The sequence below is a fragment of the Moorena sp. SIO1G6 genome, from assembly GCF_010672795.1.
GTDB lineage: Bacteria > Cyanobacteriota > Cyanobacteriia > Cyanobacteriales > Coleofasciculaceae > Moorena > Moorena producens.
This window is the reverse complement of the sequence record NZ_JAAHFZ010000014.1, coordinates 1-52,766: the sequence shown is the minus strand read 5'-3', so window position 1 is coordinate 52,766 and position 52,766 is coordinate 1. Positions and strand designations below refer to the sequence as shown.

The window sequence follows — 52,766 nt, the reverse complement described above, 5'->3', positions numbered from 1 at the left end:
AATTCTAAATTCTACATTCTAAATTATCCTTAGCAAACTTCCGCAGTTCAGGATCGGAGTCATGCTCTGCTCTATCCTGTAATAAGGATCGGGTTTGGGAATGGTTAGGATAATATTTGAGGATGGCATTAAGGGCTGCTTGTCGAGGATTGTTTTCTAGTCCATAGACAATCACGTTTTTCTTATCCTTATTAGGATCATAGGGGTCATGGAGAATGCGATCGCATAAAAATTCAAATAACCAAGGCTGATTGGCCGTAGGCCACGCTACGCGATCGTGCCAACCTTGAGCTAACAGTTCAATTGCTCTACCTCGCACATCCGAATCAGTATCAGAGCGAGCCGATTCTTGAAGTAGGGCTAAGGTATCTCGGTGGTCTTGGTAACGTTTAGCTAACTGTTTAATTGCTGTAACTCGCACATCCGAATCAGTATCAGAGCGAGCCGATTCTTGAAGTAGGGCCAAGGTATCTCGGTGGTCTTGGTAACGTTTAGCTAACTGTTCAATTGCTGTACATCGCACCTGCCAATCAGTATCAGAGCGAGCCCATTGTTGAAGTAGGGCTATGGTATCTCGGTGGTCTTTGTAACCTTTAGCTAACTGTTCAATTGCTCTAACTCGCACACTCGAATCAGTATTATAGCGAGCCCATTGTTGAAGTAGGGCTATGGTATCTCGGTGGTCTTTGTAACCTTTAGCTAACTGTTCAATTGCTGTAACTCGTACCCACGAATCAGTATCACAGCGAGCCCATTGTTGAAGTAGGGCTATGGTATCTCGGTGGTCTTTGTAACCTTTAGCTAACTGTTCAATTGCTGTAATTCTTACCCACGAATCAGTATCAGAGCGAGCCAATTCTTGAAGTATGGCTATGGTATCTCGCTGGTCTTTGTAACTTTTAGCTAACTGTTCAATTGCTTTACATCGAACATCCGAATCAGTATCACAGCGAGCCAATTCTTGAAGTAGGGCTAAGGTATCTCGGTGGTCTTTGTAACCTTGAGCTAACTGTTCAATTGCTCTAACTCGCACCTGCCAATCTTGATCACAGCGAGCCGATTGTTTAAGTATGGCTAAGGTATCTCGGTGGTCTTTGTAACCTTTAGCTAACTGTTCAATTGCTGTACCTCGCACCCACGAATCAGTATTATAGCGAGCCAATTCTTGAAGTATGTCTAAGGTATCTAGGTGGTCTTTGTAAGCTTGAACTAACTGTTCAATTGCTCTAACTCGCACCTCCGAATCAGTATCACAGCGAGCCGATTGTTCAAGTAGTGCTAAGGTATATTGGTGGTCTTTGTAACCTTGAGCTAACTGTTCAATTGCTGTAATTCGCACCTCCGAATCAGTATCAGAGCGAGCCGATTGTTTAAGTATGGCTAAGGTATCTCGGTGGTCTTTGTAACCTTTAGCTAACTGTTCAATTGCTCTACATCGCACCCACAAATCCGTATCAGAGCGAGCCAATTCTTGAAGTATGGCTAAGGTATCTCGGTGGTCTTTGTAACCTTTAGCTAACTGTTCAATTGCTGTAGCTCGCACCCACAAATCCGTATCAGAGCGAGCCAATTTTTTAAGTAGGGCTAAGGTATCTCGGTGGTCTTTGTAACCTTGAACTAACTGTTCAATTGCTCTAACTCGCACATACCTATCAGCATCCGAGCGAGCCAATTTTTTAAGTAGGGCTAAGGTATCTCGGTGGTCTTGCCAATGGGTGGCTACTGCTACAACAGCTTTAGTGCGAATATCACGGACTAAGTTGGCCTCATCTCCATACTTGTTATCAGTAGAATTTAGATCATAATGAATTAAGTCTTTGACGCGATTCAGTAATCCAATATTCGTTGATTTAATCTCATACCGATTCCTAACCTCAGATAAACAATCCCCTGCCAGAAATAAATTATTAAAATCATCCTCTACTCCACCTTGTTCCATCAAATACTCAATAATCTCTCCAGCTTTGGTAGAATCAACCATGCCCACAATCAACTGGAGCGCTTCATGCCAATATTCATCCCGCCAGTGCTTACCAAATACCTCAGTTTTCAACTGTGCTAGGGAAATCTCCTGCTTTTTCTCAAATTTCCTGACCAATTCCCGAGCACAGAAATAGTTCAAAAATGTCCGATGCACAAAAGCGTAGTAATTGGCTCCCATTGAACAGAAGATAAAATTGCGGGTACACAACTGATTAATCATTACCTTAGCAACAGCTTTAGGATTAGTAACCTCCCGTAATTTCAGCTCCTCTTTGATAATTCTTTCTAAATCTTCCCCACTAATCAGATTTCCCGCTAATCCCCCTTGATTACCCTGCATGAAATCTGCCACTTTTCCCAATATCTGTTGCTTATCTTGATAATCAATAGTCTTCGGATCAACAGGATTATCTTCTAGTAATGCTAGTTCCACATCCCATTGATGGAGCAGTAACCGAGAAGATTGGTTATAGAGTTCAGAGCGGTCACGAGGCAATTCTTGATTGCGGTTCAGGATTGCCATCATGGTTAGTAATAGGGGATTTTGCGCCAGTTCTCGAATCCGAGAGGATGTCTTTATTGCTTTTTGTAAGCGCTCCTGTTTCCTAACTTTATCGACTTGATCAGTAAAGGTTAACTCATGCCACTGCTGGATAAACGTTTGAATTTGTTCCGACTCCAAGTCTTGGAGCATTACATGACGAAAATCAGCATCCCGTAGCCGTTGAGGTTTATAACCAATTACCCGAGATGTCACAATTACTCTTACCTTAGGATAATTATTCGTAAAGCGATGAATATCAGTAATTATATCCTCTCGTTTCCCTGGCTCAAACACTTCATCCAAGCCATCAAACATCACTAAGACAATACCCGCCTTTAACTTATCATCAAGTTTATTTTGATTGAGATGACATATCGTTCCACTACTTTGATGGCAGAATTCCAAGAAATTCTGACACTGTCCACTATCGCGATTCCGGATATAAGTGGGTAAGTCAATCAGTAACGGAATCCGTAGAGAACTTTCAGTAGTTAGATCAGTTCTTGCCCACTCCAATGCTAAATATTGCAGCAAGGTAGATTTACCAGAGCCTGGGTCTCCTAAAACCACCAAATAGCGATAGCCTTGAGAGTCCTTAATTACATCCAATACGGATTTAATTGGCTGTTGATAATAATCCTTTCTAGCTCGTTGCAACTCCTTTTGGTCAATTTCGATATCTAATTCACCACTCTCTTGCAGTTTTTGATAATAATCCTTAGGCAGTTCATGAATCCCCTCCGGCATCAAGTCATGAACCTCTTGCACATTTTGGTGGATAAATATATTCCAGAGTTTTAGTTCATTATAAGCACAGCCACTAGTATCCAAACTATCCAATTTGAGATTACCATAGCTCTCTAGGAGTGCTTCCTGATATTTTTTTAATTCAAAATCTGGGGTAATTTCTGGTTTAGTGTTTTCTGCGATCGCTTCCAAGGTTTGGGAATTTCGAATAGGCCGTAACTGCTCTGATTCCCGAATAATATTTTTATTTTTTACTTTCTTATTGTTCTTTTTTTTTCCTTTCTTGAGATAGCTTTTACCAATATAGTACATAGTGCCAATCAAATCCTTCCGGTAATTCTAATAAGTCAAGCTCAATCTAAGTCTTCGCTAATATATCGGTATCTATTCCTTAACAGCCATACTTGAACGCACTGCCCAGGATAGCTTTAATGGATTTATGTTTAATATACTGCTTGAGAGGTTTACTATACGGTTTTAATTTTTGCTTAGATAAATCAGCATCTTCCAATTCTTCTTCCAATAAAGCCACGAATTATTTTAAGGCTTGACCAAAAATTTTTGGGTATTTTGATCCGATAGTCCAGTATACTCTTTGATAGACTCTTTGAAAAACTCTTTAGTGTAGTCTTCTAGAGCCTCTTTTGCCAAGGGACCAATCACCTCTTTGGCGAGATAGCCACCAGCACTAGAAATTCCCCAAACTGCTAACCAATCTAGCATGATATTGGTAGTTGTTTTTTGGTTTATCTATAATTATAAAGTAAAAGGAGTAGGGAGCGGTGCGACCCGTGGCGAATTTAATAATTAGATGCGGAAAGCGCACCGAGGGAGTCGGGAGCAGGAAAGTCCAATATAGCGTTTATGGGATGTATGAGGTACGCTTCTCAAGCTCAAAGTCCCTCTTTTATAAGGGAAACGGGGGTACGCTTTGGGAACAGGGAACAGGGAGCACAGCTGATGGCTGACAGCTGACAGCTGACAGCTGAGGGCTAAATGCTTACCGGCAGTTGCTAAGATCAAACTCATCAGTCGGAAAAATTGAGGTCATCTCATGTCACTTGCCAAACCCTCATTTAAAAAAGTTATTCTCCCTCATCCGGCTAAAGAAACCCTGCCCACCATGTATGATTTACCCAGTGAAGATCCCGAGGAGCCGGGTTTGCCTGACGAATTTCATCTTTGGCAACCACAACTGTGTAGTGAGACATTTCGCCCTCCCAATTATGACAGGGAAAGGGTGTTTGTCGCCAGTGACTTAAATTTATATTATGACCCGCAGCATACGGCTTGGTATAAACGACCGGATTGGTTTGCCGTAGTAGGGATTTCCCGATTCTACCAGGAACGAGAGCTCAGGATGAGTTATGTGATCTGGCAAGAAGAGGTCAGACCCATTGTGGCGATAGAGTTGCTCTCTGCCAGCACCAGAGATCAAGACCTCGGTTACAGTGAACGAACGGGAGAACCACCCACCAAATGGGAAGTGTACGAGCAGATTTTAGCAATTCCCTACTATCTCACCTTCGACCGAGTCAGCAATGAATTGCGAATTTTTAAGTTAGATGGCGGTAGCTATCAACCCCAAACCATAGACAATTCCCAATTTTGGATCCCTGAGTTGCAATTGGGTATAGGGCTATGGCTTGGTCAATATCGGGGATTAAATCGGTTGTGGCTACGTTGGTATGATCAAAATGGGAATTGGATTCCCACTGAGGCAGAACGAACCGAACTTCAACGGCAACGAGCTGAACAAGAACGTCAACAGAAGGAATTGGCTCAACAACGAGCTGAACTGGCTCAACAACGAGCTGAACTCGCTCAACAACGAGCTCAACAACTAGCTGAACGGTTACGACAGATGGGTATTAATCCCGATGACATTTAACCCCTGTCTGAGTTTGTGGGTGTATCTCCTAAAAGCTGTTTGACCCGGTCGGTGGAACGGGAATCTTGCCCGTTTAAATTTTCGGGCGGATTGTCTCAACAAGGCGCAAAAAGGCGGAAAATCAGAGCGAGCCCTTCCCTAGAGCAGCCTACGCAACTGATCTCCCCATCTCCCCATCTCCCCATCTCCCCATCTCCCCATCTCCCCACCCTTTAATAATGGGTATTCAAAAGGAATCATCGGTCAAGGATTATTCGGGATGTGATCGATTTGGGCGTAGCCACTGAAAACTAGCTTTTTACCTTGGGTCTCTAGACGATTGATGCGCATAGTGACACCATCCAGGTTGAAGCGGTCTAGATCCACCATATTGTTCAAGATCTCATCGAGGGCTACTGTCAAAGTTTTAGATATCTCTTGTAACGACTCTGGTATTTCATTAGCTTGAAACTGCGAGTCTTTAAACAAAATCCGCCGTCGCCGTTCTACTCCGATGGTAGATGTCATACTAATCGGTACTATGCCGTACTTGGGTAGGTTAGCCTTAGCAAATAACCGTAGACCATTGTTCGGTTGCAGCTCAACTTGCACCTCAGTAAAGGAAACTGGATCACCACCAGATAGTGCGGTTAAGGCTGGCGTAGAAAGGTTTTCCAGCCGCTTTCTTACTAGTTGTGCTTTAAAGGATTGGTTGATATCAGCTTCAGTAAGAATAACTTGAGCGATCGCTTGAGTAGGTTGTTTCAGAGAAATCTTACCCTGAAGCACTGAGCTGAAATCCAGAGAGACAGCATCGGTTTCAAAGGACATCTCCTCTGTCCGGAATTCCCGACGAATCACTAAACCACGACCACTCATTTTGAAACTATCGATGCTACCTTGTAGCAACTTGCTAGAGGGATAGCAGCGCACAGACACATCTACCGATTCGCTTGTGGTAAACAGGTGGCGAATGGTCTTGCTGGCAACAGTATTGAGCAGCTGTTCACCCCAGTCAGTGCCAGAATTATTTGTACCGGTGAAGCCACCTAACATAACCATCTTGCATCCTGCGAGAGTTACTTCTACATTTGTAACAAAATGTGAAGAACTCAGCAATCGATCCTAGGGATTAAGGTTATTTGGTTATTCCCCATTGACATCCAGTGTAGCGTAAGTTAATCGGTTGTTCACCTTTAGTGTCCAGTGCAGGGTAGGTTATTTGGTTGGTTATCGGTTAATCAGCTGTAGTATATCAAATGTAGTATCTCAAACTGGTTAGCTCCAGAGGTCTCGGTTGTAGGGCTTTAGTTGTAGACCTAAAGGGGTCAAAAGCCAGTCTCAACCTTTATAGCATTTGTCATAGTTATCAAGTACATTCAATTTTCTTATCCAATCTTGATGGACTCGCTCATGGAGGGGAAGCCATCATGAAGGCGCTGGCTCCCCAATGGCTGGGCTGCTCCCTACTCTCTACTCCCTGCTCCCTATTCCCTAACAACCAGAGCCTAAGTACCTGACCCAATTGAGAACTACTTTATAATCCTTGACCTAATTGTTTACTTTCGTAAAATGTAGCTTAATATAATTAAGGCTTTATAATACTTGTAAAAGTTAGTCAAGAATAAAAATTAAGCTAACGTTGCGGTCTGTAACGTAATTAATGGGATTAAAATGAGTATCACCGATTCTCATTTACCGATTACTCCTTACTAAACTCAGTTACAGCAAAGACTCCAGGTCAATACAGCAACCAGAGCTTTTTTTGTTCTCCTACTTTGTAAGCACCCCGCTCGCCCATAGACGAGGCAATAACACCAATAGTTAATCCCACATCTCCGCCAGCGGGTAGGACCAACGGGCTAATCTTGCCCGAATAGCTAAAAAACTCGGTTAAAAACTTCTAGGTATACGATTATGAGCGATAGCACTGTGAGCGATAGCACTGTGAGCGATAGCACTGCAATCAATGAAAACACTACCGCAGTTCAGCTAGCAGAAGCTCCAGCACAGGAAACCTCTGCCCTGGATACACTTCCCCCTTTACCTGGAAACCGTCCCATTGCTCCTAGTGAGCTTCATATTAGTGAAACACACAGCATAATGGGACATCGACCAATTGATGCCAGTAATCTCCAGGTATTAGAAACGATGTCTGTAATGGGAGAGCGCCCCATCACTTCTAGCAACATTGAGGTACTCGGTATCATGAAGGTGTCTGGGGAGAGACCAATTGCTGCTAGTAGTCTTCATCTTGACGAAATAGAGTACATCATGGGCAAGCGTCCCATCGCCCCAAATGATATTGATGCTGATCCACAGCTGATGGGTTATTTAGATTAAATTCAATCACCTGTTGATTTAGCGTCCGCTCCCACAACTGTTTTTTCCACGAACCACCCCTGTTTCAAAACAGGGGAATTTTGTGATTAGCTATTACTCAAGCCATTAGTAATTAGTAACGTAAGCCATAGATTAACCTTAAACCTTAAACCTTAAACCTTAAACCTTAAACCTTCAACCTTCAACATATCAAGGTGTTCTAAAAAATACTGACGATATAAATTACAACAGAGTGTGACTTGATTTCTCTGAACACTCACCAAACCCATACTCTGTAACTTATAGATACTGATTGGATCTAGTTCAACTCCCCTATCTGCTATAACCACCTGTTTAAGAGTAGTAGCTAAATCAGGATTTGCCCTGAGTACACTCAAGTGTTGCCGCAAATAGTCACTATAAATTCCCGTAGCAGTAGCTGCTTCAGCGAGTAATTGTTCTAGGCTAATGTTATGATAAGCCAAATGATAGAGAGCAAGCTGCACTAATCCCGGATGTCCTCCCACCATAGCCATCAGTTTCTCAGCAGCTTCACTATTTGACCAATGTAATCTATAAAGCTGCGCTAACTGCTGGATTTGCTGTTTGTTAAACTCGGGTAACTTAATCGGTAATCCCACATTAAACGGAGATTGGGAAGTTTCCAGAGCAACATAAATTTCTGTCGAGTAAACCACAATCACCCGCAGCTTTCGCCACACCGGTAGTTGTTTAGCTTCCTCATGCCAAGAGCGCAATAAGGGCAAAAAATCTTTAGCAGTTTGGGCATGCTCAAACAGGTGATGAACTTGATCCATTGCCAAAACGAGGGGATGGTGTATTTTTTCTAGGATATGTTCTTGTAAGTAACTCATACAGCTGACCTTACTGCCTAGGTCTTTATCCCAATAGTCATCCAGTTGGTGGGGAAGCTGGAGTTGGTAACTGACGTTAACACATAACCAGCGCAATAGCCGGTCTAAATTACTTAAAATTGCGGTTTCGGCTTGGTCAAAATTGAGGTATACTCTGTGATATTGTTTTTCTCTTGCCTGGTCTAATATTCGCAGCAGCAAAGAGGTTTTTCCTGTCTCTTTTGGTCCTGTAATCCGGAGCAAACTCCCAGGTTGCTGGATGGCTTGATAGCAAAGCTCTTCAATAGGAGGACGCTTTATATAAAGCTGAGATGGTAGGGGAAGTGCTCCACTGGGAAATTCAGCAATTTGACGTAGGCATTGACGGCGGTAATATTGCTCAATTATCTCTTGATAGTAGGGAGTAATCGGGGTTGTCTCCAGGGTGTTCCGGAAATTGGTCTTGGTGATCGCTTTGCCAAAAATATCTCCCAGTAATCGCCACAACTTATAGGCAGTCTTTCTGAGGTATTCAGGACCATAGTGTGCTTCGATCGCCATATCGGTATAGGTTTTTCCTTCCCAGGCTTGGTGCAGTATCCATTCCTGAAGTGGAGTCAACTTGATTTTCTCAACACTTTTGAGGATGTCAAGTACCTGATCAATAGTCATCACTAACAGTTCCCCAATATCTCAAACGACACTTTAGCGCTTTCTAACAAGGCAGACAATTAATTTAGGTTGATTCAGTGATTAAACTGGCTACACTTGCTAATTGACAAATACATACTATTATGTATAGTGCTGACATGCCTATCAAATGGTTGTCTTGGGATAGTTGACAAATAACTTATTTAAGGGGAATAATTCGGTTTTAGGTATATTCTAAGGGATTCGGGGTTAATTGAGTGGGTTAATCCGATAAATTTCCAGCAGACTGGGTCAATAGTGTAGCCAAATTTTAAAAGCAATTGGCTACATTTTTGTGTTGACGGTAGAGGATACTATCGCCACAATGCTATATGTTGCTCCAACAAATAGAGCTTGTCTGCTAAATCCATAGGTTGAGATAAGTCGGTTGCTATAAATAAAGGAAATATGTAGATTTTTTGTGGTTTACTGTTGATGTATTACTCTTAGTAATAAATGCTCAATGAATAATATTTTAGCGACTAATAGTTTATCTTTAATTACAGCTACAGCCACTGATTTACTTCAATAAATTAATAAGCAGGCAACCTTTTGGTGTGACTATCAAAACTATATAATAATTAATTGCCGCCAGGCATTAATTTAACTAATTCAATATGATTTTGCAGATAATTTGGCATGACAAACCCATTAATAATTATTTGTATTGATAATGATCCATCAGTTCTCAATAGCCTAAAAACATCTCTAGGTAAGACTCTCGGCAAAGAACATCTGATTGAAAATTTTGAAGGGAGTAAAGGGGTTGTCAAGTTAGTCGAAGAGTTGCGCCATGATGAGTCTGAAGTTGCTTTAGTTTTGGCTGGTGCTGTTATCCCTGATCTAAAAGGGGATGACTTATTAAACATAGCTTATTTTTTCTCTAACCAAACTATCAAAATTATGCTGACGGATGATCTGGATTTGGAAGGGACAGCCAAGGCAATTCGGTATGCAAAGTTATATCGTTACCTAGGCAAGCCTTGTCCATCTGAAGACCTTAAATTGACAGTCATAGAAGCCATACATAGTTATCTTCTTGAGGAAACATTGAAGGCACAAAATCGCCAACTTCAGGAACTCAATCAGCACTTGGAAAAAATAATCTGTGATCAAGCAGCACAGATTTCAGAATATACTACAGCACCAGAACAAGCTAATCAAGAGTGGCAGCACCTGAGTTCTATAAACCGTCAGCAAGCTGTCCTAGTTGACGAACTGCTAGAGAAGCAGTATCAATTGACCCAGTTCCTAGAAAGGATGCCTGTGGGTGTGGCTGTGTTTAATGATAAGGGGATACTAGAATTCCTCAATTATAAGGCGCGGCAGTTATTCGGAAAGGGAGTCGTGCCATTAACTACAGTTGAGCAAATGCCAGAGGTTTATCAACTTTATGTTGCCGGAACCAATCAGCTATACTTTGCTGAAAAATTAGTTGCTGTAAAGGCCTTAAAAGGTGAAAACTCCACCCTCGATGATATTGAAATCCACCAAGAAGACAAAATTCTCCCTATAGAAAGTTGGGGAACACCTATCTTTAATGAATTGGGTAACATTGCCTATGCTATCGTTGCCTTTCATGATATCACCCAACGCAAAAAAGCAGAAGCAGAACACCTACGCTTGATGCAGGAATTCTCGCAAGTTAATCAAGCTTATGAAAGCTTTGTTCCCCATCAGTTTCTCCAGTTATTGAACAAACCAAGCATTGTCGATGTTCAATTAGGGGATCATGTTCAGCAAGAGATGTCGGTGCTATTTTCCGATATTCGCTCCTTTAGCACCCTCTCGGAAAGTATGACACCTGAGGAAAATTTTGAATTTATCAATACCTATCTTTCTCGTATGGAATCTGTCATCACTGAAAATCATGGCTTTATTGATAAATACATGGGGGATGGGATTATGGCTCTGTTTAACGAAAGTGCTAATCATGCGGTCAACGCCGGAATTGCTCTGCTCACATCCCTAGCTGACTATAATCAATCTCGGCGAAGCTCAGGACACCCAGCCATCACCGTTGGCATTGGCATCAATACTGGTTCCTTGATGTTAGGAACAGTGGGAGGAAAAAATCGGATGGATAGCACTGTCATCAGCGATGGGGTTAATTTAGCGTCTCGTTTAGAAGAATTAACGAAACCTTATGGGGTGCCATTATTAATCACTCACCATACTTATTGGAAGTTAGATAATCCCTTAGCTTATGCCATTCGCTTGATTGATCGGGTACCAGTGAAGGGCAAATCCGAAATGGTGACAGTTTATGAAATCTTTGATGCCGATGAACCGCAATTGCGAGAGGGCAAGTTAATTACTCGCAGCAAATTTGAACAAGCCTTGGTGCTTTATAATCTGCGTTATTTCTCCAAGGCATCAGTTCTGTTTCAGGAATGTCTACGCTTGAATCCAGGAGATAGTGTAGCACAAATTTATCTTGGACAATGTCAACTTCATACTCGCCTCTCTGGAGTGACTAAAATCAAGCAACCATTAAAATCTAGTTTACAAAATTTTGATTATGATGTAATATACAAACCTAACAACAAACTGTAGTCTTCGAGTCTGGGCTTCACTTTGATTAAATCCAGATCAGGTAAGGCTTTTAGGTAAGCGCGATTGACCAAAGGTCACGCTACGCGAACGCTCTTTTTGTGACAAATGCGGCTAATACCGCAATCAATTCCATCAGAATCCCACGCTAAAAACGTAGTGTTAGCGTGGGAGAGTCACCTAACTTGGTATCAATTTAAAGATTGACCGTTGGATGTTGAAGATGCCAATTTTTCCAATTGCTCCTGCTGGTCTTGGCTAATGCAAGCTTGAATCAATCCCTCCAAGTCCCCCTCCAGCAAAGGAGCGAGGGAATAATTTTGACCCAGTCGGTGATCGGTAACCCGATTATCTTTGTAGTTGTAGGTACGGATTTTCTCAGAACGAGCCCCTGTACCAACTTGGGCACGCCTGATCGAGGTCACCGCTTCTTGCTGTTCCTGTAACTTGATCTCGTACAGCTTAGCCCGGAGAATTTGCATAGCTCGCTCTCGGTTTTGCAGCTGAGATCGTTCTTCTGTACAGAAAATGCGAATTCCTGTAGGCTTGTGGTATAAATCAACTGCCGTTTCCACTTTGTTTACGTTCTGACCACCAGCACCACCCGAACGGGCTGTAGAAATTTCGATCTCCTTGGGGTCAATCTCCACATCCACCTCATCAACTTCCGGCATCACGGCTACCGTTGCTGTTGAGGTGTGAACTCTACCGCCAGCCTCAGTTACAGGTACTCGTTGGACTCGATGAACCCCAGCTTCAAACTTCAGCTTGCTGTAAACTTGCTCTCCCTGAATTTCTAATATCGCCTCTTTGAAGCCTCCCATATCCGCCAGAGACTCACTCAATAACTTTACTCGCCAGTTTTGACTTTCGGAATAGCGTGAGTACATCCGTACCAAGTCCCCTGCCCAGATACTTGCTTCATCGCCACCAGTTCCTGCCCGAATCTCCAGCATGATATTCTTTTCATCATTTGGGTCTTTGGGCAAGAGTAATATTTTAAGTTCTCTTTCCAGATGCTCTACCTTGGTCTGGAGTTCCTCAACTTCCAGAGCTGCCATTTCTTGCATTTCTGGCTCACCAGTGGATTCTTTGAGGATTTGCCTTGCTCCTGCCAAATCCTCTTGGGTTTTCTTCCAGTTGTCGTAAGTAGCAACAACTTCTTCTAAGGAGGCACGAGCTTTTGCCACTCGTTGCAACTCATTGGGGTCAGTGGCGATATCTGGATCAGCCAGACGCCTTGTTAATTCATGGTAGGTTTGCTCGACAGAGTTTAGTTTTTCCAGCAGGTAGGTTTCAGCCATGGTTTATGCGATCGCTCTCTTGAAATAGCCTAAGAAGTTAGGAAGGATGAAGTATAAATTTATGAATTATGAAGTGGGAACTATTAAGTGGGAAGTTTAAGTCCTAACTGTTTATCAAGTTTTTAGTCAACCTTAAGTTAGCCATCGCTAAACCCATTTCATGGTTCATTCCTCCTGGTTCATCTTTTATCCTTCATCCTTCACCCTTGAACTTCAGGAGCTATTTCTTTGTCTCATCAGAGCTAGCTGTATTGTCTGCAGCATCCAGCATCCCATATTTCCGCATAAAGCGTTCAACTCGCCCTTCCGTATCAATAATTTTCTGGGTTCCTGTGTAGAAGGGATGATTACCAGACCAAACATCTACGTGAAGTTCTGGCTGAGTTGAGCCAACGGTCATCACAACTTCCCCGTTGCAATAGACTTTGGCTTCTGGGTACCACTCTGGGTGAATATCTGGTTTTGGCATAGTTCCTCCTTTGATTTCTATTTTACTATATATTTAGCTAATTTTTCATTCCTATTTGTTAAATTATGGTAATGATATGCGCTAAGCACACGCTACTTGAGGTGCTATCAGCCCCTTAGCAGTCAGCTTTTCAATCCTGTCAAACTTAGGCATGTGGCTTAATATTGCCCATAAATTAGCTATTGTGGACAACCCTTAATCAGCTAATTTATTAGCTGATTTATTATTGCTTTTAGCTAAAATTTTATTCGGAATGGCTGATAGCTGATAGCTAAGGTCTGAATGCTTACAAATTTTTAATTACCATGTTGAATTTTAAATTAGCCAGCTGATAATTTATCGCTTCGAGTATTGGGGGGCTTTCCGAGCTTTTTTCAAGCCATATTTCTTACGCTCTTTTGACCGTGGGTCACGAGTCAAGTAGCCTTCTATTTTAAGAGGTTGGCGGTTTTCTGGGTCTAGTTCGCACAAGGCTCTAGCCACCCCTAGACGCACAGCATCAGATTGTCCCGTTAAGCCACCACCGTGGGCATTGACTAGGATATCGTACTCATTTTCCAAACCTAAGGTTTCCAAAGGTGCTTTCAGGCTGGCTAGGTACATGGGGTTAAAGTTAAAGTAAGCGTCCCCTGGACGTTTATTAACAATCAACTGACCGCTACCGGGAACCAAACGGACTCTAGCAACTGATGACTTACGACGACCAGTTCCCCAGTAAACAGCGCGACCTGCTTGTTCTTCTGCTTGCATTAGTTTTAGCCTCCTGGAATTGTTTTAATAGTTAGTTCTTGGGGTTGTTGTGCTTCATGGGGATGGGTCTGACCAGTGTAAACTTTCAGCTTCTTGAAAAGTTGGCGACCCAGAGAGTTTTTAGGTAGCATACCCTTGACAGCTTTCTCGATAATTCTTTCGGGTATACGTGCTTGCAATTCGGCAAAGGTTTCTGTCTTCATACCGCCAGGACGACCGGAATGGCGGCGGTATAGTTTTTGGTCTCGTTTTCTGCCAGTTACCATAACTTTTTCGGCATTGACAACAATCACGAAGTCACCAGTATCCATGTGGGGAGTGTAAGTAGGTTTGTTCTTCCCCCGCAGAATAATGGCTATTTCACTGGCTAGTCGTCCTAGACGCTGGTTGGTGGCGTCTACAACGTACCACTTTTTTTCAATTGAGTCTTTAGTTGGTATGTGGGTTTTTTCCATCGGTTCAATCAATATCAGGTTTACGGTTGGGTTGAAAGGTTGTCTCTTGTAGCTTGGCCTTAAGGCCCACGCTACACAGGTTGTTCTAGCCCAAGGAGCCCTTGTCGGTTAGTAGGTTGACAGATTAAATTGAATGTTACTTATCTCTAGAAGTAGCCTTCAGGCTTGTTACCTGTCACCTTCACCCCCTCTTCAATCTTGTTACGTGTAGTCTTCAACCCGTCAATTGAGGTAATATAAATTTGGGTTGGGTATCATACCATATTTCTGGGAGAAAGGGGCATTCTGGGTAGCCAACCCTTAGCAAGCACAAGCCTTTGGCTGGAGAAGCGTGTTTCACCTTGTCCCGCTGTTGGTTAACCCAGATGTCAGTAAACTGTTCTGGGGTTAGCTTCCCTATTCCCACTTGTACTAGCATTCCTACCAACAGACGCACCATACCATATAGAAATCCGTTAGCTTGAATTTCTATATGAATAAATGGTCCATTGCGGTAACATTCGGCTGCTTGCACATTTACCCAGGAATGCGATCGCCCCGAGTTGCTTCGGTGAAAGGCTGCCAAGTGATGCTTACCCAGCAGTGGTTTTAAGGCTGCCTGGATCAGGGATTCATCAAGGGGAGCTTGATAATAGTGCCAACAAAAGGGTTGTACAAACAAGTTAGGGCAGGCGTCGGTATAGATTGTGTATCGATAACGACGCCAGATGGCACTAAACCGAGCATGCCAGTCTTGTGAAACTAATGCTGATGCTCGGACTAAGATATCCTCTGGCAGTCTACTATTGAGTATCGCTGCCCAGCGATGGGCTGGTATGGGACCTGTGGCATTAAAATGAGCGACTTGGGCAGCAGCGTGAACCCCTGTATCAGTACGACCAGCACCATATAGGGTTATGGCTCGCTGTTGCACGCTGGACAGAACTGTTTCGATTTCTGACTGAACACTGCGATGCTGGGGTTGTCGCTGCCAGCCATAAAAGTTATTACCCAGGTATTGAATAACCAGGGCAATTCGCTGGATAGCTTTAGCATCGTTGTCAGACATCATGGATTAAGGATTAACAATTGACATTTTTAATGGTTAATTGCTTTAATGGTTAATTGCCTCAGACTAGTTCAATAATAGATATTTCAGCATTATCACCACGACGCCGCACCGTGCGCAGAATTCGGGTATATCCGCCGTTGCGATCGCCATATCGCGCTTTAACCTCAGCAAATAGGGAGTGAACTAACTTTTTGTCGTAGAGATAGGCAATTGCCCTACGTCGGGATGCCAAGGAGCCATCCTTGGCCAGGGTAATCATTCGCTCCACCTCCGAACGAATGGCTTTTGCCCGAGCTTTAGTGGTAGTGATTCGACCATGACGCAGTAATTCAGTGGTCAGGGATCTCATCAGAGCCCGACGTTGATCTGCTGGCTTGCCCAGTTTTGGCACACGACGCCCGTGACGCATTTTTTAGCTTCCTCCTTTTTTTTGAACAAGATTTGCCTTTATTCCTAGGGTTTGGACTAGCTAATTGCTAATTGTCCAGTCCCTTAAGTTTAATTGTTGTGGTTAAGTCTTAGCGGATTTTTCGTGGGGCAGTGTAATTCCTAGACGTCGTTGCAGAGCTTCAATCACTTCTTCAGCCGACTTTTGACCAAAGTTTTTGATTTCTAGGAGGTCTTCCTGACTATAATCGAGCAAATCGGATACAGAGTTGATCTGTGCTCGTTTCAGGCAGTTGTAAGCCCGAACCGAGAGTTGTAATTCTTCGATCGGGATTTGGCTGGTCGGATCGTCATCATCACCATAGTCATCTTTAATAGATTCGAGATTAATATCCTTGAGAGGATTGAACAGATCCACCAGGGTCCCAGCCGCTTGAGATAAAGCTTCTTGGGGAGTTATACTACCATTGGTCCAGACCTCTAAAGTTAAGCGATCCTTTTCCAGAGCACCATCAATGCGAGTATTTTCAACGCTGTAATTTACTTTAGTCACCGGCATGAAAACAGAGTCAATCTGGAGGAAATCTACCGCTGTTGATTCATCATGCCCCCGTTCCACAGAGCGATATCCTGTACCCTTTTCGATGCGGAACTCCATTTCAAGCTTAGCCCCTTCTGCTAAAGTAGCAACATACTGACCTGGAGCAATAATTTCCACCTCCGAGGGCAAATCAAACTGAGCAGCTCTCACAGTGGATGGCCCAGTAATCATCACTCGACCTATCTGAGGTTGAGAGGTGTAGCTTTTGAGGACAACTTCCTTCATATTCAGCATAATTTCCAGGACATCCTCTCTGACTCCCTCAATTGTGGCAAACTCATTGTTTACGCCAGCAATCCTGACAGCCGTCACTGCTGCTCCTTCTAGGTTGGACAGCAAAACTCGTCTGAGGGCGTTGCCAACCGTTGTGCCTTGACCACGTTCGAGAGGCTCTAGGACAAATCTGCTATACTGACTTTGGTTCTTCAGTGTTTTGGATTCTACACACTCAATCTGAAACTGCGCCACAGAGTGACCTCCCTCTATTCATAAGACCCCTTTAACCGAATACAGGTTGAAGGGATAGTAAGCCAAAGGGTAAGGAGTTCCTTATGAACCTCCTCCTTTCAAGCTACTTTCCTTTCAACCTAACGGTCGCAAAAAATATACTCTTATACTCGACGCCGTTTGGGTGGACGGCAGCCGTTATGAGGAATTGGAGTTACATCCCTGATTAGGGTGATTTCCAGTCCGGCTCCTTGCAGGGCCCGAATAGCGGTTTCTCGACCTGCTCCTGGTCCACTCACCATCACTTCCACCTGACGCATACCTTGGTCTATGGCTCGTCGGGCAGCACTGTCAGCAGCGGTCTGAGCAGCGAAGGGAGTTCCTTTTTTTGCCCCCTTAAATCCACTAGAGCCAGCTGAAGCCCAAGAGACTACATCCCCTTTGGTGTCAGAAATGGTGACGATAGTATTATTGAACGTAGACTGGATGTATGCTATTCCATTGGGTACATTGCGTTTCTGCTTTTTTGTACCACCTTTTTTTGTTGGTCGCGCCATGTCACTTGACTTTACTCTATCGGTGATTGATTATCTTGGGGTTGAGTAACTTGAACAATTTTGTCCAAAGTCTTTTGTCCAAAGTCCTTTGTCCAAAGTGACTAACAGAAGGTCTCCTGGCAGTTACTTTTGACGAATGACCAATGACCACAAAGCTGTGGTGGATAGTTGAGCTGACTAGAGCTATTACTTCTTAGCCGGTGCTTTTTTCTTTCCAGCGATAGTCACTCGTCTACCGCGACGGGTACGGGCATTAGTGCGGGTTCGCTGTCCTCTCACGGGCAGTCCCATGCGATGACGACGTCCGCGATAGGTACCAATATCTACTAGGCGCTTGATGTTCATTGACTGCCAGCGCCTTAAATCCCCTTCCACCTGATAATTTTTTTCGACAGCTGCTCTGAGGGCAGCCACCTCAGCATCGGTCAAATCCTTAACCCTCGTATCTGGGTTAACTCCTGTTGCTGCTAAAATGTCTTTAGACCGCGACAGACCGATTCCATAAATGTAGGTCAGACCTATTTCTACACGTTTATCGCGAGGTAGGTCTACACTGGCAATCCGAGCCACGCTTGGTTCTCCCTTGACTGAAGTTTTGTGCTACAAATTAAATGTATGGATTAAGTGTATGGATTTGAGGTTTATCCCTGACGCTGTTTGTGTTTGGGATTCGGGCAAATCACCATAACTCGACCGTGGCGTCGAATCACGCGGCACTTTTCACACATTTTTCGGACAGATGGTCTAACTTTCATGCCTTTTTTTCTGGACAGAATGCAGTTGGTTATTATATCTTTTTTTTGGTTGACTTGTCAAATTTAACTTATTTTTCATAAAACAGAATCCGCTGCTAGTTTTACTTCTTACGCAGACGGTAGGTGATCCTGCCTTTGGTTAAATCGTAGGGGGTTAGTTCAACTTTGACCCGGTCTCCGGGCAGAATTTTGATGTAATTCCGACGGATTTTACCGGAAATATGAGCTAGGACATTAAAGCCATTGTCCAAGTCAACGCGAAACATGGCATTCGGCAGGGATTCAGTCACCGTGCCTTCCATTTCAATTAAGTCTTGTTTAGCCAAAGTGTTTTAACCTCAATACAACTATCCCCCTATGTTCTAAATTTTGATTATTTAATTCAGGGAGTCTTAACATATTTTATCAAATCCTAAATTATACCAACTAAACTAGTTTAAAACCAACTTTGGAGTAGCGCGGTCAGGGAAGCATTTTTCCCGTGGCCTAGCTCAAGGCATAGGTTACACCGGTCGAACCATTAGAATAACCATTAGTCTAAATTAGTCTAAGTATTAGGCTAGTGGTAAGGTATTCGCTACAATAGGGTCAGATGATGGCTTCCATGCCCCACGCAGGGGGTTTCCGCCCTTACGCATGGGCTTACCCTAAAATCATTACGCTAGAACCTGTTTAATCGATTCGGTGACTTGCTCTAAGGAGAGATCACCATTAATAGATTTTAAAGCTGAGTGTTCTCGGTAAAATTCCACCAAAGGAGCTGTTTGATGGTTATAGACCTCAAGACGTGTGCGGATAGTTTCCTCATTATCATCTGTACGTCCCTCCTTACGACCCCTTTCCAATAGTCTGTCGATCAAAACCTGATCTGGCACTTCTAGGTTGATGGCACCATCCAAAGTTTGGTCAAGCTCCTGCAACAGGTCATTCAAGAAATGGGCTTGGCTGACGTTACGGGGAAAACCGTCTAAAATCCAACCATTTTGAGCATCGGGTTGATTTAGGCGATCGCGGATCAGATCTATGAGCAACTCGTCAGGCACCAATTCTCCTTTATCCATATAGGACTGAGCTTTTTGACCCAGGAGGGTTTGAGCACTTACAGCCCCTCGCAAAATTTCCCCGGTGGAAATGTGAGGAATCCCTAGTTGTTCAGCCACAATTTTGGCTTGAGTTCCTTTACCTGCTCCTGGAGGTCCTAAAAAGATTAATCTCTTCATGTGTCATGTGTCATGGGTAATGTGTCAGTTGGTTTTTGTCCTAGGCAATGAACAACAACCAACTGACCCGAAAATTTGAGGCTCATCCACCTAAAAAAGCTGCTGCGCCCATTGCCCAATCGCTTTATTGCTTGACCATACCTTCGTAACGCTGGGAAATCACGTAGGTTTGAATTTGCTTGGCTGTGTCAATGGCAACCCCCACCAAAATCAGCAACGATGTGGCACCTAATCCCCTAAATGTGGTTACACCAGTGGCGCTTTCGACTGCAGTTGGTACTACAGCTACCAGTCCTAGGAAAATTGCTCCTAATAAGGTCAGTCGGTTCAAAACTCTCTCTATATATTCACTCGTAGCCCTTCCTGGTCGAATACCAGGGATACTCGCCCCCATTTTCTTCAAATTCTGGGACATATCTACTGGGTTTATAATCAGTGAGGCGTAGAAGTAGCTAAAGAACAAAATCAAGACTAAATAGACAGCAACATAGACCCAAGGAGTTTGACCATTGGGGTTGAGATAATTGGCAATCTGGATTAGGACTTGATTGATTGAGCCTAACAATCCATTGCTATTATCGCCACTAGTTATCCCAGCTAGGGATGTGGGTAGGATTAAGACGGCTGAGGCAAAGATAATTGGCATCACGCCACCTTGGTTTAACCTTAGGGGCAAATAATTTTTCCGCTCCCGGTAAAGGCGCTTACCAACTTGACGTCTGGCAGTAATAATCGGAATTCGTCGGCTGCCTTCTTGCACAAAGACAATACCAACAATCATGACTAGGAAAACTAACAGCAGCACAATTACCTTACCCACCGTTTCTCGACCCCCGGTCTGAGCCAGTTCAATGGTTTGACCCAAGGTGCGGGGCAAAACAGCAACAATATTGACAAAAATCAATAGTGAAGCTCCGTTGCCAATACCTCGTTCGGTAATTAACTCTGATAGCCACATCACAAACATAGAGCCAGCCGTGAGGGCAAGTACAGTTTCAAACACAAAGAATGCGCCTGGTTCAACAGCAAACCGCTGTGCCCACAACGATAAGCCAATACTTTGAATCACAGACCAGCCTAGGGCAACATAACGGGTAATCTGACCGATTTTTCGACGCCCTGCTTCACCTTCATTTTTCTGCAAATTTTCTAAAGCAGGAATTGCTGCCGTTAGCAGTTGTAGGATAATCGAAGCATTAATATAAGGCAAAATTCCCAAGGCAAAAATCCCTAGGGCGGAAAAACCACCACCAGAGAAAAAGTCCAAAAGACCTACAAACGGGCTATTCTGGAGTTCTGCTGAAAATCTGGCTCGATCAATTCCTGGTACAGGAAGAAAGACACCCAAGCGGGCTAAAATTAACAAACCAACGGTGACAAGCAGCCGACCTCTAAGGCCAGCCGCTTGAGCCATTTGCATAAACGTCTCTTGAGCAGTTGGGGCTTTGTCTCGACTGACAGTCATTTAAGGTACCTCTTGAAGATACAGGAGCATAAGGGCTAAAGGGGTTACTTAGCTATAACTTCCCAGCTGCCACCAGCCGCCTCGATTTTTTGGCGGGCACCACTTGTAAAGGCAGCAGCTTTTATATTGAGTGGCACATTCAGCTCCCCATCACCGAGTAGTTTCAATGGACCATCATTGGTGGTGACCACACCTGTCTCCAACAATGATTCCAAAGTTACCTCAGTATTGGCGGGAAGTGAGGCCAACTTACCTACGTTGATTGTAGTGTAATGTTTGGGGTTAATGACCGTAAAGTGTTTTAACTTGGGGATACGGCGATATAAGGGCATCTGACCCCCTTCAAAACCAGGTCTTGTCCCTCGACCTGAACGGGATTTTTGACCACGCATTCCAAAACCGCAGCTAGCCCCTTGACCAGCGGCAATGCCACGACCTACACGGCGTCGGCGCTTTTTGGAGCCTTTTTTTGGGACTGCATCATTGATTCTCATCGATCGTTTTTTGTAAGGGTGAAAATGTTTTTTTTAAGATTGACGGCTGACGCTAAACCGTCAACCTTGAGCATATTACTTTTATTTCTAGCTACCTGGTTTTTAATTTATGCATAGATTTGTTCAAGGGGAATGTCTCGTTCTTGAGCCACCTCTGAAAATGTGCGTAGGGAATCAAGAGAGTTGATTGCTGCTCTAGCATTATTGAGGGGGTTATTGGAACCAAGCTGTTTAGCTAAGACATTTTTAACTCCAGCTAACTCAAGTACTGTGCGCACAGCACCCCCAGCAATTACCCCAGTTCCGGGAGCAGCAGGTCGCATGATTACTTTGGCTCCCACCGCCCTACCTCTAGATGGGTGAGGAATGGAATTAGTTTTGGTTAAGGGTACATCAATGAGTTGCTTTTTGGCATCAGCAACTCCTTTACGGACAGCACCAATTACATCACTGGCTTTGCCTACACCAACCCCCACTTGACCTTTTTCATTACCTACAACTACGATGGCCCGGAAGCTCAACTTTTTGCCCCCTTTGACCACCTTACTAACGCGGCGGATTTGGATAACCCGCTCTTGCCAATTACTTTCTTTTTCTTTAGAGCGGTTGTTTTTTCTACGATTTGCCATAGTTCGCTAGAAATTAAATCATGATAGTAAGTATTCAAAGATTAGCTAATTTATAGTTGCTAATTTTTAACTGTTAATTTCAATTTTCAGTTGTTAATTGTCAATTAGCATTTACTAAAAATCTAGCCCTGCTTCACGAGCAGCTTCTGCTAAAGCTTTGACACGACCATGATATAGGTAGCCCCCACGGTCAAAGACCACTTTCTTGAGACCTTTTTCTAGTGCTCGCTGGGCCACCAACTGACCCACTTTAGCTGAGGCTTCACAAGTGGCTCCAGATTTGAGTTCAGATCTCAGAGCTGGTTCTAACGTTGAAGCTGCCACTATGGTATGTTGCTGATTGTCATCGATAACTTGCACATAAATGTGCTCATTAGAGCGAAATACAGCTAATCTTGGGCGTTCAGCAGTACCACTGACTTTCCGGCGTACCCGCCTATGTCTGTGTCGTATAGATTCTTTTCGAGTAAGTTTCATAGTTTACTTCTTACCTGCTTTACCAGCTTTACGTCTGACTATTTCACCGGCATATCGAATGCCTTTACCTTTATAGACTTCTGGGGGTCGAACTGCACGAATTTTTGCAGCTGTGTTGCCTACAACTTCTTTGTTGATGCCACTGACAATCACGTTGGTGTTGTTTTCAACTTTGACTTCAATCCCCTCAGGAGGAACGATCTCCACTGGCTTGCTGTAACCAACGTTTAAAATCAGATTACGACCCTGCACTTGAGCTCGATAACCGACTCCCTGAATGTCCAAACGTTTTTCAAACCCTTTGGAGACTCCCTCAATCATGTTGGCAACCAAAGTGCGAGACAAACCATGACTTTCACGGGCGGTTCGGGTTTCTTCGCGCCGGGAAACCTGTACAGTTTCACCAACTTGCTCAGCTTTAATTGTATCTGGCAAAACCCAATCCAGTTCACCTTTGGAACCTTTGACCTTCACCTGTTGACCGTCTATTGTTACAGTAACTTTACTGGGAATTGGTATAGGGCGCTTGCCAATACGTGACATAAAATTATCCTCCTAACTAAAGAAGTATGAAATATAAAGTATGAAGTATGAAGTATGAAGTATGTCATGAATTGGTTAATCAGCTAATCCGATCAATCCTAGGTTGGCCCAAGGACCGTTTGGCATATACTGAGCTGATTATTGCTCGAACTGATGCTCTAATCTACAGGGGCTTCCAGCTGATAGCTGGCAAGCCTAGATTTTTAAGTAGCGAGTCAGCTGACGGCTCTTAGTAGATCCTTCATCCTTCATGCTTCATCCTTTACCATACGTAACACAGAACTTCACCACCAATTCCCCGACGCCTTGCTTCCCTGTCGGTCATGATGCCATTAGAAGTAGAGATAATAGCAATCCCAATCCCTCCCAAGACTCTTGGCAGTTCTTTACGGTTGGAGTAAACTCGCAATCCAGGTTTACTCACCCGCTTCAGGGCTCTGATAATTGGTTTGCGATTGTTGCCCTTGTATTTTAGGGAAACAACTAAGTATTTTTTGACCCCTTCGCCTGTTTCCTCAAAATCAGTAATAAAGCCTTCTTCTTTGAGTACTTGGGCAATCGCCCGGGTCATTTTAGTTGATTGTACATTTGTTGTTTGATGCCGAACCAAGCAGGCATTTCTAATGCGGGTCAGCATATCTGCAATTGTGTCGTTTGCCGGCATTGTTCCTTCCTATGATTACAGGCTTATTTATCCCGGAAAGGCATTCCCATCTCTTTGAGTAAGGCGCGACCTTCTTCGTCAGTGTTGGCAGTGGTGACTATGGTAATATCCATACCACGAATCTGATCGATACTGTCGTAGTCTACTTCTGGAAAAATGAGTTGCTCTCGCACCCCAAGAGTGTAGTTACCACGACCGTCAAAGCTTCTAGGGCTAAGACCCCGAAAGTCCCGAATTCTTGGTAGGGCTAAGTTAATTAGCCGCTCTAGAAAGGAGTACATACGCTCTGAACGGAGGGTAACCGTGACACCAACAGGCATCCCGGCACGGATTTTAAAACCCGCGATCGCTTGTTTTGCTCGTGTGACCACCGGTTTTTGACCGGTGATTATGGCAATTTCGTTTACCGATGATTCCAGAGCCTTGGCATTTTGAGATGCCTCTCCTAATCCTCGGTTAAGACTAACTTTGACTAATTTCGGTACTTGATGAATGTTTTTGTAACCGAATTGCTCTTTTAATTTGGGGACTATTGTTTCCTGGTATAGGATTTTTAACCCTTTTGTCATAGTTTTTTTCCTTTGATTTCCCTGGGCTTGGTCAGGGCAATTGTCATTAGTTATTAGTCATTGGTCATTGACCATTAGCCATTAGTAACTGAATAATTAGTCAATAATCTCACCAGTTTTTTTGAGCATCCGCACCTTCCGACCATCGTCGGTAAAGGTATAGCAGATGCGGCTAGCAATTTTTTCTTTATTCGAGTAAAGCATAACGTTGGAGCTATGGATTGGAGCTTCAAACGTAGCAATTTGACCTTTCTCACCTTCTTGTTGAGGCTTGACATGCTTAGTTTTGACGTTAACTCCTTTGACTACTACCTTGCTAATTTTGGGTAGCGTCCGCAAAATTTCTCCAATTTTGCCTTTATCTCGACCGGCAATCACTTGTACCGTGTCGCCCTTTTTAACGTGCATTTTGTAGCGTAATGGGGTATCAGTTTGTGCCTTCTGGTGTTTAATTGGCATCAGAGTACCTCCGGAGCAAGGGATATAATTTTTGTGAAGTTTTTCTCTCGCAGTTCCCGCGCTACAGGGCCAAAAACGCGGGTACCTCTGGGATTGCCATCTGGGTTTATGATTACTGCTGCGTTGTCATCAAAGCGAATACTCATACCGCTTTCCCGACGTAGCCCCTTGCGGGTGCGCACAATCACAGCCCTAACTACATCTGACTTTTTGACCCCCATATTTGGAATGGCATCCTTGACCACACCAATAATTACATCACCAACACCGCCGTAGCGCCGATTTCCTGCACCAATAACGCGGATGCACATTATTTTTCTGGCTCCACTGTTGTCAGCAACGTTTAGGTAGCTCTCTTGTTGAATCATCAGTGTTCCTCCTCTAATAGAGTAATCAGTTATGAATTAAACGAGTTATGACTTAAACCTTGGGTTTGTTTCCAATTCCGAAAGGATTTTCTTCCTAGATCTCACGCACATTTGTAGGTCGTGGATAACCCACATCGACTAGGGTTAACTCGCTATTTTGAGGAACTACTGACGATTTCAGCAACCATCCAGCGTTTGGTACGACTCAGTGGTCGTGTTTCTCTAATCCGAACGCGATCGCCTTCTTTACATTTATTTTCCTCATCATGAGCTTTGTATCGCTTGGTACGCACAACAATTTTGCCGTACTTTGGGTGGGGAGACCTATTTTCAATAGCCACCACCACAGTTTTGTTCATTTTGTCGCTGACCACCAGGCCAACTCTCTCTTTTGCTGCCATACTATTCCTTATGCTTCTGATTCTGATTGTGGGGTATCACTTTGTTCTGATTGTGGGGTATCACTTTGTGAGGTATCGGTTGATTCTTTCTGTTTAGCGAGTTGGCGTTCTCGTTCTACTGTCATTAGCTGAGCGATTCGGTGCTTAAGATGCTTAAACTGGTGAGGTTTTTCTAAGCGTTTGGTTGCCTTTTGCAGGCGCAAGTCAAACAACTGACGCTTAGCTGCTAAGATTTCCTGCTCTAGTTCGGCATCGCTCAGGCTTCTAGCATCTTCTATCTTGGGCAGAGCCATAGCTTATACCTGTTCCCCTTCACGAGAAATGAACTTCAATTTAATGGGAAATTTGTTCGCAGCCAGACGCATGGCTTCCCGAGCCACCTCTTCGCTTACCCCAGCGATTTCATAGATAATCCGACCTGGTTTAACTACTGCTACCCAAAACTCTGGGGAACCTTTTCCAGAACCCATACGAGTTTCTGCTGGACGCATGGTGACTGGTTTATCTGGGAAAATTCTAATCCAGATTTTGCCACCACGACGAACGTAGCGGGTCATTGCCCGACGACCTGCTTCGATTTGGCGGGAGGTAATCCAAGCTGGTTCTGTGGCTTGCAGGGCATAATCACCAAAGTTAATGGTACTGCCACGAGTGGCCATACCCTTCATTCGTCCCCGGTGCTGTTTGCGATATTTTGTTCTTTTTGGACTTAACATAATTTGTTCTTTGTTAATTGAAAATCGAAAGTTGAAAACTGACAATTAACAAGCAAGCAATTTTCAAAATACTAGTGAGTCATTACTAGTCATTTGAGCGGTCTTCAAACTGCTGGCGGCGTTTTGGCTGACGGCGACGAGGTTGAGCTGTGTTAGGGGTAGGCTTTTCTTCTTGACCGGGAATCACTTCCCCTTTGAACACCCAAACTTTAATGCCCAAAATTCCATAAATGGTTTGGGCTGTTTTGTAGGCATAGTCAATATTTGCCCGGAGGGTATGGAGGGGCACTCGTCCTTCACGAGTCCACTCGGTTCGGGCAATTTCAGCTCCATTTAACCGACCACCTACCTGAACTTTAATGCCTTGGACATCAGCCCGCTGAGCCCGCTGAATTGCTTGACGAACCACTCGTCTGAAGGAAACTCTGCGCTCTAGCTGTTGAGCAATGTACTCGGCAATTAGGGTAGCATCTGCATCCACGCGTGATACTTCCACCACATTGATACGAATCTGACGATTGTTGCCCAGGGATTTTTGCAGACCGACACGCAAAGACTCAATACCACTGCCACCACGACCAACAACTACTCCAGGTCGAGCTGTATGAATTTCTAAATCAATCTGGTCAGCTTTGCGCTCAATCCGGATGTCGGAAATTCCAGCATTATTGAGGTTTTTGTCAACATATTGTCTGATTTGGTAATCTTCCTGCAACAGAAGCGGATAACGCTTTGAGTCGGCAAACCAGCGAGAGCGATGCTCTTGCGTGATACCTAGCCGAAAACCAATTGGATGTATTTTCTGTCCCACTGTTCTTTTCTTTCCCTATTATCTAGCCATAGCGCTATTAGTGTTCACCCTTGGTAATGCTCAATCAACTCACTAACTAATCATCTACTTCTGGAGATACAGCCACCGTGATATGACAGGTTGGCTTGCGAATCTGATAAGCACGACCTTGAGCTCTTGGTCGATAACGCTTCAAGCTTGGTCCCATATCCGCAACAGCTTTAGTGATGTATAAGCTAGCTGGGTCAATCCCTGCATTGTGTTCAGCATTGGCAACAGCGGATCGTAGTACTTTCAAGACTGGTTGACAAGCCCGGTAGGGCATGAATTCCAGAATGATCAGAGCTTCCCGATAGGAACGCCCCCGAATTTGGTCAAGTACTCGCCTCACTTTACTTGGAGACATCCGAATGTAGCGTGCGATCGCTTTAGTTTCTGCTGTAGTGTCTATCGCCATCGTTCCATCATTTGCTTTCTTTATAGCTACTAACTACTGAACTAATCACTTTAACGACGGGCCTTACCATCCTTAACATGTCCCCGAAATGTTCGAGTCGGGGCAAATTCGCCCAGCTTATGACCTACCATCTGCTCATTGATAAAAACTGGTACATGTGTCCGCCCGTTATGAACGGCAATGGTGTGACCAACCATCTGCGGCACAATGGTCGAGGCTCTTGACCAGGTTTTAATCACCTGTTTTTCGCCTTTAGCATTCAAGGTTTCAATCTTAGTCAGAAGACTATCGGCTATAAAAGGACCTTTTTTTAATGAACGACCCATAATTCAACGCTCGTTAGTTTTTAGTTGTTAGTTGGTAGTTAATAGTTGCTAGTTGGTAGTTAGTAATTGCTAGTTACAACCTTTAACCTGCTAACTTTAACGTTCAACTCCTTAAGAATCGCGACCGCCGCGCCCTCGCTTAGAGGATTTCCGCCTACGCCGGACAATTAAAGAACTACTTTGCTTTTTGACCTTACGAGTTTTGGCTCCCAAGGCTGGTTTCCCCCAGGGGGTCACTGGACCACTTCTACCAATAGGAGCTCTACCCTCACCACCGCCATGGGGGTGATCTACCGGGTTCATTACACTGCCCCTTACTTGGGGACGACGGCCTCTATGTCGATTGCGACCAGCTTTACCTAAACTCAAGTTTCTGGCTTCAACATTACCGACCTGTCCAATAGTGGCGTAGCATTCTTTACGCAACATCCTGACTTCACTAGAAGGCAGCTTTAGGGTGACATAGTCACCTTCTTTAGCTTGCACTTGAGCAGTTGCTCCGGCAGCACGGACAATCTGTGCTCCTCGCCCTGGGATCAGTTCAACGTTATGCACGTTGGTACCTAAGGGAATATCCTTTAGGGGTAAGGCATTGCCTATTTCGATGGGAGAGTCAGGCCCAGATATAATGGAGGACCCCACTTCCAAACCCACAGGATGCAGGATATATCGCTTTTCACCATCTTGATAGTAGAGCAGCGCAATCCTAGCATTCCGATTGGGGTCATACTCAATTGCTGCCACTTTTGCCGGAATATTGTGCTTATCCCGGCGGAAGTCAATTACCCTGTATAGACGTTTATGTCCGCCACCGCGATGGCGACAGGTAATAACACCGCGATTATTGCGACCTTTTTTACGATGCTTAGACTTGGTTAGGGATTTTTCTGGCTCAGTCCGAGTAATCTCAGCGAAGTCTGAGACAGTACCCTGACGAGTGCCTGGGGTGTATGGTCGATAGCTACGGATGCCCATAACAAGTATTTTTTACTTAGTTTGTCTTGACTAGTTTGTCTTGACTAGTTTGTCTTAACAATTGACAATCTACCAATTGGCAATTAACCAAATTAAGAATTAGCAATTAGCAATTAGCCAGTTTTATACGTCTGGGAATAGAGTAATCGAATCTCCTGGAGCTAGGGTAACAATCGCCCGTTTGTACTGGGTTTTGTAACCTACAAATTTTCCCACTCGACGCTTTTTCCGTGGCGGACGTAGGGTATTTACTGCCACCACTTTTACTTCAAAAAGACTTTCAATCGCGGCTCTAATTTGTGGCTTTGTCGCTTTGATAATCACATCAAATACATACTTGTTCTGCTCCATCAGTAGGGTCGCCTTTTCAGTCACAATTGGCCGAATCACCAAATCAGCAAGGTCACGGGGGTTATACTCAGTCATTGTAAACCTCCTGAATTTTGGCAAGAGCCGTGTTAGTGGTCACGATTTTATCAGCGGCCAGGATATCATAGGTATTCAAGTTGGTGGCATAAATCAACTTGACAGTTGCTAGGTTACGGACTGACAAATAAACCTTTTCTTCTGGCTGAGCTAGGATTATGAGAACTTTTGACTCAGGCTCAATTCCCCACCGATCAATTGCTGCCACCACATCCTTGGTCTTGGGTCGTGGTAGTTGTTCAACAAATTCCTCTACCACAATCAAATCCTCTGCTCGACTCATAAACGCTGTTCTTAGAGCCAAGCGACGCTCTTTGCGGTTCATTTTCTGGCTATAGTCTCTGGGTTTCGGACCAAAGATTACACCACCACCACGCCATAGGGGTGAACGATTCGAACCAGCACGAGCACGACCGGTTCCCTTTTGTCGCCAAGGTTTGCGTCCTCCACCTCTAACTTCGGAACGAGTTTTTGTACAAGCATTGCCTTGACGAGCATTGGCCATTTGTCTCACCAGTGACCGGTGAACAATGTGGGCAGCGTTTTCTTCTTTGGCAACTCGCATCTCGAGTGTTGCCTGCCCTACTTCTTCCCCTTGCCAGTTTCGCACTGAACAATCTACCATTTGTTCTCTCCTTCTTAGCGAGCAAGCGTTTAGCAATTAGCTGTTAGCTTTTAAGCACTTAGGGGGTGCTAGTAGTAAAAATAAACAGTTACATATACATCAGGCTTACACCTAACGATGAGGGAGCTAATTGCTTTTTCGTTCTGACTAACGTCCGACTTTATTAGTGGGTGCAATGCTCAAGAGTGTCCCTGGTTTACCGGGAACTGCACCTTTAATCGCTAGCAAATTGCGCTCTTGATCTATCTTGACTACTTCAAGTTTGCGAATTGTCACCTTGGTACCGCCGTAACGACCAGCCATTTTCTTACCTGGATAGGTACGACCAGGGGTTGTCCCTGCTCCAGTGGAACCTGGAAGGCGGTGGTTTTTGGAACCATGAGCCATCGGTCCTCGCCTGAAGTTGTGACGTTTCTGATAACCCGCGAAGCCACGACCAATGCTTTTACCGCTGACATCGACAATTTGACCAATACTGAACATATCGGTATTGACTGGCTGACCCAGTTCAAAATTACTGGTATCATCCACGCGGTACTCACGTAGGTGGCGTAAGGGTGGGGCGCTGGACTTAGCCAAGTGTCCAATTTCAGGCTTATTAATTGCCTTAGGCTTAACTTGGTCATAACCAATTTGAATGGCATTGTAGCCATCTGTCTGGTTAGTTTTTATTTGGGTCACAGTGCATGGCCCAGCTTTGACGACGGTTACAGGAATCGCTCTTCCTTCATCATCGAACACTTGGGTCATACCGAGTTTGGTACCGAGGATACCGACAGACACTGGTTTCTCCTTTGTAGACATTGCAGCAGTCTGGCAGCAGGGATATTCAAGAACCTGAATTCCCTTTGTGCCACAAACCAGGTCATTATAAACCTGGTCAGTATTTATAGTGGATAAACCTCTCCTCAAAAAATAAGCAGAGAGCCCACTTTTATCCAGCTCGGCATGATGGTCGAGCTAGATTCTCGTTCAATTGCGTTTACTGGTCAGAAAAGGCTATTAAACTCGCCTGACTTCGCTGGGACTTAAGTTGTTAATAACTCAGTATCCCTTGATCCACGAAAGTGTAAGCACTTATTGACCCAAAGTAGACCCAAGAACCGATTGGAGTTGTTTAAACCTAACTGTCTTTGACCTACTTTAGCCCTGATGCCAAAAAAAACACCTGATATGCTGTGTATATTGTCTTGCCTCGAACCTAATTCTTAGCCCACAGCACAAGGAGCTAACCAGTTGCTGAAAAAGCAACTGTCATAATGCCACTATTATATAGTATATAGTATTTTGCTAAGGGTGTCTAGTTAGTTTGAGAATTAGTTTGACAAAAATTTGCTTGCTGTATGGATTTATCTGAAATCGGGGGATTCGGAGCTCTAAGGATGCGATCGCGTAGCGTAGCCCTTCGGGCTAATCGCATAAGCGCGGAAGCTGAGGCCGTAGGCCACGCTTTGCGTTCGCGTAGCGTCGGCTTTGCCGAAACGCTTCCGGAGCGTAGCGTAGCCCTTCGGGCTAATCGCATAGTCTTGAAACCAAATTATTCAGTCCTCATCCCATTCCCCAGACAACAACACACAATCCCCCACCTGCAATACTCCAGCTTCATCCACCGGATTATATAGTTTCCCTTGTCTACGCAACGCCTGAACCATCACATTGTATTGATGCTGGAGATCAATTGGCTTCATACCGACCAAACTTGAATTCTCTACCAAAGTTACCCAATGCTTAGATCCCTCACTAAGGAAACTGCGACTTTCGATCCAGTCTCTAAACGCTGCTAATTCTTCCGGTTCCCCAACAACTAGCAATCGATCCCCTGAACGCAACGTCATCTTACCTTGTGGGTAGTGGACGATATCATTACCTTGTTGAATTGTCAAAACTGTTACCCCAGTCACGTTACGGATATCTGCTGCTGCCAGAGTTACCCAATCTAGACGGGAAGTTTGACTCAAGGTCACCCACTCACTGTGGAGTTCTTCAGCAACATCAGTGATGTCTTGCTGCTTTGAATAGGTAGCTTGTTCAGGTCGTACACTCAAATAGCGGTCTTGGTGAATCCGATTGATCACAGACTGAATCATACCTTGGGATTCTCCCAGTGCTACTAGCACATGGGCTCCCATTTCCAATGCTGCCTCAAATTCTGGTTGCACTACTTCCCGCGCCCCTAACTGGGTGAGTAGGTCAATTTCGCTATTTTTGTGAGAACGAGCCACAATATCCAGTCCTGGGGCAAACTTGAGGGCACGTTTGAGCAACAAGCGGGTACTGCCAGGATCGGGTAGGGCAATGGCTAGGGCTTTAGCTTTTTCTAGATGGGCTTTTTCTAACACCAGTTCCGAGTGAGCATCCCCAAACATATAAGGAATTTTTTCATGTCTTAATCGTTGAATAGCAGCTTCGCTATTTTCAATCACTAGTACCTCATGCCCTTGATTGCGCAGGATGTTGACCAGTACTCGCCCCACTCGTCCATAGCCAGCCACTACCACATGATTACAAATCGTTTCTGGAATTGACAAAGCTTTAGTGCCCCGAAACTGACGCAGGTAGTTTTTCAGAAACGGCAGATTTACCAGGTGGTCTGCTATTCGGGGAGACCATCTCAGCGACATTGGTGTCAGGACTAGGGTAATTGCTGTGGTTCCCACCAGGAGTAGATACTGATCCCTAGTGATAAATCCTAACTCAAAGCCAACCACCGCTAATACAAAGGAAAATTCTCCAATTTGATTGAGACCAAAACTAGCAATAAAAGCAGTTTTAAAGGAATAGCCAAATTTCAGCACAATCGGTAGGATAATGGCTGCTTTTCCACCCATTACTAACATCACTAAACCGATAATTATGCCGAAGTTATCGAGCAGCACTTCTGGCTCAATGAGCATTCCTATGGATGCAAAAAATAGACATACAAACGTGTCTTTAAGGGGAATTATTTTGGCAACTGCTTGGTCAGCATAATCAATTTCAGCCATCATTAATCCTGCCACAAATGCTCCCATTTCAACGGATAGACCAAGTCCAGCAGTAATCAAAGCAATCCCTAAACACAGGGCAATTACTGTGATGAGAAATAACTCACTGTTTTCAGTGCGGGCAATATATTTAATGAGATGGGGAACTATCCAGCGACCGGCGGCTAGAGCAGCAGCTAGAAACACCAACGCTTTGAGTAAAGCAACAACTAAAGCTGAGCCAATATCTGAGGGCTGCTGAAGGGCGGGTATGACGGCTAACATCAGACCTAAACTAAGGTCTTGAGCAATCAAAATTGCCAGCATCACTTGACCATGAAGGGTATTGGTTTCTCCTCTCTCCATCAGGGTTTTAAGAACTACTGAGGTAGAGGAAAGGGAGATGATGAATCCGAGCATTATTCCCGGAGTAAATCCGTCAACCCAACCAAGTCCATTGGCTAAAACTGCAACTAGGGTAATAGTGAGACTAATTTGCAGTAAACTCCCTTTCAGGACAATATCTTTAAATCGTTTAAGCTGGGATAGAGAAAATTCTACCCCATAGGTGAATAACAAAAAAACAATCCCAATTTCAGCAAGGGATTTGACTTGTTCTAATTCGCCTACGAGTTTAAGACCAAACGGACCAACCAATAAACCACTGGCTAAATAGCCTAAAAGTACAGGTTGACGTAGCCGATTGGCAAGGTAGCCTCCCAGAGCAGAAGCCCCTAGAACTGTGGTTAGATCCAGAATTAAATTGTGTCCTGAGGCCATGATTAGGAATGGGTAATCGGTAATTGGTCACAGGCTTCATACCTGGGGGTTTGCCCTTGTGCCCTGATTTTTTTGTAACCTACCCACTTGAACTAAGCAACTTGGGCATCAAGGAGTTGGTAAGGAAGGCTCAAAGTACTCTACCCACCTGATAATTTTTTCAGTTATCTTATGACGGTAGAGATTTCCAAGAACTATGGCTTTAGAACAGTGTAACGTTTGTGGGTCTTTAACCAGCACCAACGATGAAATTTGCCTCAGTTGTGGTTATCCAGCTAAAGGTCGGCCAAAGTTAGTTTTTTTCAAGTGGACTGCTATCGGTGTTGCTGTAGTATTTGCTCTGTTTCTCGTACTAGGGGTCATTAACAGAGTTGAGCAACACCTCAACTCTCAACCTTCGACACATATAGACCGGTAAGATAGACCGGTAAGATAGCGTTGGGTTATCAGTCTATCTGTGTCTGCTGCGCGCTGTGTCTGCTGCGCGCAGCAGATACACATGTACTTAGTTAGAAGTTGGCGGACTAATCAGACCATTAGCTGCACCAAATAGATTGATGGGATTTTTGCCATCGGTAATCAAAACACTCTGGATACCAAGTGCTTCTAGAAGTCTTGCCTGCATTTCCGGACCTGCTTGTGCGATCGCTTGAATGGTTTGAGGACCAATTGCTTCTACTTTCTGTCGGTATTCTTCACTCTTAATGTGAGCCTCGCAGTCAAGTCCCGAAAAATTAGGACAAAACTGTATTTAATAGTGCGAACTGGACATTGACAATTTTATAGCGCTAGACTATAATGGCAGTATATAGCAAAAGCTGTACACACCGTTGATGATGCAAAAGAAAGTAGGCGCAGTAAAGAAGATATCGACTCAGGTCGTCCCAGTTGTAGGGATAGCTAAGTCGGTTGAGCTTGAGCTGTTGTCTACGATGAAAAAACTAGGCGTCGTCAGGTCTGAGTCTTACAACAAGCTGGGTAGTATAAGTCATTGGGGACTTGACTGGAAAAAAGCCTACCCAGAAGTCAGGGACTTCAGGAAGCCTGAGTCCCTGGGCTTGCCTTCCAAGTTAATGGAATGGACTGTCAGTGATGTAGCTAAAACTATCACAGCTCAACAAGCGGCTTCCATTGAGGCAGTCATAAAAAAGATCTATAAGAGGTTTCCTGGAAAGGAAAACCAGAAGATCAGAAAGGATATCTCTAAGCAACTCAAAACTTCAGCTTTTCTGGATAATCCACTATTGCACAGACTTGTAAGGAAAGAGTTTCAGAGAGGACATTCTTGGGTCAAGAATCAAGTTGTATACCAACAAGGAGGATACTCGTGTAAACGATTGTCTCGTTATACTTATCAATTGGAATTAGCTGGAATCAGAAGAGGAAAAAGAAACAAACTAATAGTTAGGTCTAATCGAAATATTAAAGGACAGATTAGACTAATATACAACTCTCTACTGGCAAGATTTGAGATTCATTTTTTGGTTAATCACGGGACAGCTGAGATTCCTCCTGAACGTCGAGCGATAGGAGTAGACAAGGGATACACCGAGGCTTTTTATGATTCAGATGGTCAGGCACACGGGAAGAACCTGGGCAAAATAGCAACCATAAAATCCGTTCGCGTAGCGTGGCCTTTTGGCCATCGAATATGCGCCAAAAATCGGAACAGAGGAAAGCTCTGGGCAATACATAGGAAGCTAGAAAAAATAGATCCAGCTAAATCAGCTCGGATACTGAAAAATAATCTGAGTCGAAAAACAGAAAACAGTCGTTACAGAAGAGATCAATCAGAGTTGAGGGCGATTATAGGGGCTGCTTCTAAATCCCTCTTCAAAGGAGAATCTCTAAGAATTTTTGCTGAGGATTTAACGCAACCAATCAAAAATAAACGCCAGTCAAAGGCTATGTCTCGCAAGTTGAATAGCTGGATGAAAGGAGAAATGCGGTACTCCTTGCAGAAATGGGCTAATTGGACTGGTTCGGTTGTGACAGAAGTCCAGCCAAGCTACACGTCGCAAATTGACTCCTTTTCTGGCACCTTATTGGGAGCAAGGATTGGGGACAGTTTTATCAGATTTAATGGGGTCGTGTTGCAGGCTGATCACAATGCTGCGAAGAATATCCTTGCTCGTGGTACAGATCAAGGAATCTCCCGGTTTATGACTAGGGTTGAAGTGCAGGCAGTATTGTTGCGTCGTACTGCGCGTTTCTTAGAAGGTATGGATTTGACTTTAGCTGACGCGGTTAAGCTAGGATGGCTTGACCGCAAGCATGCCAAAACTCAAGCTTTTAAGGAACTCCTCACCGGGATGTGAGGAACGTCTAGATAGATGAGCGGGAGGCTTGACTCCAATTGCTACTTGACCGCTCCTCACTCAGACATCAATAAAATGCACCTTGGCCGTTTTATTCGGTTTTATCCCGATTGATGACGGTTTAAGAGTATTCCTTAGCTCTTGCTTCTGCTGTTGCCTGACCTGTAGACTCAATGGCTATATTTTCTGCCTTTGACACTCCCCGTCCTAGAAGAACGGGGAGTGTCAAATCCCCTACCAGTTTCTCGTTTGGATAAAGGGGAAACGGATCTTGCGCGAAACGAATTTCCAGATCACCGTAGCGCAGTCGAATTTGACCATGCTGATCAGCAATGGGTTGACCGTCTTCATCCCGGAGTAATGGATTAGCCACCACACAATAATATCGAGGCGGCACAATAATCATCGGTTCAGGTTTTAAGATCAGCCGCTCGTGATCCCGAAGGGTAATGGTTTGAGGACCAACCTCCAGTCGCGTAACACCAGTATTGTTGTCTAGCACATGAATAAACTGTTGGGGCTTGATGCGAATCACTTCACTAGTTGTTCTAGGCACTTCCATTTTCTTCTCTGTTTTACGCTCAGTTGTATTCATAGTCTCGGTCTAATCGAACTAGATTACTAAGTTGCCTTCATCGGTCGTAAGTAGTCATACACAATGAAAGTTGACTGATCAGATAAGGGAATAGGGAACGGCGAACCGAGAACATAAAGGGGTTGAACAACGTTAAGGGTTTCAACACAGTTAACAGCATTTATGTTCAGGTATTTAGATACAGTATTGTGCCTATATAAATCCCAAGTCAGTTGTGAGCAAAATTGTTTTACCAAGGGAGCTTCGGATCAGGAAATATCAGGATTCATGTAGGATTGCTATAGTTCATGGTTTATCCCTAAAGCCTAATCAACAATCAACTATTTTGTAACCTGACAGCAAAGGAACTCGCTATAAAACTAAAGTAACCTTTCTTTTTCTGTTCTGCCAAAATAACCCAAACTCGTTATGACTACGTTGATTTTATGGAGTTGGGAGCAATTTCATCAAACCCCTGGGATAGGAGATGTGATTGCTGATCGGAACATTAACGATGAGGTATGAGGCCACCTTATATTAGGCTTGATAGCATTAAGTACTAACAACTATTAACCATTAATCATTAACCCAACCTCTAAAAATACTAATATTTTTTTTTAGGATATAATCAGGATGATTACTATCTAATATTAAACAAATAAGGGGCATACTATGAATCGTGATGACTTCCTAAAACGCTACGAAGCCGGTGAAAGAGATTTTTCTGGTATTAATTTGAAAAAGGCTAACTTAAAAAGTACTAATTTCAAGGGTGTTTGTCTAAAAAATGCGGACTTGAGTAATGCTGATTTAGAGGAAGCTACTTGGGATGATGTAGATCTAAGTCATGCTAACTTGAGGAATGCTTACCTATACGAAACCACTATCGAAAATTCTAACCTTACTAAGGCTAACTTGAGTCATATAGTAGCCTCTGAATCAACCTTGGAAAACTGTGATTTTAGTGGTACTGATCTGAGTTATGCGGATTTATCTGTAATCTATATAGCTACTAGTAAGCTCAGGGATGCCAATTTTAGTTATGCTACCTTATGTGAGGTTTACGTAGGTGATTCTGACCTGAGCAATGCTAACCTCAGTTATGCCCGTATGCTAGGGGTTGATGGCTGGAAAAAAGCTGACCTGAGTAGTATAAATTTTACCAAAGCTATCTATACGTCATACACTGAGTTTCCGACTGGATTTAACCCATCAAAAGCCGGAGCAATCTTTATTTGTGCCGAGGCTGACTTAAGCGGTTTAGACTTGAAAAATGTCAACCTAGGTTATGAAGAACTGTGTGGCGCTAACCTTAGTCATGCTAATTTGAGTGGTGCAAGACTGTATAATACTGACTTGAGAGCCGCCAACCTAAGTTATGCCAATTTAGAAGGTGTTGACTTTCATGATGCTGATTTGAGTGAGGCTAATTTCAGCCATGCTAATCTTAAAAAGGCTAAATTAGCTAAGGCTGACTTAAATGATGCTATTTTCTGTAACACTATTATGCCTAATGGCAGGATTAAAAATAATAATTGTTAGCTAGATCAATCCAGCTCAGTGAGAAGATAATTATTGGTAATGGGTAATGGCTAATTTTGATTACTCCCGTACCATTGGCTTTCCTTATCAAAGCAGTGATTTTCTTTTCCTTAGACCATTCTTTGAGGCGTTGCTTAATAATGGAATGATTTGAATAGTTTTGTGGAATGGGCATCTTGCCCGTTCCTGACGGTGCGACCCGTGGCGAATTTAATTCTTAATGGGTCAAGCGCACCGGATCTTTTTGGGCAGGCAGGATGTCCACCCCACTCATATTCATTGATTGATTCAGCAACGCCACATTTTTAGCCAATCATACCTTAATTCAGCAACGCCAAATTTCTCAATTGCGCAGAATCAACCGTTGCCGATGAACATGCAACAAACGAAACTCCCGCTGCGCCACCTGCTCCAACATATAAATAATGTGCTCTGGTCGCAACATCGTGCCATCATTCAAACAACTCCCCACATACCGCAAAACCACCCCAGACTCCGCAACCTCCTCTTCACCATCTTTGGATTTTTGGGGTTCGATCACCTCGAAGTCAAATAAGCGATCGCATAAATTCACCCACTGCTTCTTCCCCGACTTCGTAAACCGCTCCCACCAAATTTCCTTACTACCTTTGATTGCTTCAATCCAACCCTGCCACTCTTCCCAAGACGCTTCTGATATTACCTCAACTCGAATCAAATACTCAGCTCTCTCCAACAGCTGAGTTCCCGCAGGTTCCTTCAAATCCACTGCTTCAACCCCATACACCGGAATCTCTTTAGGCAACTGAGACACCAGCCTTTCCCTAAACTCCTCAACTGGCATTTTCTCAGTTAACTCAAACTCCACAATCTCCCCACTGCTAGACGCTCCCAAGGGCAACGCATTAGCAATCATAATCCGAGCATTAGCCCGAAACCCCCCACTATATCGAATTGGCAGTGACGCCCGTCTTACTGCTCTCTCAAACAGACTTGCCAAATCCAGATGACCCAACAAGGTCATATCCCCCAACTTTCCAAACCAAACCCGCAGCCGCTGATCCTTATTAGTATTGGGTTTAAAGTGACCAGCAAATTGCGGAATCTGTGGCGGGTCAATCACCACATTATGACCAAAATCAATCCCACACACACCACAGTGAGAACACCCATCAAAGGAACAATCCGGTACCGTTGCTGCATCTAACGCCCGTTGTAAATCTTCCTTGAGCCAATTCTTATCAATTCCCGTATCAATATGATCCCAAGGCAAGGGAGCATCAAGGGCGTTAAGGGTTGACGGTTGAAGGTTAGCTGGTTGAAGGTTAGCTGGTTGAAGGTTAGAAGGTTGAAGGTTAGAAGGTTGAAGGTTAGAAGGTTGAAGGTTAGAAGGTTGAAGGTTAGAAGGTTGAAGGTTAGTTGGTTGAAGGTTAGTTGGTTGAAGGTTAGCTGGTTGAAGGTTAGTTGGTTGAAGGTTAGTTGGTTGTCGGTTAGTTGGTTGTCGGTTAGCTGGTTGTAGGTTAGCTGGTTGCTCTGAACTTTCAACCTTGGCCTTTTGGCCACGCTTCGCGAACAACCTTCCAACTTGCAACTCTTCTACACCCGCCATCACGTTCCATTCGCCATTTTCTACTTGGCGATATTTCCAGGTCAGACCTGATGAAGCGATCGCATTTTCCCAAGCAGCAAATGCCCGATCCAAGCTTTCCATCCAGGAGTCCATCCCTGCCCCCAATTCCCAAGCACGGCGCACCACCGCACTTAAGCGTCTGTCACCCCGTCCCACGAAATCTTCCATGGCCGAAATCCGAACATCGGTGTAATTAACCTTCACCCCCCTGATCTGACCAAATACTTGTTTGAGTAATTCCTGCTTGCGTTCAAACTCCGAAGTCGATACGGAATGCCACTGGAATGGGGTGTGAGGTTTTGGGGTAAAATTAGAAACAGTTATGTTAAACTTAATGGTTTTTCTGCCTTTAGCACGGCACTCCTGCTGCAACCAACGCACCGTTTCCGCAATCCCCAACACATCCATATCCGTTTCACCGGGCAAACCAATCATAAAATAGAGCTTGACTTTCTCCCAGCCTTGCTCAAATGCCGTCTTTACTCCCCTGAGCAGTTCTTCATTAGTCAGTCCCTTATTAACAATATCCCGCATCCGCTGAGTTCCTGCTTCTGGGGCAAAGGTCAAGCCACTCTGCCGATTGCCCCCTAGGATATTGGCAATATTCTCATCAAAGCGGTCTACCCGCTGACTCGGTAGGGACAAGGAAATATTCTGATCCTTAAGACGATTTTTGATTTCCATCCCCACCGCTGGTAGAGCCAGGTAATCCGAACAACTCAGGGATAGAAGGGAAAACTCGTTATACCCTGTAGCACGCATCCCTTGTTCAATAGCTTCCACCACTTTTTCTGGTTCCACATCCCGCGCTGGTCGAGTCAGCATCCCAGGTTGGCAGAAGCGACAACCCCGAGTACAGCCCCGTCGCACTTCGATCTTGAGTCGGTCATGAACCGTTTGGATATAGGGTACTAGTCCAATAGCATAGGCAGGCATCGGTGTAGCCACACGCCGCAAAATCCGCTTCGGCACATCAGGGCGGTTGGGTTTAACTGAGCCATCCTCAGTCATATCATAGAATTGGGGGACATACACCCCTGGTATCTGAGCCAAATCCAGGAGTAACGCTTCTCGACTTAAGCCAGCTGCTTTGCCTTCTTCGATTACTAAGCCAATCTCTGGCAACAATTCTTCCCCATCGCCAAGATCAACAAAATCTAAGAAATCAGCATAGGGTTCAGGATTCGATGTCGCCGTTTGTCCACCTGCAAAAATTAGGGGTATTTCCGATATATCAAACTGAGCACGGTCTTTCCAGGTCAGGGGAATTCCTCCCAAATCCAACATTTCCAAGATGTTGGTTGCCCCTAATTCATAGCTAAGGCTAAAGCCAATAATATCAAAATCTTTCAGAGGTCGCCGATTCTCGACAGCAAACAGAGGGGTTTGAGTGGAACGTAATTTAGCTGCCAAGTCTGGGGCAGGTAGATAGGCGCGATCGCATAATTGCCTAGGTTGATAATTCAATATATTGTAGAGGATGATATGGCCTAAGTTAGAAGCCCCCACTTCATAGATTTCTGGATAAGTCAATACCCAGCGTACCTCAGCTTCTTCCCAAGGTTTATGGACTGCTCCCAACTCGTTACCTAAGTAACGGGCTGGTCTGTTGATGTCTGGTGTTAATATTTCCTCTACAGTGATTGCCATAGAAACTTTATTACTGCTTTCAATGCAGTTAACCCTGATCCACCTTTGATTTTATCAGTACTCAGGCTAGAGATAAGGGGGTGAAGGTGGATGAAGTGAGGGAGATAATAACCACCATACTTCTTAACTGGTATTTCCCTATCTCCTCCCATCATCATCGCTGTAAGCACTTAATCTTCCCAAGATTTCCTATGATTTTGCTGCACTCAGAGCCATTGAGTTAGCTTCCCAACCTACTCCAACCCCCTAGAGGGCTGTAGCAAAAGCCTCATGGCTGTCAAAAATCTCAAACACCCCATCTAATTTAGTTAGCTCCAGCATAATTCGAATTGAAGGAGCTACGGAGCAAAGACCAAAGCGCCTCTCTAGACTTCTTGCTAGCTTCAGACCATGAATTAAGGCCATTAAGCCAGCACTGTCGAGAGACTCTAACTGATGCATATCAACCAACAAAGCCGAATCCTCAGCAGCCACCACAGCTTCTGTCAACTGACTTTTAAACTCAATTGCATTAGAAGCGTTAATATGACCGGAAGGTTGAATAATTCTTAATTTTGCACTCAGGGTCGCCTGTGTCATGAGTAGACTCCTCACTTGGTCAAATCCAATAAAATTTTATAGAGAATATATTGAAGATAGTATGGAATTTCGCTAATTCCATACCACTTCTGATAGACTTTGCCGAATCTTTACAGATTGCTAATGGTTTTTGAAATCTTCATTAAACTTACCATCAAAATGTATCATATATTACTTTTTTTCAAGTTAAGTAATTTATTTTTCATTTCCGATGGTCTAAGTTGCTAAGAGCATGGCTCAGTTGATGCCTATAAGTAGGGATTAAATTTTAATAATTTTTGTTACGTTAACTAAATAGAGCTGCCCTGACATAGAAATATAATACTTTTTGTTATAGGCTTGAGCCAAATGTTTAGCCTTAGATAAGTATAACGTTAACTAGGGTGTAGAGGCAAGTAGTACTAAGCAGTATGTCCTTATAACTGCCTTAGGTGCGCTTGACCCATTAAGAATTAAATTCGCACCTATTGGTGCGCGCCTCCAAGGGCGAATAAATCGCCCTTGGGTCGCACCTATTGGCTTTGCCAACGCTACGCGAACGGGTCGCACCTAAACTTCAATACCTCTAACCCTTGAAACGGCATAGCTTCTTCCGTTGAGGTTAAGCTTTCTGAGTTAAGTCCAAAAGGCATATAATATATATGTAATATATATGTCAGAGAGTACCAATCCACCTCATCAGTGATTTAGATCACATCCCAATAAGATAAAGATCACTATAGTGGCTAGTAATTTCAGAAGACAATAAAGTTATATGGAATTGTGGGTAAGTAATTGTGAAAACTACATTTGTTATTCGTCAACTAGTAGAAAAAGCCCTCTATATTAGGAAATTGACTCCTGATATAGAAAATGCAATTAACTACGAACTAACTCAAACTGGTTACATCTCTGATGTGGATTACGAAGCACTGGAATTATTAATGTCTGAGATGGATGCTGGTCGTGTACAGCTAGTTCCGAGTCACTAGAAAAAGTGGTTATAAACTAAGGCTAGACCAGCTCGGAGGCTTGGTAACTACTCCATGACTTTTAGCCATGACTTTTAGCCATGACTTTCAGGGTTGGGGCAAGCTCTGACAGCTACATGTGGCAAAACCCCTACAACTTTAGTTTACTCTCCTAAGGGGTCTGACTTGCTACTGCTTGAGTCGTGATCAGATCACCATTGAGTTGGCAAAGTCCTATTACCGATTAACCATTAAAAAAACTTAAAACTTTTCAGGATAAGCTTGCCAAACTGCACAGATAAAATAACTTAGTTGCTGGCGAGCATCAGGGTCACTTTCTACATTGACATCAGGGTCATCTAACCGAACCAAGAGGGGAATTACTTCAGTGTCTAAGGCTAGTCGTAATAAACTCGCTGGCCAAAGTAAATCCGGTCCAGAGCGTAGGTCGTAAAGAGTAAGCTGTTCAGGGAGTTCCACTGGCACAGGCTCTTGACTATGCAAGGTGACCAATATCATAGAACGCACCCAACACATTTGTCGCGATGACACAAATTCGATCACTTCAGCGTATAAACGAGTATTGTCATGCTCTAAACAAATAATCTGATGAGGCTGGAACTCGTAAACCAAACTCCTTGATAGGTCTTTATTCACCAGGCATCAATTCCTAAATTGAGTCATTGCGATACAATATAATGTTCATATTACCAGTTTGGTTAACGGGGGTATTAGACCCAGATTTGCCATGACTGGAAGTCAGAGGCTGTCTCACTGCTCATCTTTGCTATGATGTATTAATTCAACTTAGTCTCAATAGATTTAATACCATAGCATAGATTATGAAAGTCCAAGTTTCAGTCGTGTTTAGCAATCCCGTGGATTTCGTTAATTTTTCTCATCAGGCACTGCCTCGATTTTGCGTCGATCTGCCTTTTAAACCTCGCGCTATCCCAGTTGAAGAACTGTTGCCCAACGTCCCTATGATTGATAGCAATTCAGACGATTGGACAACAGACCTGCCCTTCGAGCAAATAGAATACAAGGAAGAAGGAGCAGAGGAATATGCCAAAATGGTAGTAGTAGTGGAAATCCCACAGGATGATATGCCCTTGTTTGAAGATGTAGTTAAGTCGTTTGGGGGAAAGATTATGCCATCAGAGGGGTTGGATGTAATGGACATGTAGTGGACATGTAGTTTACACCCCATATCTTACCCATAACCTGGCTTGTAGATCATAGAAATTCCTTGTTAATCTTGATCGAAAATTCAAGACTATCACAAAATATGTTTGAAGGAAAAATAGTCTGGAATACACAAGGAATGAAATGACCTCTAAGCAGGATAAACCTGAGGTGGCTAAAATCCTCGAACCATTCAAACTCGCATTGGCTGAGCATCTGAGTAACCCTGATGTTGTCTTAGACGAGGTACTGGCATGGACTGGCTCTCAGCCTTTTTTGACCCAGAAGCTTTGTCAAGTTATCCTTGACTCTAAATCTCCCATCCCTGTTGGTGAGGAAGCTCTCAAAGTCGAAGAACTAGTCAAAACTCACTTCGTTGAAAATTGGGAAACTCAGGAAGCCGCTGAACTTCTGCAAGATATTCGTAGTTTCTTGCTCGAAGAACAATTCCTGCGGCTATATCAGAAAATTTTGCAGGGAGTCATGATGGCAAATGACAGTTGGGAACAAAAAGTGTTGCTCAACTCCGGTGTGGTGATTAACCAGGGGGGAAATTTAAAAGTTTCTAACCGTATTTATGAGGTTGTTTTTAATCACAGCTGGGTAGCTCAAGAGTTAGCACAGTTGACCAGTACAGACTATTGGTTGGCATCTGAGCTGACGACAGATGCTACTGATCAAGCCATCGCCATTGCTTTTCCTAACCTACCAATCACCCCAGTTACTCAAGACCAAGATCTCACAACTGACCAGCCTAAACACTCAGAGCTGACAACTGATGAACCCAAACACCCAGATCTAACAACTGACGAGCCCAACCAATCAACTGTAGTACCTTTAGAGCCAGACCAAGCCACAACCTTGGCTACCTCATCAGCTAGCAGAATCCCATCACCCATTAGTTTTTGGGGTGGCTTGATCGCCTTGTTTCTAGTCATTACCTTTGGTGTATTTCAGTGTACTAGTGCTAGAAGAGCAGACGATCAACTAAAAAACCTTGCTTCTGAGGACATATGCAGACGCCAATTTACTACCAGAAAAGAACAAATAGAGCAACTTAGAAAGATAAAGAGTCAAAATAGTGCTTTTCCCAAGCTATGTCAGTCAATGTTAGATCAATTGCAGTTTTCCTATGCTATAGAAGAGCTCGCTAGTCAAGGTGAATTCAAGCAAGCTACTATAAATCTTTGTAAAGTATCAGAGCGTTACTACCAGTTTAAACAAAAATCTCTTCCACGTTTTTTCCGTCGATGGGATAGGAATAATGAGAATTATGCTAATTGGTTGAGAAACTATCTAATAAAATTAGATTGTCCAGCTGCTAAATATTTGGGGTAATCAATTGTTAAATTGTTAAATTGTTAAATTAAATTGTTAAATCAGTAGTTGTGGCAACAGGGAACAGGGAATAGGAAATTCATGCATGGATTTTTAGCAAACAGTTAACTAAATAACTAATTAATTTAACTAATTAATCTAACTTAATAGACTGGTTTTAGTCAATAAAAATTTATTTTATTGCCTACTTTTAAAGACTTAGCTATTTACTGATAAGCCAGATTCTTCTAAGGATTATAAAAAACTCCATCGCTACCACTGATTTCTTCTTCCAAAGATACCCTAATTCCTCGACGAGCAATTTCAAAAATAGTTAAGATAAATTCTCCCAATTGAAAATATTGGGTTTGACGTAATTGTTTCCTATGGCGTTGTTTGCCGCTAATCCGCTCATTGATATGGCTTGCATAATATAAAATTAGGCTAACTAATAGCCAACCTAATAAACTCAATAGAGCTGTTACAATGATAATAATCAGCCAGCCTAAGAACTGACACAACACTTGTAATAATGGATCGTCATATACATCAAGTTCCGAGTACAACAGAGAACTATTGCTACTAAAGATTCCTAAGGCAATCGTTCCCCAAAATCCACAGAAAAGGTGAACAGGAATCGAACCTACGGGGTCGTCAATTTTCCAAACTTGTAGAAAATATTCGCCTAAAAGGACAAAAATACCGCTGATAGAGCCAATTATAAATGCACTTTTGATATCTACAAAAGCAGCTGAGGCTGTAATTCCCACCAACCCACCTAAAATGCCATTGATAATTGAGGCTAGACTGGGTTTTCCCAGGATAATTGGACTAAAAAATACGCTGGATATTCCACCAGCTGCTGCTGCCATCATGGTAGTTGTGATGGTATTAGCTACATAATCGAGATCCTTTGCTGAGCCACCATTAAAACCAAACCAGCCCAGCCAAAGAATTAAGCAGCCTAAGGTGGCTAAACCCAGATTATCGGCAGAGAACTTTTCAGTTTCGAGACCTTCATATCTATCTGTTCTTAAATTGTAGCCAAAACGACCTTGTCGTGGCTTTAGTAGCCAAGCCCCTACCAAGCCAGCCATACCACCAACACTATGGACTACAGTTGAACCCGCAAAATCATGAAATTTTAGCGCCTTGGCTAGCCAACCATAGTGTCCCCAAACCCAGTGACCGGTTACGGGATAGATAAAACCAACCAGGAAAAAACTAAATAGGAGAAATGCCCAGAATTTTACCCGTTCAGCAACAGCTCCTGAAACAATAGTGGCTGCAGTTCCAGCAAAGACTAACTGAAATAAAAATAGAGCCGCAAAGGAGCGATTAGACCAATCTTGATTGAGACAATTAAATCCTGATTCTGGAAAACCAAGATTTCCAAATTGGGGAAAGGGAAGATTAAAAAACAACCCCTTTTGACCCACTAAACTTAAACTATTATTTTCTCCTGGAACACAACTGTAAGTGATGCCATCACCAAACATTAAGCCAAAGCCAACTAGCCAAAAGGCTAAGGCTGATATACAGAAAACTATCAAATTTTTAGCCAAGACATTAGTCGCATTTCTCCGTCTACATAACCCGGCTTCTAACATGGCAAAGCCAGCATTCATAAAAAAGACTAGAAAAGATGAAACTAACAACCAGATAGTAGACAGGTTAGTGAAATTATTCGTGTTACTATCTTGTGCTGCTGCTACACCAAGCCATCCCAGCAGGATGGTAATAGCCAAAGATAGGCAGAAGTACCAACGGCTCGGTACCCGGATGATTTGGTGTTTTAATCTCTTGTACTTATGTCGAGACATCAAAGCAAGCTTTCTAGTTTTTTGACACTCCCCGGTCGCGCATACGCGGGGATTCTTCATTCAACGAGCCAGCTTGCTGAACCTGGCCGGAACCAAGAACAGTAGAGGCCGATTCTCCTGAAGCGTTTAGATCTTTTAAGATCCAGGTTCCGGTGTGCCCCACCGTACCCAAGGCTTTCTTAAGGATGTTTATTGCGGCGTTGTGGTCTCTATCTAACTGACAACCACACTTGCACGTATGAGTCCTAGTTGATAGGGACTTTTTAACTTCTTCGCCACAATTGGAACAGTTTTGGCTGGTATATGCAGGATTTACTGCAACTGTTACCTTTCCGAACTTGGTGCCAAAGTGCTCCATCCATTTCCTAAACTGATACCAACCTGCATCATTAATAGACTTAGCGAGGCAGTGATTTTTTACTAGGTTCTTGGCTCTTAAGTCGACCTAGGCGACCAGATCGTTAGAACAGATTACGCAGCGCGCCGGAGACGAAACCTTAGAATAAAGAAGCCTTAATAACAAAGATTTAACCCTTTTATGCATAGCCGACTAACCATAAAGGCTTCTTTATTCTTACGGTAACTTCGTTCCCAGTCTCTTGGCGTTCTCTTCACGTTGCCTACTTATCTTAAGGTGCTGTCTGCCTAGTCTATTAACTGCTTTATTTCGATTGGATGAGCCTTTCTTCTTGCGAGAAACTCGACGCTGGTAGAACTTAAGGCGTTTTTCTCCCGTTCTGTAAAAGCAGGGATTTGGTTCAGTTTTTCCAGCGGAATCAGTGTAAAAATATTTTAGTCCAACATCCAAGCCGATAGCTGTCCCACTTGGCTCTAGTTCCTCTTTGATATCAACTGAAACACAAAACTGGACATAATAACCATCAGCCCGGCGAACTATACGGACTCGCTTTATTTCCTTTTTATCCAAGCGCCACAAGTCCCATGTACCTTTAAGCTTAAGCTTCCCAATACCCTTTTTATCACTAAAGGTGATTGACTTCTTGTCAGGGGATAACTTCCATCCAGACTGTTTATACTCCACTGAGCGGCAGTTTTTCTGGAACTTAGGAAAACCTTTCTTTCCAGGTACTTTTTTCTTGCAGTTATCAAAGAATCGAACAATTGATGACCATGCTCTTTCAGCACTAGACTGACGAGCAGTAGAGTTTAATTCATTAGCAAAAGGAAAGTTTTTAGCAAGGACTGCACTGTACTTATTAAGGTCAAATTTGTTGACCCCTTTATTTTCCATCCAATACCTGAGGCAGCTATTACGGATGAACTGGACTGTCCGGATAGCCTCGTTGATCCCAGAGTATTGATGTTTTTTTCCTTTCGCCTTGAACTCTAAAATGATCATCAGCTTCTTAAAGTTACCGTAAGAATAGGGTCGCCTTATAACAACAGTTTTAACCCTTTTTCCATAGCCGACAAACCATAAAGGCGACCCTATTCTAAGGTTTCGTCTGGGACCTAAACTGTTCACTCCCTTATTTTACAACATCCAGACTAAAATTCCGGATTTTCCTGAAATATTTTTCTAGGCGCGTCAAGCCGCTGTGAGCCTTCATCCCCGGTCATTAGACACGGGGTTTTCGGCTTTGGGGGATTTTTATAAAAGGACAGAGATTTACGCGAATCTGTTCACAGCAGAAGCTGAGCCATCTTCTAGCTTTGAGTTAAAAGGAAGCTGAGCCTCTGAGTTCGCTAGTTCTTGAAAATGAATAACTTCTTTACGGGGATCAGCATGACTGACTTTGACGTGTAAGCGATCGCCTAATTGAACCGAACGCTGGAAACGCATGGGCAATTCTAGACCTAACTCTTCTAGGAGAATGTTGCCCTTATTCTCGTTTTCTCGCCACCAACTGAGTACTAATACTTGCCAAACCTGATTCGGGTTACGCCGCAAATATTCCAATCCCCAATATTTGTTGGTATCACGTTCTACTTCACTAGCATCCTTAGCTGTTCTGGTTACACTCTGCATCGTTTCGAGCAAATCTTCAGCTTCAAAGGGTAGGGGGTCACCCCGTAGATGAGCTTTCAGCTGGAAATGAGTCATTAAGTCAGTGTAGCGGCGGATCGGAGAGGTTACCTGGGTGTAAGTTTCCAAAGCCAAACTAGCGTGGCGTGTTGGGGTAATGCTCATTTCGCTTCTAGGCATACACCGACGCATGGCACAGAACCGCACTGGACCGGCTGGCAATAGCAGCAGTTCTTCTTGGGATGGAAGTTCTGGCTGGGGTTGTCCTCGGAATGGTAGTGGAATTTGGTGCGCTTGACCATAGCGTCCAGCCACTTCACCTGCCAGAATCATCATTTCTGCCACCATTTGCCGTGATGGTGAATCTTCTAACACCTCAATGGTAATTTGGTCATCATTTCCCACCTTGATTACCGACTCTGGCATATGGATGCTAATCGCCCCCTGAGACTTGCGCCACTTTTGCCGACGCACAGCCAAGTTAGCGATCGCAAACAGTTCTGTTTCTGCCTGTACCCCTAACTGCAACATTTCATCTACATCTTCATAAGTCAGGCGATAGGTGGGTTTAATCAGGCTGGGGTGAATCTGATAGTCATAGATGGCACCATCTTGATCCAAGATCACGCCAAAACTGAGTGCGCCACAGACTTGACCTTGAACCAAACTCATTGGACCAGTTGCCAGTTCCGATGGGAACATGGGAATCATGCCCGTGGGTAGATATATGGTGGTACTACGCCGTCGTGCTTCTAGGTCAAGATTATCCCCTGGCATTACCAAGCGGGTTGGGTCAGCGATGTGAATCCACAGACGCTGAGTGCCATCCTCTAGATCTTCTATACTCAAACCATCATCTATTTCTTGGGTACTTTCATCATCTATGGTGTAGAGTTTCAGATGAGTTAAATCCAAGCGATCTGAATCTGGGTCAGTAGGAGGATTTGCCAGGTATTGCTGGGTCAATTCGAGTACCTCACGACGAAATTGAGTTGGGATTTTATGACGCAGCAAGTACTTCTGGTGAGGACGCCACAAACCCAAATTTATCAATAAATCGAAGGCATTTTCTGGGTTTTGAGGGCGTTTTAGTGCTTCCAGAGTTTCCTGAACTGCACGAGATGGTTTATCTGGTTCACTAACGAACCGTTCTAGAGCATCAAAGCGAGTGCGATCGCTATCAACCCACTCTACTTGCTCACCCCCTAACTTTTGCTGTACTCGCTTCAAAAATTCTTCTTGTTCCTGGTGCTTTGATTGAGCCGCTGCCAGTTGATGCTTGATTTCAGCCACCATGCTAGCGGAGCGGGGTTCATAGGTTTGTGCTTTTTGTTTAAAATAGATTTTGTCTTCAAACAGAATACAGTGTGCCGCATAGCACTGGGGTGGACTTTGCTCAGAAAATAATAACTGTGCCATGTCAGCACAGGTAACCGCCTCTCCTTCTTCCACCAGTAATTCCCAAGCTAATTCTAAGCTATCTGGGTCTAGATAGGGTTGTACTCGAGCAATAAACTCTGGTATTTGTGATGGCTCATAAGTAGAATCTGCCACTGTGTAGGTGACTTGTCGAGGATGGAGCTTGTGCAGTTTCCCCCGTTGATCCAAAGCAATCAAGTGGTTCTTGCCCTCTGGACGATCGACAACAGCGAGATGGCGTTCTCCTTGTAAGCGAAATTCGATTAGTGTTCCCTTTTCCACCAGTTCTGATAACCCGGGTAGCGTTTACCAAATCCACCTCCCCCCAGTCTATCCTGTGTTGTTGAGATACCCAACTCAGCAGACGGGGTCAAGTCTAAAGTCTGAAGTCTGAAGTCTGAAGTTGTCAGTGGTCAGTGTAACTCCTGGTTGGGTCGCAAGTTTTTAGTTAACCATGTCTTGATGCAGAGCGCGAGTGGGGGAATTCCCCGTGAGGCCACTGCATCGCGCGCCTCAGCCATCGATCACCCCATTTCATCCTTCATCCTTCATCCTTCATCCTTCTTATTTGATATTTCATTCTTCACACGGGAAATATCCCAGAGGAAGACCGTGATTGTTCACCTTAACCTTCTTTATTAATATAGGGTAGCAAAGCCAAGAACCTTGCTCGCTTAATGGCTGTGGTTAGCTTTCGTTGTTGTTGAGTCGTTAGATTAGTAATGCGGCGGGGTAGGATTTTTCCCCGTTCAGTGATAAACTTGCGCAGCAACTCAACATCTTTATAGTCGATCGGTTCATCGGGTTTGATCGGAGAGAGACGTTTACGAAAGTAAGTCATGATTGGTTGTGATTGGTGATTGGTTATTTAGGTTACTGGTTACTGATTATAGTCATTTGTTCTTTGGTAAGTATTCAGCTATCAGCTATCAGCTATCAGCTATCAGTTATCAGTTATCAGCTTATGGGCTATCAGTTATCAGCTTATGAGCTATTAGCACGCTACTTAAGCTGCTTAGGTTTCTTTTATTCTGACGGCACCTGAAGTAGAGTGAGCCATTCGCGTAGCGTGACTCAAAGGCCAATGTTCACGGCTGACCACTGAATGCTTACAATAAAACAGGTAAGCATTGGTTTAAGCTGAGTTACTTGAGCTGACCGCTGATAGCTGACCGCTGAACGCGCACGCGTGTGCGTAGCACATAAGCTGAATACTTGTTCTTTGTTGCTTGTTCTTTGTCAATAGTCCATTTTCAATTAACAAATTCAATTCACAAATGACCAAGGACCAAATCTATTTGATTTCTTTGTGAATCATGTGCTTGTTGCAATGGGTGCAAAATTTCTTCAGTTCCAGACGTGATGATGTGTTACGGCGATTCTTCCTAGTGGTATAGCGGGAAACACCAGCCGAGCGCTTATTGGAGTAACTGCGACATTCAGTACATTCTAGAGTAATAACGATTCGGACACCTTTCTTACTTGCCATAGTTTTTTTTCTAAGAACTCAAATATTACAATTAAACACAATTTACTATTATCTCATGGGATGCCCCAGTCTATCAAGTAGATGCAAAATTGCTCAAGTCTCGGGAAAAACCTCACGCCTTGTTGGCACCATCATCGTGCAGGGCAATCTGGTCACTGACAAGGGCAGCCCACAGTAGTATCCTTGAAATGCGATTAGCTAGACCAATCAAGCCAATCATCATCGCGCTTTAGTGCAGCGAAGCCAACCATGCTCTCCAGTTTAGTTAGAGTCAGTAACCGGTGCAAGGGTAACGAATCTAACCTCAAGAATCAAGATAACCGAAAGCCCACTACCCTAAACTCTGAGCCGGATTGGTGTATAATAGCACGACTACCGTAACTAGCCAGAGCAACAGGAAGATGAGCATCTGCAACATATAAAAGCCAAGAGTATTTTTGATCAGGAGTGAGCTGACCAGCCATACTCCTACAAAATCGATATCGAAAGCAGCAGCCCGCCACTCTATTGCTATAGCAGTCGCCAGGGCAGTTAGGACATGACAAAAGTCTCACACCCTTTGTAAGCGATGCAGAGGTGCGACCCGTGGCGAATTTAATTCGCCAACGGAAAGCGCACCTAAGCGGTCTTGGGGGTTT

57 protein-coding genes and 1 pseudogene are annotated in these 52,766 nt (G+C 43.8%); 10 read left to right on the top strand and 48 right to left on the bottom strand.

Features of this window, described 5'->3' with window-relative positions; translation table 11 throughout:
* Window positions 1-4 precede the first annotated feature (4 nt).
* The 3 genes from F6K63_RS15715 to F6K63_RS15710 form a co-directional block, all read right to left on the bottom strand.
* Complete coding sequence (locus tag F6K63_RS15715) at window positions 5-3,586, bottom strand: HEAT repeat domain-containing protein (protein ID WP_287312635.1); 3,582 nt, start codon at window positions 3,584-3,586, stop codon at window positions 5-7.
* Between the two features lie 79 nt (window positions 3,587-3,665).
* The gene (locus F6K63_RS37845; protein ID WP_287250419.1) at window positions 3,666-3,806 is read right to left on the bottom strand and encodes a hypothetical protein; all 141 of its coding nucleotides are present in this window, start codon (window positions 3,804-3,806) and stop codon (window positions 3,666-3,668) included.
* 8 nt (window positions 3,807-3,814) lie between these two features.
* Window positions 3,815-3,997: a hypothetical protein gene (locus F6K63_RS15710; protein ID WP_071102165.1), complete on the bottom strand. Its 183-nt coding sequence runs from the start codon at window positions 3,995-3,997 to the stop codon at window positions 3,815-3,817.
* 68 nt (window positions 3,998-4,065) lie between these two features.
* On the opposite strand from F6K63_RS15710, the gene F6K63_RS15705 reads away from it, so the two are divergent.
* Both F6K63_RS15705 and F6K63_RS15700 read left to right on the top strand, forming a co-directional pair.
* Complete coding sequence (locus F6K63_RS15705; protein WP_154659986.1) at window positions 4,066-4,242, top strand: hypothetical protein; 177 nt, start codon at window positions 4,066-4,068, stop codon at window positions 4,240-4,242.
* An 86-nt stretch (window positions 4,243-4,328) separates the two neighbouring features.
* Window positions 4,329-5,165, top strand: coding sequence for a Uma2 family endonuclease (locus tag F6K63_RS15700; RefSeq protein ID WP_287312634.1), 837 nt, complete (start codon window positions 4,329-4,331; stop codon window positions 5,163-5,165).
* 243 nt (window positions 5,166-5,408) lie between these two features.
* Here the strand turns inward: F6K63_RS15700 and F6K63_RS15695 are convergent, their stop codons facing one another.
* A complete protein-coding gene (locus tag F6K63_RS15695; protein WP_287312700.1) occupies window positions 5,409-6,200 on the bottom strand; it encodes an LmeA family phospholipid-binding protein in 792 nt (263 codons plus the stop codon).
* An 861-nt stretch (window positions 6,201-7,061) separates the two neighbouring features.
* Between F6K63_RS15695 and F6K63_RS15690 the strand changes: the two genes are divergently transcribed.
* Window positions 7,062-7,487: a hypothetical protein gene (locus F6K63_RS15690; protein ID WP_008191146.1), complete on the top strand. Its 426-nt coding sequence runs from the start codon at window positions 7,062-7,064 to the stop codon at window positions 7,485-7,487.
* A gap of 152 nt (window positions 7,488-7,639) precedes the next feature.
* Here F6K63_RS15690 and F6K63_RS15685 read toward each other — a convergent pair whose 3' ends face one another.
* Window positions 7,640-8,992 (bottom strand): AAA-like domain-containing protein, encoded by a 1,353-nt coding sequence (locus F6K63_RS15685; protein WP_008191148.1) that lies wholly within the window; start codon window positions 8,990-8,992, stop codon window positions 7,640-7,642.
* A gap of 657 nt (window positions 8,993-9,649) precedes the next feature.
* On the opposite strand from F6K63_RS15685, the gene F6K63_RS15680 reads away from it, so the two are divergent.
* Entirely contained in the window at window positions 9,650-11,566 is a 1,917-nt protein-coding gene (locus tag F6K63_RS15680) for an adenylate/guanylate cyclase domain-containing protein (protein ID WP_287312633.1), read from the top strand.
* 188 nt (window positions 11,567-11,754) lie between these two features.
* Here F6K63_RS15680 and prfA read toward each other — a convergent pair whose 3' ends face one another.
* The 33 genes from prfA to F6K63_RS15515 form a co-directional block, all read right to left on the bottom strand.
* Entirely contained in the window at window positions 11,755-12,867 is a 1,113-nt protein-coding gene (gene prfA / locus F6K63_RS15675) for a peptide chain release factor 1 (protein WP_287250425.1), read from the bottom strand.
* 220 nt (window positions 12,868-13,087) lie between these two features.
* On the bottom strand, window positions 13,088-13,336 hold the full coding sequence (gene rpmE / locus F6K63_RS15670) for a 50S ribosomal protein L31 (protein WP_008191155.1): 249 nt from the start codon (window positions 13,334-13,336) through the stop codon (window positions 13,088-13,090).
* Window positions 13,337-13,672: 336 nt separating this feature from the next.
* Window positions 13,673-14,086, bottom strand: coding sequence for a 30S ribosomal protein S9 (gene rpsI, locus F6K63_RS15665; protein WP_008191157.1), 414 nt, complete (start codon window positions 14,084-14,086; stop codon window positions 13,673-13,675).
* Window positions 14,087-14,091: 5 nt separating this feature from the next.
* Entirely contained in the window at window positions 14,092-14,541 is a 450-nt protein-coding gene (gene rplM / locus F6K63_RS15660) for a 50S ribosomal protein L13 (RefSeq protein WP_008191159.1), read from the bottom strand.
* A gap of 214 nt (window positions 14,542-14,755) precedes the next feature.
* Window positions 14,756-15,589: a tRNA pseudouridine(38-40) synthase TruA gene (gene truA / locus F6K63_RS15655; protein ID WP_008191161.1), complete on the bottom strand. Its 834-nt coding sequence runs from the start codon at window positions 15,587-15,589 to the stop codon at window positions 14,756-14,758.
* Window positions 15,590-15,650: 61 nt separating this feature from the next.
* Window positions 15,651-16,001: a 50S ribosomal protein L17 gene (gene rplQ, locus F6K63_RS15650; RefSeq protein ID WP_008191162.1), complete on the bottom strand. Its 351-nt coding sequence runs from the start codon at window positions 15,999-16,001 to the stop codon at window positions 15,651-15,653.
* Between the two features lie 102 nt (window positions 16,002-16,103).
* Window positions 16,104-17,048, bottom strand: coding sequence for a DNA-directed RNA polymerase subunit alpha (locus tag F6K63_RS15645; RefSeq protein WP_008191164.1), 945 nt, complete (start codon window positions 17,046-17,048; stop codon window positions 16,104-16,106).
* A gap of 143 nt (window positions 17,049-17,191) precedes the next feature.
* Entirely contained in the window at window positions 17,192-17,584 is a 393-nt protein-coding gene (gene rpsK, locus F6K63_RS15640) for a 30S ribosomal protein S11 (RefSeq protein WP_008191167.1), read from the bottom strand.
* Between the two features lie 186 nt (window positions 17,585-17,770).
* Complete coding sequence (gene rpsM, locus F6K63_RS15635) at window positions 17,771-18,154, bottom strand: 30S ribosomal protein S13 (RefSeq protein WP_008191169.1); 384 nt, start codon at window positions 18,152-18,154, stop codon at window positions 17,771-17,773.
* A 71-nt stretch (window positions 18,155-18,225) separates the two neighbouring features.
* Window positions 18,226-18,339: a 50S ribosomal protein L36 gene (gene rpmJ, locus F6K63_RS15630; protein ID WP_071986986.1), complete on the bottom strand. Its 114-nt coding sequence runs from the start codon at window positions 18,337-18,339 to the stop codon at window positions 18,226-18,228.
* 101 nt (window positions 18,340-18,440) lie between these two features.
* Complete coding sequence (gene infA / locus F6K63_RS15625) at window positions 18,441-18,665, bottom strand: translation initiation factor IF-1 (protein ID WP_008191178.1); 225 nt, start codon at window positions 18,663-18,665, stop codon at window positions 18,441-18,443.
* A 330-nt stretch (window positions 18,666-18,995) separates the two neighbouring features.
* Window positions 18,996-19,559, bottom strand: a complete 564-nt coding sequence (locus F6K63_RS15620) for an adenylate kinase (RefSeq protein ID WP_008191180.1) — start codon at window positions 19,557-19,559, stop codon at window positions 18,996-18,998.
* Window positions 19,560-19,683: 124 nt separating this feature from the next.
* Window positions 19,684-21,024, bottom strand: coding sequence for a preprotein translocase subunit SecY (secY, locus tag F6K63_RS15615; protein WP_008191183.1), 1,341 nt, complete (start codon window positions 21,022-21,024; stop codon window positions 19,684-19,686).
* A 44-nt stretch (window positions 21,025-21,068) separates the two neighbouring features.
* Window positions 21,069-21,518, bottom strand: a complete 450-nt coding sequence (gene rplO, locus F6K63_RS15610) for a 50S ribosomal protein L15 (RefSeq protein WP_008191185.1) — start codon at window positions 21,516-21,518, stop codon at window positions 21,069-21,071.
* Between the two features lie 107 nt (window positions 21,519-21,625).
* On the bottom strand, window positions 21,626-22,147 hold the full coding sequence (rpsE, locus tag F6K63_RS15605) for a 30S ribosomal protein S5 (protein WP_008191187.1): 522 nt from the start codon (window positions 22,145-22,147) through the stop codon (window positions 21,626-21,628).
* Between the two features lie 114 nt (window positions 22,148-22,261).
* Entirely contained in the window at window positions 22,262-22,624 is a 363-nt protein-coding gene (rplR, locus tag F6K63_RS15600; RefSeq protein ID WP_008191189.1) for a 50S ribosomal protein L18, read from the bottom strand.
* A 3-nt stretch (window positions 22,625-22,627) separates the two neighbouring features.
* On the bottom strand, window positions 22,628-23,167 hold the full coding sequence (gene rplF, locus F6K63_RS15595) for a 50S ribosomal protein L6 (protein WP_287312631.1): 540 nt from the start codon (window positions 23,165-23,167) through the stop codon (window positions 22,628-22,630).
* 262 nt (window positions 23,168-23,429) lie between these two features.
* Complete coding sequence (gene rpsH / locus F6K63_RS15590; protein WP_287312629.1) at window positions 23,430-23,831, bottom strand: 30S ribosomal protein S8; 402 nt, start codon at window positions 23,829-23,831, stop codon at window positions 23,430-23,432.
* Between the two features lie 23 nt (window positions 23,832-23,854).
* On the bottom strand, window positions 23,855-24,400 hold the full coding sequence (rplE, locus tag F6K63_RS15585) for a 50S ribosomal protein L5 (RefSeq protein WP_008191199.1): 546 nt from the start codon (window positions 24,398-24,400) through the stop codon (window positions 23,855-23,857).
* Between the two features lie 96 nt (window positions 24,401-24,496).
* On the bottom strand, window positions 24,497-24,859 hold the full coding sequence (gene rplX, locus F6K63_RS15580) for a 50S ribosomal protein L24 (RefSeq protein WP_287248919.1): 363 nt from the start codon (window positions 24,857-24,859) through the stop codon (window positions 24,497-24,499).
* The gene (rplN, locus tag F6K63_RS15575) at window positions 24,859-25,227 is read right to left on the bottom strand and encodes a 50S ribosomal protein L14 (protein WP_008191203.1); all 369 of its coding nucleotides are present in this window, start codon (window positions 25,225-25,227) and stop codon (window positions 24,859-24,861) included. The genes rplX and rplN overlap by 1 nt, the downstream gene beginning before the upstream one ends.
* Window positions 25,228-25,379: 152 nt before the next feature.
* Complete coding sequence (rpsQ, locus tag F6K63_RS15570; protein WP_008191205.1) at window positions 25,380-25,628, bottom strand: 30S ribosomal protein S17; 249 nt, start codon at window positions 25,626-25,628, stop codon at window positions 25,380-25,382.
* Window positions 25,629-25,636: 8 nt separating this feature from the next.
* A complete protein-coding gene (gene rpmC, locus F6K63_RS15565; protein WP_008191208.1) occupies window positions 25,637-25,921 on the bottom strand; it encodes a 50S ribosomal protein L29 in 285 nt (94 codons plus the stop codon).
* 3 nt (window positions 25,922-25,924) lie between these two features.
* Complete coding sequence (rplP, locus tag F6K63_RS15560) at window positions 25,925-26,344, bottom strand: 50S ribosomal protein L16 (RefSeq protein ID WP_044495712.1); 420 nt, start codon at window positions 26,342-26,344, stop codon at window positions 25,925-25,927.
* An 85-nt stretch (window positions 26,345-26,429) separates the two neighbouring features.
* Entirely contained in the window at window positions 26,430-27,155 is a 726-nt protein-coding gene (gene rpsC, locus F6K63_RS15555) for a 30S ribosomal protein S3 (RefSeq protein WP_287312628.1), read from the bottom strand.
* Window positions 27,156-27,231: 76 nt separating this feature from the next.
* Complete coding sequence (gene rplV / locus F6K63_RS15550; RefSeq protein WP_287312627.1) at window positions 27,232-27,591, bottom strand: 50S ribosomal protein L22; 360 nt, start codon at window positions 27,589-27,591, stop codon at window positions 27,232-27,234.
* A gap of 50 nt (window positions 27,592-27,641) precedes the next feature.
* Entirely contained in the window at window positions 27,642-27,917 is a 276-nt protein-coding gene (rpsS, locus tag F6K63_RS15545) for a 30S ribosomal protein S19 (protein WP_008191216.1), read from the bottom strand.
* 111 nt (window positions 27,918-28,028) lie between these two features.
* Complete coding sequence (rplB, locus tag F6K63_RS15540) at window positions 28,029-28,892, bottom strand: 50S ribosomal protein L2 (protein WP_070390685.1); 864 nt, start codon at window positions 28,890-28,892, stop codon at window positions 28,029-28,031.
* Window positions 28,893-29,015: 123 nt separating this feature from the next.
* Window positions 29,016-29,318, bottom strand: a complete 303-nt coding sequence (locus F6K63_RS15535) for a 50S ribosomal protein L23 (RefSeq protein ID WP_070390686.1) — start codon at window positions 29,316-29,318, stop codon at window positions 29,016-29,018.
* Window positions 29,311-29,943, bottom strand: a complete 633-nt coding sequence (gene rplD / locus F6K63_RS15530; protein ID WP_287312625.1) for a 50S ribosomal protein L4 — start codon at window positions 29,941-29,943, stop codon at window positions 29,311-29,313. The genes F6K63_RS15535 and rplD overlap by 8 nt, the downstream gene beginning before the upstream one ends.
* A gap of 147 nt (window positions 29,944-30,090) precedes the next feature.
* Window positions 30,091-30,726 (bottom strand): 50S ribosomal protein L3, encoded by a 636-nt coding sequence (gene rplC / locus F6K63_RS15525; protein ID WP_287265039.1) that lies wholly within the window; start codon window positions 30,724-30,726, stop codon window positions 30,091-30,093.
* Between the two features lie 517 nt (window positions 30,727-31,243).
* Complete coding sequence (locus F6K63_RS15520; protein WP_287312623.1) at window positions 31,244-31,465, bottom strand: hypothetical protein; 222 nt, start codon at window positions 31,463-31,465, stop codon at window positions 31,244-31,246.
* Window positions 31,466-31,484: 19 nt separating this feature from the next.
* Window positions 31,485-33,686, bottom strand: coding sequence for a cation:proton antiporter domain-containing protein (locus F6K63_RS15515; protein WP_287248936.1), 2,202 nt, complete (start codon window positions 33,684-33,686; stop codon window positions 31,485-31,487).
* Window positions 33,687-33,882: 196 nt separating this feature from the next.
* Between F6K63_RS15515 and F6K63_RS15510 the strand changes: the two genes are divergently transcribed.
* Both F6K63_RS15510 and F6K63_RS15505 read left to right on the top strand, forming a co-directional pair.
* A complete protein-coding gene (locus F6K63_RS15510; RefSeq protein ID WP_287248939.1) occupies window positions 33,883-34,104 on the top strand; it encodes a hypothetical protein in 222 nt (73 codons plus the stop codon).
* A gap of 418 nt (window positions 34,105-34,522) precedes the next feature.
* On the top strand, window positions 34,523-36,004 hold the full coding sequence (locus F6K63_RS15505; RefSeq protein WP_287248964.1) for a zinc ribbon domain-containing protein: 1,482 nt from the start codon (window positions 34,523-34,525) through the stop codon (window positions 36,002-36,004).
* A gap of 121 nt (window positions 36,005-36,125) precedes the next feature.
* Here F6K63_RS15505 and F6K63_RS15500 read toward each other — a convergent pair whose 3' ends face one another.
* A complete protein-coding gene (locus F6K63_RS15500) occupies window positions 36,126-36,599 on the bottom strand; it encodes a hypothetical protein (RefSeq protein ID WP_287312621.1) in 474 nt (157 codons plus the stop codon).
* Window positions 36,600-37,250: 651 nt separating this feature from the next.
* Here F6K63_RS15500 and F6K63_RS15495 point away from each other — a divergent pair.
* On the top strand, window positions 37,251-38,120 hold the full coding sequence (locus F6K63_RS15495) for a pentapeptide repeat-containing protein (RefSeq protein ID WP_287248945.1): 870 nt from the start codon (window positions 37,251-37,253) through the stop codon (window positions 38,118-38,120).
* Between the two features lie 343 nt (window positions 38,121-38,463).
* Here F6K63_RS15495 and F6K63_RS15490 read toward each other — a convergent pair whose 3' ends face one another.
* Complete coding sequence (locus F6K63_RS15490) at window positions 38,464-41,379, bottom strand: TIGR03960 family B12-binding radical SAM protein (RefSeq protein WP_287312619.1); 2,916 nt, start codon at window positions 41,377-41,379, stop codon at window positions 38,464-38,466.
* 246 nt (window positions 41,380-41,625) lie between these two features.
* Entirely contained in the window at window positions 41,626-41,958 is a 333-nt protein-coding gene (locus tag F6K63_RS15485) for an STAS domain-containing protein (RefSeq protein ID WP_008191243.1), read from the bottom strand.
* A gap of 776 nt (window positions 41,959-42,734) precedes the next feature.
* Between F6K63_RS15485 and F6K63_RS15480 the strand changes: the two genes are divergently transcribed.
* Window positions 42,735-42,929: a hypothetical protein gene (locus F6K63_RS15480; protein WP_008191245.1), complete on the top strand. Its 195-nt coding sequence runs from the start codon at window positions 42,735-42,737 to the stop codon at window positions 42,927-42,929.
* A 240-nt stretch (window positions 42,930-43,169) separates the two neighbouring features.
* Here F6K63_RS15480 and F6K63_RS15475 read toward each other — a convergent pair whose 3' ends face one another.
* A complete protein-coding gene (locus F6K63_RS15475; protein WP_008191247.1) occupies window positions 43,170-43,565 on the bottom strand; it encodes a hypothetical protein in 396 nt (131 codons plus the stop codon).
* A 185-nt stretch (window positions 43,566-43,750) separates the two neighbouring features.
* Between F6K63_RS15475 and F6K63_RS15470 the strand changes: the two genes are divergently transcribed.
* A complete protein-coding gene (locus F6K63_RS15470) occupies window positions 43,751-44,095 on the top strand; it encodes a hypothetical protein (protein WP_008191249.1) in 345 nt (114 codons plus the stop codon).
* 142 nt (window positions 44,096-44,237) lie between these two features.
* Window positions 44,238-45,431 (top strand): hypothetical protein, encoded by a 1,194-nt coding sequence (locus F6K63_RS15465; RefSeq protein WP_008191251.1) that lies wholly within the window; start codon window positions 44,238-44,240, stop codon window positions 45,429-45,431.
* A gap of 227 nt (window positions 45,432-45,658) precedes the next feature.
* Here F6K63_RS15465 and F6K63_RS15460 read toward each other — a convergent pair whose 3' ends face one another.
* From F6K63_RS15460 to F6K63_RS15435, 6 genes and pseudogenes are all read right to left on the bottom strand, one after another.
* A complete protein-coding gene (locus F6K63_RS15460) occupies window positions 45,659-47,233 on the bottom strand; it encodes an ammonium transporter (protein WP_287312617.1) in 1,575 nt (524 codons plus the stop codon).
* Window positions 47,234-47,246: 13 nt separating this feature from the next.
* Window positions 47,247-48,593 (bottom strand): annotated as a pseudogene (locus tag F6K63_RS15455) (RNA-guided endonuclease InsQ/TnpB family protein).
* Between the two features lie 270 nt (window positions 48,594-48,863).
* Window positions 48,864-50,921 carry a ribonuclease catalytic domain-containing protein gene (locus F6K63_RS15450; protein ID WP_008191260.1) on the bottom strand — a complete coding sequence of 686 codons (2,058 nt, stop codon included), beginning with the start codon at window positions 50,919-50,921 and terminating at the stop codon, window positions 48,864-48,866.
* Window positions 50,922-51,264: 343 nt separating this feature from the next.
* Window positions 51,265-51,480: a 30S ribosomal protein S18 gene (gene rpsR, locus F6K63_RS15445; RefSeq protein WP_008191262.1), complete on the bottom strand. Its 216-nt coding sequence runs from the start codon at window positions 51,478-51,480 to the stop codon at window positions 51,265-51,267.
* Window positions 51,481-51,933: 453 nt separating this feature from the next.
* The gene (rpmG, locus tag F6K63_RS15440; RefSeq protein WP_071986987.1) at window positions 51,934-52,128 is read right to left on the bottom strand and encodes a 50S ribosomal protein L33; all 195 of its coding nucleotides are present in this window, start codon (window positions 52,126-52,128) and stop codon (window positions 51,934-51,936) included.
* Between the two features lie 311 nt (window positions 52,129-52,439).
* Window positions 52,440-52,592: a hypothetical protein gene (locus F6K63_RS15435; RefSeq protein WP_287265036.1), complete on the bottom strand. Its 153-nt coding sequence runs from the start codon at window positions 52,590-52,592 to the stop codon at window positions 52,440-52,442.
* Window positions 52,593-52,766 lie beyond the last annotated feature (174 nt).

Bases quoted from the DNA above. Each gene is read 5' to 3' on its own strand.
- F6K63_RS15680 (WP_287312633.1), top strand. From the start codon at position 9,650: ATGACAAACCCATTAATAATTATTTGTATTGATAATGATCCATCAGTT.
- rpsH (WP_287312629.1), bottom strand. From the start codon at position 23,831: ATGCCGGCAAACGACACAATTGCAGATATGCTGACCCGCATTAGAAAT.
- rpsQ (WP_008191205.1), bottom strand. From the start codon at position 25,628: ATGGCAGCAAAAGAGAGAGTTGGCCTGGTGGTCAGCGACAAAATGAAC.
- rplF (WP_287312631.1), bottom strand. From the start codon at position 23,167: ATGTCACGTATTGGCAAGCGCCCTATACCAATTCCCAGTAAAGTTACT.
- rplQ (WP_008191162.1), bottom strand. From the start codon at position 16,001: ATGCGTCACGGGCGTCGTGTGCCAAAACTGGGCAAGCCAGCAGATCAA.
- rplM (WP_008191159.1), bottom strand. From the start codon at position 14,541: ATGGAAAAAACCCACATACCAACTAAAGACTCAATTGAAAAAAAGTGG.
- rplX (WP_287248919.1), bottom strand. From the start codon at position 24,859: ATGCCAATTAAACACCAGAAGGCACAAACTGATACCCCATTACGCTAC.
- rplP (WP_044495712.1), bottom strand. From the start codon at position 26,344: ATGTTAAGTCCAAAAAGAACAAAATATCGCAAACAGCACCGGGGACGA.
- F6K63_RS15700 (WP_287312634.1), top strand. From the start codon at position 4,329: ATGTCACTTGCCAAACCCTCATTTAAAAAAGTTATTCTCCCTCATCCG.
- F6K63_RS15535 (WP_070390686.1), bottom strand. From the start codon at position 29,318: ATGACTGAGTATAACCCCCGTGACCTTGCTGATTTGGTGATTCGGCCA.
- rplN (WP_008191203.1), bottom strand. From the start codon at position 25,227: ATGATTCAACAAGAGAGCTACCTAAACGTTGCTGACAACAGTGGAGCC.
- rplE (WP_008191199.1), bottom strand. From the start codon at position 24,400: ATGACAAAAGGGTTAAAAATCCTATACCAGGAAACAATAGTCCCCAAA.
- F6K63_RS15690 (WP_008191146.1), top strand. From the start codon at position 7,062: ATGAGCGATAGCACTGTGAGCGATAGCACTGTGAGCGATAGCACTGCA.
- rpsK (WP_008191167.1), bottom strand. From the start codon at position 17,584: ATGGCGCGACCAACAAAAAAAGGTGGTACAAAAAAGCAGAAACGCAAT.
- F6K63_RS15505 (WP_287248964.1), top strand. From the start codon at position 34,523: ATGCAAAAGAAAGTAGGCGCAGTAAAGAAGATATCGACTCAGGTCGTC.
- F6K63_RS15500 (WP_287312621.1), bottom strand. From the start codon at position 36,599: ATGAATACAACTGAGCGTAAAACAGAGAAGAAAATGGAAGTGCCTAGA.
- F6K63_RS15470 (WP_008191249.1), top strand. From the start codon at position 43,751: ATGAAAGTCCAAGTTTCAGTCGTGTTTAGCAATCCCGTGGATTTCGTT.
- rplB (WP_070390685.1), bottom strand. From the start codon at position 28,892: ATGGGCATCCGTAGCTATCGACCATACACCCCAGGCACTCGTCAGGGT.
- F6K63_RS15460 (WP_287312617.1), bottom strand. From the start codon at position 47,233: ATGTCTCGACATAAGTACAAGAGATTAAAACACCAAATCATCCGGGTA.
- F6K63_RS15510 (WP_287248939.1), top strand. From the start codon at position 33,883: ATGGCTTTAGAACAGTGTAACGTTTGTGGGTCTTTAACCAGCACCAAC.
- rplD (WP_287312625.1), bottom strand. From the start codon at position 29,943: ATGGTAGATTGTTCAGTGCGAAACTGGCAAGGGGAAGAAGTAGGGCAG.
- rpsS (WP_008191216.1), bottom strand. From the start codon at position 27,917: ATGGGTCGTTCATTAAAAAAAGGTCCTTTTATAGCCGATAGTCTTCTG.
- F6K63_RS15435 (WP_287265036.1), bottom strand. From the start codon at position 52,592: ATGGCTGGTCAGCTCACTCCTGATCAAAAATACTCTTGGCTTTTATAT.
- rplO (WP_008191185.1), bottom strand. From the start codon at position 21,518: ATGAGAATCAATGATGCAGTCCCAAAAAAAGGCTCCAAAAAGCGCCGA.
- rpmC (WP_008191208.1), bottom strand. From the start codon at position 25,921: ATGGCTCTGCCCAAGATAGAAGATGCTAGAAGCCTGAGCGATGCCGAA.
- F6K63_RS15485 (WP_008191243.1), bottom strand. From the start codon at position 41,958: ATGACACAGGCGACCCTGAGTGCAAAATTAAGAATTATTCAACCTTCC.
- rpsI (WP_008191157.1), bottom strand. From the start codon at position 14,086: ATGCAAGCAGAAGAACAAGCAGGTCGCGCTGTTTACTGGGGAACTGGT.
- rpmE (WP_008191155.1), bottom strand. From the start codon at position 13,336: ATGCCAAAACCAGATATTCACCCAGAGTGGTACCCAGAAGCCAAAGTC.
- prfA (WP_287250425.1), bottom strand. From the start codon at position 12,867: ATGGCTGAAACCTACCTGCTGGAAAAACTAAACTCTGTCGAGCAAACC.
- truA (WP_008191161.1), bottom strand. From the start codon at position 15,589: ATGTCTGACAACGATGCTAAAGCTATCCAGCGAATTGCCCTGGTTATT.
- F6K63_RS15685 (WP_008191148.1), bottom strand. From the start codon at position 8,992: ATGACTATTGATCAGGTACTTGACATCCTCAAAAGTGTTGAGAAAATC.
- rplV (WP_287312627.1), bottom strand. From the start codon at position 27,591: ATGGCGATAGACACTACAGCAGAAACTAAAGCGATCGCACGCTACATT.
- F6K63_RS15515 (WP_287248936.1), bottom strand. From the start codon at position 33,686: ATGGCCTCAGGACACAATTTAATTCTGGATCTAACCACAGTTCTAGGG.
- rpsR (WP_008191262.1), bottom strand. From the start codon at position 51,480: ATGACTTACTTTCGTAAACGTCTCTCTCCGATCAAACCCGATGAACCG.
- secY (WP_008191183.1), bottom strand. From the start codon at position 21,024: ATGACTGTCAGTCGAGACAAAGCCCCAACTGCTCAAGAGACGTTTATG.
- F6K63_RS15620 (WP_008191180.1), bottom strand. From the start codon at position 19,559: ATGAAGAGATTAATCTTTTTAGGACCTCCAGGAGCAGGTAAAGGAACT.
- F6K63_RS15465 (WP_008191251.1), top strand. From the start codon at position 44,238: ATGACCTCTAAGCAGGATAAACCTGAGGTGGCTAAAATCCTCGAACCA.
- F6K63_RS15490 (WP_287312619.1), bottom strand. From the start codon at position 41,379: ATGGCAATCACTGTAGAGGAAATATTAACACCAGACATCAACAGACCA.
- F6K63_RS15495 (WP_287248945.1), top strand. From the start codon at position 37,251: ATGAATCGTGATGACTTCCTAAAACGCTACGAAGCCGGTGAAAGAGAT.
- F6K63_RS15520 (WP_287312623.1), bottom strand. From the start codon at position 31,465: ATGCGATTAGCCCGAAGGGCTACGCTACGCTCCGGAAGCGTTTCGGCA.
- rpmG (WP_071986987.1), bottom strand. From the start codon at position 52,128: ATGGCAAGTAAGAAAGGTGTCCGAATCGTTATTACTCTAGAATGTACT.
- rplR (WP_008191189.1), bottom strand. From the start codon at position 22,624: ATGAAACTTACTCGAAAAGAATCTATACGACACAGACATAGGCGGGTA.
- rpsE (WP_008191187.1), bottom strand. From the start codon at position 22,147: ATGGCAAATCGTAGAAAAAACAACCGCTCTAAAGAAAAAGAAAGTAAT.
- rpmJ (WP_071986986.1), bottom strand. From the start codon at position 18,339: ATGAAAGTTAGACCATCTGTCCGAAAAATGTGTGAAAAGTGCCGCGTG.
- F6K63_RS15695 (WP_287312700.1), bottom strand. From the start codon at position 6,200: ATGTTAGGTGGCTTCACCGGTACAAATAATTCTGGCACTGACTGGGGT.
- F6K63_RS15710 (WP_071102165.1), bottom strand. From the start codon at position 3,997: ATGCTAGATTGGTTAGCAGTTTGGGGAATTTCTAGTGCTGGTGGCTAT.
- F6K63_RS15715 (WP_287312635.1), bottom strand. From the start codon at position 3,586: ATGTACTATATTGGTAAAAGCTATCTCAAGAAAGGAAAAAAAAAGAAC.